General features: G+C 73.4%; 56 protein-coding genes and 1 pseudogene (2 of these 57 cut by a window edge). 26 read left to right on the top strand and 31 right to left on the bottom strand.

Annotation, left to right across the window (positions count from 1 at the left end):
• Nucleotides 1–171, bottom strand: partial view of an acetoacetate decarboxylase family protein gene (locus ACZ4K2_RS02965; RefSeq protein ID WP_467469833.1) — the beginning only. The gene continues 636 nt to the left of window position 1, outside the view; 171 of the gene's 807 nt are visible here — the first part of the coding sequence; it begins with the start codon at nt 169–171; its stop codon lies beyond the left edge, outside the window.
• A gap of 472 nt (nt 172–643) precedes the next feature.
• On the opposite strand from ACZ4K2_RS02965, the gene ACZ4K2_RS02970 reads away from it, so the two are divergent.
• Nucleotides 644–1,999, top strand: a complete 1,356-nt coding sequence (locus ACZ4K2_RS02970; RefSeq protein ID WP_467469834.1) for a glutamine synthetase family protein — start codon at nt 644–646, stop codon at nt 1,997–1,999.
• A 73-nt stretch (nt 2,000–2,072) separates the two neighbouring features.
• Here ACZ4K2_RS02970 and ACZ4K2_RS02975 read toward each other — a convergent pair whose 3' ends face one another.
• The 9 genes from ACZ4K2_RS02975 to ACZ4K2_RS03015 all read right to left on the bottom strand — a co-directional run bounded on the left by ACZ4K2_RS02975 (nt 2,073) and on the right by ACZ4K2_RS03015 (nt 12,032).
• Nucleotides 2,073–2,492 carry a nuclear transport factor 2 family protein gene (locus tag ACZ4K2_RS02975; RefSeq protein ID WP_467469836.1) on the bottom strand — a complete coding sequence of 140 codons (420 nt, stop codon included), beginning with the start codon at nt 2,490–2,492 and terminating at the stop codon, nt 2,073–2,075.
• Nucleotides 2,485–3,933 (bottom strand): aldehyde dehydrogenase family protein, encoded by a 1,449-nt coding sequence (locus ACZ4K2_RS02980; RefSeq protein WP_467469837.1) that lies wholly within the window; start codon nt 3,931–3,933, stop codon nt 2,485–2,487. Before ACZ4K2_RS02980 ends, ACZ4K2_RS02975 begins: the two co-directional genes overlap by 8 nt.
• Nucleotides 3,934–3,984: 51 nt before the next feature.
• Nucleotides 3,985–4,575, bottom strand: a complete 591-nt coding sequence (locus tag ACZ4K2_RS02985; RefSeq protein WP_467469839.1) for a TetR/AcrR family transcriptional regulator — start codon at nt 4,573–4,575, stop codon at nt 3,985–3,987.
• 8 nt (nt 4,576–4,583) lie between these two features.
• On the bottom strand, nt 4,584–5,435 hold the full coding sequence (locus ACZ4K2_RS02990; RefSeq protein ID WP_467469840.1) for an ATP-binding cassette domain-containing protein: 852 nt from the start codon (nt 5,433–5,435) through the stop codon (nt 4,584–4,586).
• Nucleotides 5,432–7,225 (bottom strand): dipeptide/oligopeptide/nickel ABC transporter permease/ATP-binding protein, encoded by a 1,794-nt coding sequence (locus tag ACZ4K2_RS02995; RefSeq protein WP_467469842.1) that lies wholly within the window; start codon nt 7,223–7,225, stop codon nt 5,432–5,434. The genes ACZ4K2_RS02990 and ACZ4K2_RS02995 overlap by 4 nt, the downstream gene beginning before the upstream one ends.
• Nucleotides 7,222–8,163 carry an ABC transporter permease gene (locus ACZ4K2_RS03000; protein WP_467469844.1) on the bottom strand — a complete coding sequence of 314 codons (942 nt, stop codon included), beginning with the start codon at nt 8,161–8,163 and terminating at the stop codon, nt 7,222–7,224. The genes ACZ4K2_RS02995 and ACZ4K2_RS03000 overlap by 4 nt, the downstream gene beginning before the upstream one ends.
• A 57-nt stretch (nt 8,164–8,220) precedes the next feature.
• The gene (locus ACZ4K2_RS03005) at nt 8,221–9,732 is read right to left on the bottom strand and encodes an ABC transporter substrate-binding protein (protein ID WP_467469846.1); all 1,512 of its coding nucleotides are present in this window, start codon (nt 9,730–9,732) and stop codon (nt 8,221–8,223) included.
• Between the two features lie 270 nt (nt 9,733–10,002).
• Nucleotides 10,003–10,992 (bottom strand): methyltransferase, encoded by a 990-nt coding sequence (locus tag ACZ4K2_RS03010; protein ID WP_467469848.1) that lies wholly within the window; start codon nt 10,990–10,992, stop codon nt 10,003–10,005.
• A 71-nt stretch (nt 10,993–11,063) separates the two neighbouring features.
• The gene (locus ACZ4K2_RS03015) at nt 11,064–12,032 is read right to left on the bottom strand and encodes an aldo/keto reductase (RefSeq protein ID WP_467469850.1); all 969 of its coding nucleotides are present in this window, start codon (nt 12,030–12,032) and stop codon (nt 11,064–11,066) included.
• A gap of 88 nt (nt 12,033–12,120) precedes the next feature.
• On the opposite strand from ACZ4K2_RS03015, the gene ACZ4K2_RS03020 reads away from it, so the two are divergent.
• The gene (locus ACZ4K2_RS03020) at nt 12,121–12,861 is read left to right on the top strand and encodes an SDR family NAD(P)-dependent oxidoreductase (RefSeq protein ID WP_467469851.1); all 741 of its coding nucleotides are present in this window, start codon (nt 12,121–12,123) and stop codon (nt 12,859–12,861) included.
• Between the two features lie 641 nt (nt 12,862–13,502).
• Here ACZ4K2_RS03020 and ACZ4K2_RS03025 read toward each other — a convergent pair.
• Complete coding sequence (locus ACZ4K2_RS03025) at nt 13,503–14,897, bottom strand: amidohydrolase (RefSeq protein ID WP_467469853.1); 1,395 nt, start codon at nt 14,895–14,897, stop codon at nt 13,503–13,505.
• Between the two features lie 100 nt (nt 14,898–14,997).
• Between ACZ4K2_RS03025 and ACZ4K2_RS03030 the strand changes: the two genes are divergently transcribed.
• Genes ACZ4K2_RS03030 through ACZ4K2_RS03045 form a run of 4 tightly spaced genes read left to right on the top strand, consistent with a single transcriptional unit; the run spans nt 14,998 to nt 19,398 of the window.
• Nucleotides 14,998–16,107, top strand: coding sequence for a zinc-binding dehydrogenase (locus ACZ4K2_RS03030; protein ID WP_467469855.1), 1,110 nt, complete (start codon nt 14,998–15,000; stop codon nt 16,105–16,107).
• Nucleotides 16,108–16,130: 23 nt separating this feature from the next.
• Nucleotides 16,131–17,093: an aldo/keto reductase gene (locus ACZ4K2_RS03035; RefSeq protein ID WP_467469857.1), complete on the top strand. Its 963-nt coding sequence runs from the start codon at nt 16,131–16,133 to the stop codon at nt 17,091–17,093.
• 29 nt (nt 17,094–17,122) lie between these two features.
• Complete coding sequence (locus ACZ4K2_RS03040; protein ID WP_467469859.1) at nt 17,123–18,121, top strand: alpha/beta hydrolase; 999 nt, start codon at nt 17,123–17,125, stop codon at nt 18,119–18,121.
• 26 nt (nt 18,122–18,147) lie between these two features.
• A complete protein-coding gene (locus ACZ4K2_RS03045) occupies nt 18,148–19,398 on the top strand; it encodes a multidrug effflux MFS transporter (RefSeq protein WP_467469860.1) in 1,251 nt (416 codons plus the stop codon).
• Between the two features lie 195 nt (nt 19,399–19,593).
• Here the strand turns inward: ACZ4K2_RS03045 and hpaD are convergent, their stop codons facing one another.
• Genes hpaD through ACZ4K2_RS03065 form a run of 4 tightly spaced genes read right to left on the bottom strand, consistent with a single transcriptional unit; the run spans nt 19,594 to nt 24,551 of the window.
• Nucleotides 19,594–20,619, bottom strand: coding sequence for a 3,4-dihydroxyphenylacetate 2,3-dioxygenase (gene hpaD / locus ACZ4K2_RS03050; protein ID WP_467469862.1), 1,026 nt, complete (start codon nt 20,617–20,619; stop codon nt 19,594–19,596).
• 19 nt (nt 20,620–20,638) lie between these two features.
• Nucleotides 20,639–22,138, bottom strand: a complete 1,500-nt coding sequence (gene hpaE, locus ACZ4K2_RS03055; protein WP_467469864.1) for a 5-carboxymethyl-2-hydroxymuconate semialdehyde dehydrogenase — start codon at nt 22,136–22,138, stop codon at nt 20,639–20,641.
• Nucleotides 22,139–22,160: 22 nt separating this feature from the next.
• A complete protein-coding gene (gene dapA / locus ACZ4K2_RS03060; RefSeq protein ID WP_467469866.1) occupies nt 22,161–23,081 on the bottom strand; it encodes a 4-hydroxy-tetrahydrodipicolinate synthase in 921 nt (306 codons plus the stop codon).
• A gap of 33 nt (nt 23,082–23,114) precedes the next feature.
• Nucleotides 23,115–24,551, bottom strand: a complete 1,437-nt coding sequence (locus ACZ4K2_RS03065) for a fumarylacetoacetate hydrolase family protein (protein WP_467469868.1) — start codon at nt 24,549–24,551, stop codon at nt 23,115–23,117.
• A gap of 285 nt (nt 24,552–24,836) precedes the next feature.
• On the opposite strand from ACZ4K2_RS03065, the gene ACZ4K2_RS03070 reads away from it, so the two are divergent.
• From ACZ4K2_RS03070 to ACZ4K2_RS03095, 6 genes are all read left to right on the top strand, one after another.
• Complete coding sequence (locus tag ACZ4K2_RS03070) at nt 24,837–25,577, top strand: alpha/beta fold hydrolase (RefSeq protein ID WP_467469870.1); 741 nt, start codon at nt 24,837–24,839, stop codon at nt 25,575–25,577.
• Between the two features lie 61 nt (nt 25,578–25,638).
• Nucleotides 25,639–26,313: a GntR family transcriptional regulator gene (locus ACZ4K2_RS03075; protein WP_467469872.1), complete on the top strand. Its 675-nt coding sequence runs from the start codon at nt 25,639–25,641 to the stop codon at nt 26,311–26,313.
• Nucleotides 26,314–26,573: 260 nt separating this feature from the next.
• Complete coding sequence (locus ACZ4K2_RS03080; RefSeq protein ID WP_467469874.1) at nt 26,574–27,689, top strand: phosphotriesterase family protein; 1,116 nt, start codon at nt 26,574–26,576, stop codon at nt 27,687–27,689.
• A complete protein-coding gene (locus tag ACZ4K2_RS03085; RefSeq protein ID WP_467469876.1) occupies nt 27,686–28,756 on the top strand; it encodes a phosphotriesterase family protein in 1,071 nt (356 codons plus the stop codon). The genes ACZ4K2_RS03080 and ACZ4K2_RS03085 overlap by 4 nt, the downstream gene beginning before the upstream one ends.
• 72 nt (nt 28,757–28,828) lie before the next feature.
• Entirely contained in the window at nt 28,829–29,806 is a 978-nt protein-coding gene (locus ACZ4K2_RS03090; protein ID WP_467469878.1) for an alpha/beta hydrolase, read from the top strand.
• 95 nt (nt 29,807–29,901) lie between these two features.
• Nucleotides 29,902–31,611, top strand: a complete 1,710-nt coding sequence (locus tag ACZ4K2_RS03095; RefSeq protein WP_467469880.1) for an amidohydrolase — start codon at nt 29,902–29,904, stop codon at nt 31,609–31,611.
• Between the two features lie 84 nt (nt 31,612–31,695).
• Here the strand turns inward: ACZ4K2_RS03095 and ACZ4K2_RS03100 are convergent, their stop codons facing one another.
• Nucleotides 31,696–31,881, bottom strand: a complete 186-nt coding sequence (locus ACZ4K2_RS03100; protein ID WP_467469882.1) for a hypothetical protein — start codon at nt 31,879–31,881, stop codon at nt 31,696–31,698.
• Between the two features lie 447 nt (nt 31,882–32,328).
• Here ACZ4K2_RS03100 and ACZ4K2_RS03105 point away from each other — a divergent pair, with 447 nt between their 5' ends.
• The 4 genes from ACZ4K2_RS03105 to ACZ4K2_RS03120 all read left to right on the top strand — a co-directional run bounded on the left by ACZ4K2_RS03105 (nt 32,329) and on the right by ACZ4K2_RS03120 (nt 36,105).
• Nucleotides 32,329–33,198, top strand: coding sequence for an ABC transporter permease (locus tag ACZ4K2_RS03105; protein ID WP_467469884.1), 870 nt, complete (start codon nt 32,329–32,331; stop codon nt 33,196–33,198).
• Nucleotides 33,199–33,245: 47 nt separating this feature from the next.
• A complete protein-coding gene (locus ACZ4K2_RS03110; protein ID WP_467469886.1) occupies nt 33,246–34,292 on the top strand; it encodes a taurine ABC transporter substrate-binding protein in 1,047 nt (348 codons plus the stop codon).
• Nucleotides 34,279–35,112, top strand: a complete 834-nt coding sequence (locus ACZ4K2_RS03115; protein ID WP_467469888.1) for an ABC transporter ATP-binding protein — start codon at nt 34,279–34,281, stop codon at nt 35,110–35,112. The genes ACZ4K2_RS03110 and ACZ4K2_RS03115 overlap by 14 nt, the downstream gene beginning before the upstream one ends.
• A 72-nt stretch (nt 35,113–35,184) precedes the next feature.
• Nucleotides 35,185–36,105, top strand: coding sequence for a TauD/TfdA dioxygenase family protein (locus tag ACZ4K2_RS03120; protein ID WP_467469890.1), 921 nt, complete (start codon nt 35,185–35,187; stop codon nt 36,103–36,105).
• A 52-nt stretch (nt 36,106–36,157) separates the two neighbouring features.
• On the opposite strand, the gene ACZ4K2_RS03125 is transcribed toward ACZ4K2_RS03120, so the two are convergent.
• Nucleotides 36,158–36,433, bottom strand: a complete 276-nt coding sequence (locus ACZ4K2_RS03125) for an STAS domain-containing protein (RefSeq protein ID WP_467469892.1) — start codon at nt 36,431–36,433, stop codon at nt 36,158–36,160.
• Nucleotides 36,434–36,671: 238 nt separating this feature from the next.
• On the opposite strand from ACZ4K2_RS03125, the gene ACZ4K2_RS03130 reads away from it, so the two are divergent.
• Nucleotides 36,672–37,004: a helix-turn-helix transcriptional regulator gene (locus tag ACZ4K2_RS03130; protein WP_467469894.1), complete on the top strand. Its 333-nt coding sequence runs from the start codon at nt 36,672–36,674 to the stop codon at nt 37,002–37,004.
• Between the two features lie 289 nt (nt 37,005–37,293).
• Here the strand turns inward: ACZ4K2_RS03130 and ACZ4K2_RS03135 are convergent, their stop codons facing one another.
• From ACZ4K2_RS03135 to ACZ4K2_RS03150, 4 genes are all read right to left on the bottom strand, one after another.
• Nucleotides 37,294–37,566 carry a hypothetical protein gene (locus ACZ4K2_RS03135; RefSeq protein ID WP_467469896.1) on the bottom strand — a complete coding sequence of 91 codons (273 nt, stop codon included), beginning with the start codon at nt 37,564–37,566 and terminating at the stop codon, nt 37,294–37,296.
• Between the two features lie 186 nt (nt 37,567–37,752).
• Nucleotides 37,753–38,202, bottom strand: a complete 450-nt coding sequence (locus tag ACZ4K2_RS03140; protein ID WP_467469897.1) for a hypothetical protein — start codon at nt 38,200–38,202, stop codon at nt 37,753–37,755.
• Nucleotides 38,199–39,197 (bottom strand): metallophosphoesterase family protein, encoded by a 999-nt coding sequence (locus ACZ4K2_RS03145; protein WP_467469899.1) that lies wholly within the window; start codon nt 39,195–39,197, stop codon nt 38,199–38,201. Before ACZ4K2_RS03145 ends, ACZ4K2_RS03140 begins: the two co-directional genes overlap by 4 nt.
• Nucleotides 39,194–39,736 (bottom strand): cupredoxin domain-containing protein, encoded by a 543-nt coding sequence (locus ACZ4K2_RS03150; RefSeq protein ID WP_467469901.1) that lies wholly within the window; start codon nt 39,734–39,736, stop codon nt 39,194–39,196. Before ACZ4K2_RS03150 ends, ACZ4K2_RS03145 begins: the two co-directional genes overlap by 4 nt.
• A gap of 655 nt (nt 39,737–40,391) precedes the next feature.
• Between ACZ4K2_RS03150 and ACZ4K2_RS03155 the strand changes: the two genes are divergently transcribed.
• The 6 genes from ACZ4K2_RS03155 to tatC all read left to right on the top strand — a co-directional run bounded on the left by ACZ4K2_RS03155 (nt 40,392) and on the right by tatC (nt 44,782).
• Entirely contained in the window at nt 40,392–40,994 is a 603-nt protein-coding gene (locus tag ACZ4K2_RS03155) for a sigma-70 family RNA polymerase sigma factor (RefSeq protein ID WP_467469903.1), read from the top strand.
• Between the two features lie 25 nt (nt 40,995–41,019).
• Nucleotides 41,020–41,817 carry an anti-sigma factor family protein gene (locus ACZ4K2_RS03160; RefSeq protein ID WP_467469905.1) on the top strand — a complete coding sequence of 266 codons (798 nt, stop codon included), beginning with the start codon at nt 41,020–41,022 and terminating at the stop codon, nt 41,815–41,817.
• Between the two features lie 624 nt (nt 41,818–42,441).
• Nucleotides 42,442–42,870, top strand: coding sequence for an ATP-binding protein (locus ACZ4K2_RS03165; protein ID WP_467469907.1), 429 nt, complete (start codon nt 42,442–42,444; stop codon nt 42,868–42,870).
• Complete coding sequence (locus ACZ4K2_RS03170) at nt 42,867–43,307, top strand: hypothetical protein (RefSeq protein WP_467469909.1); 441 nt, start codon at nt 42,867–42,869, stop codon at nt 43,305–43,307. Before ACZ4K2_RS03165 ends, ACZ4K2_RS03170 begins: the two co-directional genes overlap by 4 nt.
• Before the next feature lie 310 nt (nt 43,308–43,617).
• Nucleotides 43,618–43,908: a Sec-independent protein translocase subunit TatA gene (gene tatA / locus ACZ4K2_RS03175; RefSeq protein WP_467469911.1), complete on the top strand. Its 291-nt coding sequence runs from the start codon at nt 43,618–43,620 to the stop codon at nt 43,906–43,908.
• A gap of 103 nt (nt 43,909–44,011) precedes the next feature.
• Nucleotides 44,012–44,782: a twin-arginine translocase subunit TatC gene (gene tatC / locus ACZ4K2_RS03180; RefSeq protein WP_467470466.1), complete on the top strand. Its 771-nt coding sequence runs from the start codon at nt 44,012–44,014 to the stop codon at nt 44,780–44,782.
• 114 nt (nt 44,783–44,896) lie between these two features.
• Here the strand turns inward: tatC and ACZ4K2_RS03185 are convergent, their stop codons facing one another.
• The 4 genes from ACZ4K2_RS03185 to ACZ4K2_RS03200 all read right to left on the bottom strand — a co-directional run bounded on the left by ACZ4K2_RS03185 (nt 44,897) and on the right by ACZ4K2_RS03200 (nt 47,812).
• Nucleotides 44,897–46,078 (bottom strand): Cmx/CmrA family chloramphenicol efflux MFS transporter, encoded by a 1,182-nt coding sequence (locus tag ACZ4K2_RS03185; protein WP_467469913.1) that lies wholly within the window; start codon nt 46,076–46,078, stop codon nt 44,897–44,899.
• 236 nt (nt 46,079–46,314) lie between these two features.
• Complete coding sequence (locus ACZ4K2_RS03190) at nt 46,315–47,022, bottom strand: glycoprotein (RefSeq protein ID WP_467469915.1); 708 nt, start codon at nt 47,020–47,022, stop codon at nt 46,315–46,317.
• Nucleotides 47,022–47,543 carry an RNA polymerase sigma factor gene (locus ACZ4K2_RS03195; RefSeq protein WP_467469917.1) on the bottom strand — a complete coding sequence of 174 codons (522 nt, stop codon included), beginning with the start codon at nt 47,541–47,543 and terminating at the stop codon, nt 47,022–47,024. Before ACZ4K2_RS03195 ends, ACZ4K2_RS03190 begins: the two co-directional genes overlap by 1 nt.
• A 71-nt stretch (nt 47,544–47,614) precedes the next feature.
• Nucleotides 47,615–47,812, bottom strand: a complete 198-nt coding sequence (locus ACZ4K2_RS03200) for a hypothetical protein (RefSeq protein ID WP_467469919.1) — start codon at nt 47,810–47,812, stop codon at nt 47,615–47,617.
• A gap of 415 nt (nt 47,813–48,227) precedes the next feature.
• Between ACZ4K2_RS03200 and ACZ4K2_RS03205 the strand changes: the two genes are divergently transcribed.
• The gene (locus tag ACZ4K2_RS03205) at nt 48,228–48,986 is read left to right on the top strand and encodes an SAM-dependent methyltransferase (protein WP_467470467.1); all 759 of its coding nucleotides are present in this window, start codon (nt 48,228–48,230) and stop codon (nt 48,984–48,986) included.
• On the opposite strand, the pseudogene ACZ4K2_RS03210 reads toward ACZ4K2_RS03205, so the two are convergent.
• Nucleotides 48,981–49,640 (bottom strand): annotated as a pseudogene (locus tag ACZ4K2_RS03210) (helix-turn-helix transcriptional regulator); the annotation flags it as partial. The gene ACZ4K2_RS03205 and the pseudogene ACZ4K2_RS03210 overlap by 6 nt on opposite strands.
• Nucleotides 49,641–49,868: 228 nt before the next feature.
• Between ACZ4K2_RS03210 and ACZ4K2_RS03215 the strand changes: the two are divergent.
• Nucleotides 49,869–50,885, top strand: a complete 1,017-nt coding sequence (locus ACZ4K2_RS03215) for a zinc-dependent alcohol dehydrogenase family protein (RefSeq protein WP_467469921.1) — start codon at nt 49,869–49,871, stop codon at nt 50,883–50,885.
• Between the two features lie 211 nt (nt 50,886–51,096).
• On the opposite strand, the gene ACZ4K2_RS03220 is transcribed toward ACZ4K2_RS03215, so the two are convergent.
• Both ACZ4K2_RS03220 and ACZ4K2_RS03225 read right to left on the bottom strand, forming a co-directional pair.
• A complete protein-coding gene (locus ACZ4K2_RS03220) occupies nt 51,097–51,702 on the bottom strand; it encodes a LysE family translocator (protein ID WP_467469923.1) in 606 nt (201 codons plus the stop codon).
• Between the two features lie 131 nt (nt 51,703–51,833).
• On the bottom strand, nt 51,834–52,367 hold the full coding sequence (locus ACZ4K2_RS03225) for a 2'-5' RNA ligase family protein (RefSeq protein ID WP_467469924.1): 534 nt from the start codon (nt 52,365–52,367) through the stop codon (nt 51,834–51,836).
• 206 nt (nt 52,368–52,573) lie between these two features.
• Here ACZ4K2_RS03225 and ACZ4K2_RS03230 point away from each other — a divergent pair, with 206 nt between their 5' ends.
• Complete coding sequence (locus tag ACZ4K2_RS03230; protein ID WP_467469926.1) at nt 52,574–52,909, top strand: hypothetical protein; 336 nt, start codon at nt 52,574–52,576, stop codon at nt 52,907–52,909.
• A gap of 39 nt (nt 52,910–52,948) precedes the next feature.
• Here ACZ4K2_RS03230 and ACZ4K2_RS03235 read toward each other — a convergent pair whose 3' ends face one another.
• From ACZ4K2_RS03235 to ACZ4K2_RS03245, 3 genes are all read right to left on the bottom strand, one after another.
• Nucleotides 52,949–53,836 carry a prohibitin family protein gene (locus ACZ4K2_RS03235; protein WP_467469928.1) on the bottom strand — a complete coding sequence of 296 codons (888 nt, stop codon included), beginning with the start codon at nt 53,834–53,836 and terminating at the stop codon, nt 52,949–52,951.
• Nucleotides 53,837–53,968: 132 nt separating this feature from the next.
• Nucleotides 53,969–54,715 carry an SDR family NAD(P)-dependent oxidoreductase gene (locus ACZ4K2_RS03240; RefSeq protein ID WP_467469930.1) on the bottom strand — a complete coding sequence of 249 codons (747 nt, stop codon included), beginning with the start codon at nt 54,713–54,715 and terminating at the stop codon, nt 53,969–53,971.
• Nucleotides 54,716–54,726: 11 nt separating this feature from the next.
• On the bottom strand, nt 54,727–54,823 hold the 3' end of the coding sequence (locus tag ACZ4K2_RS03245) for a VOC family protein (protein ID WP_467469932.1). 326 nt of this gene lie beyond the right edge of the window; 97 of the gene's 423 nt are visible here — the last part of the coding sequence; its start codon lies off the right edge, out of view; it ends in the stop codon at nt 54,727–54,729.

Raw genomic sequence — 54,823 nt, forward strand, 5'->3', positions numbered from 1 at the left:
GTCCTCGTCGGCGAGTTCCAGGGGTGCGGGCAGCAGTTCGCGCACGCGGGCCGGGTCGGTCCGGTACTCGACGGTCAGCAGGTCGCCGGAGTAGTGCCAGGGCGGTGCGGGGATCAGCGACGACCGGCCCGTCGCCGTCTTGGGGTGGAAGTATCCGCGGACACTGGTCACTGGGGGCTCCTTGGGGGCTGAGCGGTCGGGGCGGGCCGCCGGGGACGGAACGTTCGGCGCGTCACGCGGCCGCGGGGGTGCGGGCCTCGGCGTCCGGGTCCCGGGCCGTCCCGGGCAGGCTCGCGGCCGCCCGCGGGCGGGTGGCGCGAAGGGTGCCTGGCCGGTGCGGACGGACGCGGGGTGCGGGTGCGTACGCGGGGGCCGTGTTCCCGGCACGTGTTCCTGTCGGCGGCCGGACGACCAACTCGTTTGACTCCAAACAAGATAGGAAGCGGCACCGGCCGGGTCAAGAGCTATCCGCATGGATAAATATCTGCCGCACACCCCTTGCGGGAAGGCGGCGGCCCTCCCTAGCGTTTGCCGCCAGCCAGTGTGCGCCTCCCGCCTCTTCGCGGTCCGAGGCCGCCGCTTCCTTCCCTCTCCCCCAGCGCCCGAGCCCGGGGAGCCTCCCCCTTTCCCAGAGGAGACACCGGTGAGCGCATCCGACACCGAACCCGTCCGCCGGCACATGGCGCGGCTGGCCGCCGAGGGCATCGACGTGGTCCGGGTGACCTATCCCGACCTCATCGGCACCGAGCGGGCCCGGGACGTGCTGCTGGACCACCTCCCCTCGGTCTGCGACCACGGCCTGGCGTTCTGCCGCGCCGTCTACCACACGAGCCCCCAGGGCGACACGGTCCCGGTCCCCGGCGGCCTGGACGCGGGCCTGCCCGACATCCACGTCGTCCCCGACCTGGACACGCTCCGCCCGCTGCCGTGGGAGCCCGGGGTCGCCACCTGCCTCGGCGACGTCGTCGACCCGGCGACCGGCCTGCCCGCCCCGGAGTCCCCCCGCGACCTGCTGCGCGCCGTCCTCGGGCGGTGCGCCGAGCACGGCCTGCGCCCGGTGGTCGGCCCGGAGCTGGAGTACTTCCTGTGCGACGCCTCCCCCGACGACGCGCGGGGCTGGCGCCGCTACAGCGACGCCGCCGGCGCCATCTACACCGCCGGGCTGCGCGCGGACCGGGACAACCACCTGCTGCGCACCCTGCGTCTGCTGCGCGGCCTGGACATCGGGGTGAGCGGCGGCAACCACGAGTACGACGGCGCGCAGTTCGAGATCAACCTGACCCACTCCGACGCCCTCGACGCCGCCGACCGCGCCTTCCGCTTCAAGTCCGCGGTCAAGGAACTGGCCCGCGCGGAGGGCCGGCTGGCCACCTTCATGGCCAAGCCCTTCGGCGACGCCGGCGGTTCGGGCTTCCACCTCCACCTGTCGTGCGTGGACGACGAGGGCGGCACCGTCTTCGCGGACCCGGCCGCGCCGTACGGCCTGTCCGCCACCGCCCGGCACGCCGTGGCGGGCATCCTCGCCCACGCGCCGGCGCTCGCCGCCCTGGCCAACCCGACGGTCAACTCCTACAAGCGCTTCGGCCCGGACACCCTGGCGCCCTGGCTGATCGACTGGGGGCTGGACAACCGCAGTGCCATGGTCCGCATACCGCCCGAGCGCGGGGCCGGCGCGCGCCTCGAACTGCGCCTCGGCGACGCGAGCGCCAACCCGTACCTCTTGATCGCCGGGACCCTCGCCGCGGCCCTGCTCGGCGTCCTGGCCGGCGAGGAGCCGCCCGCCCCGCTGGAGGGCTACGGGTACGACGCCACGCGGTCGGCGGTGCTGCCGGGCACCCTGTCCGCGGCCCTCGACGCGCTGGAGGCGGACGCCGAGCTGACCGGGCTGCTCGGCAAGCAGTTCACCTCCTCCTACCTGGCGTACAAGCGGGACGAGGTCGCGCGCTTCCACCGGCACGTCACCGACTGGGAGTTCACGGAGTACGCCTACCACCTGTGACGCGGAAGCCGGTACGCCCCCCGCCCCGCCGTACGACCGGCGGGGCGGGGGGCGTTCGGGCTCGTGCCGCGGTTCAGTCCGGGTCGCGGCGGAAGAACGTCTTGCCAGCGATCCGCCACACCCCGTCCTCCCGCACCAGGGAGAAGTGGTTGGTGAAGTCGTGGCCCTGGTAGCCGCGTTCGTCGAGCACGGCCACGGCCACCTCGCCGCTCACCTCGACGGAGCGGATCTCGTAGGTGTAGTGCGGGGCCCACTCGGCGACGGCGGAGTCGGCCGCCACCACCTCGCAGAACGCATCGATCGGCGCGGACACGAGGTCCGGGCCGAGGTAGCCCCACATGTACGCGTCCGGGCGGAAGGCCGCCCGGACCGCCTGCGGGTCGCCGGCGGCCACCGCCGTCGCGTAGGCCCGCACGGCGGCCTGGACGCCGTCGTGTTCCGCGGCGCGGTCGTTCATCGGTGTCTCCTGCGGGGTGCGGCGCGGATCAGCCATGGTGGATCCAGACGCCCTTGGTCTCGGTGAACACGTCCAGGGCGTGGGAGCCCATCTCCCGGCCCCAGCCGCTGGCCCCGAATCCGCCCCAGGGGGCGGCGGGGTCGGGCACGGGCGGCATGTTGACGAACACCGCGCCCGCGCGGACGCCCGCCGCCAGCCGGTGGGCGGTGGACAGGTCCCGGGTCCACACCGCGGCGGCCAGGCCGTAGCGGGTGTCGTTGGCCCGGGCCACCAGTTCGTCCTCGTCCTCGTAGGTGAGCACCGGCAGCACGGGGCCGAAGACCTCCTGCCGCGCGATGGACATCCGGTCCCGCACGCCCGTGAGGACGGTCGGCCGGTAGAAGTTGCCCCGCTCCAGGGGGCCGTCGGCGCGTGTTCCGCCGGTGACCAGCTCGGCGCCCTCGGCCACCCCCGCCCGCACCAGCGTGTCCACCCGGCGCAGGTGGTCGTCGGTGACCAGGGGCCCGAGCTGGGTGTCCGGGGACAGGCCGGGGCCCAGGCGCAGGGCGTCCACGGCGGCCGCGAGCTTCGCGGTGAACTCCTCGGCCCGGTGCCGGTCCACGTAGAAGCGCGCGTACGCGGCGCACACCTGCCCGCTGTTGAGCAGCGCCCCCTGCACGTTGCCCTGGACGGCGGCGTCGATGTCGGCGTCCCGGGCGATGATGCTGGGGGCCTTGCCGCCCAGTTCCAGGGTGACCCGCTTCAGGTCGTCCGCCGAGGACCGGACGATCTCCTGTCCCACCTCGGTGGAACCGGTGAAGGAGACCTTGTCGACCCCCGGGTGCGCCCTGAGGGCCCGGCCGGTCCCGGGGCCGCCGGTCAGCAGGTTGACCACACCCGGTGGGAAGCCGGCCTCCTCGCACAGCCGCACCAGGTGCAGGCTGGTCAGCGGGGTCTGCTCGGCGGGTTTCAGGATCACGGTGTTGCCGCAGGCCAGCGCGGGCGCCAGCTTCCACGCCGCGATCATCAGCGGGAAGTTCCAGGGGGTGATGAGCGCGCACACCCCGACCGGTTCCCGGCGGGTGTAGTGCAGGGTGCCGGGGAAGGAGACGGGGCTGACCGCCCCCTCGATCTTCGTCACCCAGCCCGCGTAGTAGCGGAAGTGCTCCGCGGCCCCGGCGACGCTGACCGAGCGGGCCACGCCCAGCGGCTGCCCCTGGTCCCGCGTCTCCAGTTCGGCGAGTGCGGCGGCGTCGCGGTCGATCAGTTCGGCGACCCGCCACAGCAGCCTCGCCCGCTGGGCCGCGGGCATCGCCGCCCACGCGGGGTCGTCCAGCGCCCGCCGCGCGGCGTCCACGGCGGCGTCGGCCTCCGCCCGGCCGGCCTGGGCACAGCTGCCCAGCACCGAGCCGGTGGCCGGATCGCGGGTGGTGAACTCCGCCCCGTCCGCGGCGGCCGTCCACTCACCTCCGATGAAGAGCCGGCCTCGTACGTCCATACAGGGTCCTTTTCTGGTCGTCGGCATGGCCCGGGCGCCGCGGTTTCGCGGTCATCCGGCGATGTTCCGCATCAGCCGGTCGACATAGGCGCGGTACTCGGGGATGAGTGAGCCGTCCGGGAACATCAGGGAGGTGACGTTGGCACCGATGGAGACGGAGATGATCTCCCCGGCCAGTGCGGTCACCGCGGGGGCGTCGGCGCTCTCGCCCTTGCCCCGCGCCGCGGCGATCCGCTCGGCCAGCAGCCGGCGCCAGGCGTGCAGGTGCTCGCGGTACAGCGTGGCGAGTTCCTCGTTGGCGACCGAGTGCTCCCACAGCGCGAGCAGCACGCGCGCGGAGTCGATGCGGTACGCGTCGAGGGGCAGCGTCGCCTCGACGTCGTGCCGCAGCGCCTCCCTCGGATCGGGCGACGGGGCGTCCGCCCCGATCCGCTCGCTCATCTCCGCCAGCACGCTCTGGAACGTGGCGGCCACGATGCTGTCCTTGCTGGGGAAGTAGCGCTTCAGCGCACCGTTGGCGAAACCCGCCTCGGCGACGATGCTCCGCATGGTCGCGGCCTCGAAGCCGCCCTGGATGATGAGCTTTTTCGCGACCGCGACGATCTCCCGCCGCCGCTGATCGTGATCGATAATCTTCGGCATGGTTTTCCCTACGGTACTGACGATCCGGCCGGTGCACGAAGCCCGAGCCAGCTCTGTCTGCGCTCCGCCTGGCGGACCGGGTCGGCGACCGGCGAGGCCAGGAGCAGCTTCTGGGTGTAGGGGTGTTCGGGGGTGCGGGTGACGGTCTCGTTCGGCCCGGTCTCGACGCACTCCCCCTTGTACATCACCGAGACGCGGTGGCAGATGCGCCGCACCACGCCGAGGTCGTGCGAGACGAAGAGGTAGGAGACGCCGGTCTCGCGCTGGATGTCGATGAACAGGTCGATCACCGCCGCCTGGGTGGTGAGGTCCAGCGCGCTGACGGGTTCGTCGCACACGATGAGGCGCGGCCGGCGCACCAGCGCGCGGGCGATGGCCACGCGCTGGCGCTGGCCGCCGGAGAACTCGCTGGGGTAGCGGGTCAGGGCATCCGCTGGGAGCCGTACGTGGTCGAGCATCTCCGCCACCGTCACCCGTGCGTCGGACCGGCTGGTGCCGGAGGCCGTGAGGGGCTCGGCGAGGATCTGCCCGACGGTCATCGTCGGGTCCAGCGAACCGTAGGGGTCCTGGAAGACCACCTGGAGGTCGGCGGCCAGGCGGCGCCGGGCGGCTCCCTTGAGGTGGGTGATGTCGTCGCCGCCGAAGCGGATGGTGCCGGAGGTGACCTCGGCCAGTCCGAGGATGGCCTTGCCGAGCGTCGACTTGCCCGATCCGCTCTCCCCGACCAGCCCCACGCACTCGCCCACCCCGATGGTCATCGAGACGCCCTTGAGCGCGCGGAAGGTGGTGCGGCCGCGCCGGTAGTCCACGACGAGGTCGTCCACTTCCAGCAGGGGGGTGTCGCTGGTGTCCGTCTTCACGTGTGCACCGTCCGTCCGGCCTGGTTCCACGCCGCGTCGAGGTCGTCGCGGCTCTCGGTGTCGTCCTGCGAGGCCCTGATCAGCTCCGCGGTGTACGGGTCCGCGGGGGCGGCGAAGATCTGCCCGACGGTGCCGGTCTCGATGACGCGGCCGTCCTTCATGACCGCGACCCGGTCGCAGATGTCGGCGACCACGGCGAAGTTGTGGGTGACGATGACGAGCGCCATCCCGTCCTCGCGCTGCAGTTCACGCAGCAGCTCCAGCACCTCGGCCTGCACGGTGACGTCCAGGGCCGTGGTCGGCTCGTCGGCGACGAGGAGGGCCGGCCTGCCCGCGACGGCGCCCGCGATGAGGACGCGCTGCGCCATGCCGCCGGAGACCTGGTGCGGGTAGGAGGCCAGCACACGGTCGGGGTCGGTGATGCCGACCCGCAGGAGGACCTCGTGGGCCCGCTCCTTCGCCTGGGACTTGCTCAGTCCGTGCACGGCCCGCAGGGGTTCGACGAGCTGGTGCCCGATCGTGTAGCAGGGGTCGAGGTTGCTCATCGGCTCCTGGGGCACGTAGCCGATCCGGGTGCCGAGCAGCGCGTGCCGTCCGGACCGCGGGAGCCCGCCGACCTCCGTGCCGCCGATCCAGATGCCGTCCGCCGTCGCCCGGCCGTCCGCGGGGAGCAGGTCCAGGGCGGAGAACACGGTCTGCGACTTGCCCGATCCGGACTCGCCGACGATGCCGAGCACCTCGCCGGGGGCGACGTCCAGGCTGACCCCGCGCACCACCTGCTTGTCGCCGTGCGGCGTGCGGTAGGTGACGCGGAGGTTGTCGATCCGCAGCGCGCTCCCCTCGACGGGGTGCACCAGCTCACCGGTGCTGCCGGCCGTCTCCCCGGCCGGTGGTTCCGCGCGGCGCCGGCGCCGGGGCGCCGGTTCCGTCCGCACGCTCACCAGGTCGGCGAGGGTCGATCCCACGAAGGCGAGCGCGGCGATCGTGAGGCCCAGCGCGGCCGAGGGCCACAGCAGGATCAGCGGGTGCGTGCCCATGGTGCGGAAGCCGTCGTTCATCATCTGCCCCCAGTCGGGGGTGGACGAGCTGCCCACGCCGAGGAACTGCAGGCCCGTCTGCATGCCCATCGCGACGCCCGCGGTGAGCGCGGACTGGATGATCACCGGTGCGTGGACGGCCCGCAGCATGTGGGCGTGCAGGATCTTGGTGTGGGTGAGGCCCGCGACGCGGGCGGCGTCGACGTACGGCTCCCGGCGCACGGCGAGCGCCCTGGAGCGCGCGACACGGTAGTAACCCGGTGCCATGAACGCACCGACCGTCACCATCAGACTCGTGAAGTCGGCGCCGGTGCCGGCGGCGACGATGAGGAGGACGATCATGCCGGGCACGGACTGCAGACCGTCGCTGATCCACGAGCAGATCCGGTCGACGGCACCCCCGAAGTAGCCGGCGGCCACACCGGCCGGCACCCCGAGCACCACCCCGACCAGGCAGGCGATGGCGGCTCCGTAGACGGTGGTCCGCGCGCCGTAGAGCAGCCGGCTGAGGATGTCGCGGCCGGCCGAGTCGCCGCCCATCGGATGTGCGGCGCTGGGCGAGGCCTGGGTGAGGCCGTAGTCGACGAGGTTGGGGTCGTGCGGGGCGAGCAGCGGGGCGAACAGTCCCACGAGGACGACGAGGAGGAACACCGCCAGGGCGGCGGCGCCCAGCGGGCGGCGCAGGAAGCGTGACCAGAGCCGCCGCTGGACGCGGACGGGTTCGTCCGCTGCGGGGAACACGGTGTCGGTCATATCTCCCGCACCTTCGGGTTGACCCACCCGAGCACGAGGTCGAGCAGGAAGTTGATGAGGACGACGAAGACGACCGTGACGGCGGTCAGCCCGAGCAGGACGGGGATGTCGCCGATCTGGGAGGCCGACTGGGTGAGCTGGCCGATGCCCGGGAGGTTGAAGATGATCTCGACGACGACGGCGCCGCCGAGGAGGCCGACGAACATCACCGCGAGCACGGTGAGCGCGGCGGGCGAGGCGTTGCGCAGCACGTGCACCGTCACCCGGCGGGAGGACAGTCCGCGGGCCCGGAGGGTGCGGACGAAGTCCTGCTTGTTCACCTCGATGAAGCCGTTGCGCAGCTGCTCGGCGATCATCACGACGGCGCCGAGCGCCAGGGCGACCGAGGGCAGGGTGATGGAGCTGAGCCACGCGGAGCCGGACTGGGTCAGGGGGACGTAGCCCACCGCGGGGAACCACCTGAGTTTGACCGCGAACGTCATGACGAGCACGAGGCTGACCCAGAACCCCGGGAGGGCGAACAGGAGCACCGAGGCGAGCTTGAGGACCCGGGCGAGGAGGCCGCCCGGACGGAGGCCGGTGGCGATGCCGACGGCGACGCCGACGACGGCCGCGAGGAGGGTGGCGGCCACCACGACCGACAGGGTGACCGGGACGCGCAGGGCGATCTGGTCGGAGACGGGCTGGTAGTTGCGCCACGAGGTGCCGAAGTCGCCTCGCAGGGCGTGCGAGAACCAGTCCCAGAACTGGGTGAGGAGCGGACGGTCGAGGCCGAGTTGTGCGTGCAGTGCCGCCCGCTGGGCGGGGGTGGCGCTGTTGCCGAGGAGGCCGGCGGTGGGGTCGCCGATGGCCAGGTGTGCCAGGAAGAAGGTGGCGGATGTGACGACGAGGAGGAGGGCGACTCCTGATCCCAGTCGCCGGAGCGTGAATCTGATCATGTGGGACCCCTCTGGGTGGGGCCGCACGTCGGGCGCGCGGCCCCAGCCGGGACGGAACTAGCCGCGCTGGACGAAGCGCAGGGTCGGGAACATCATTCCGGTGATCGGCGTCACCTTGACGCCCTTGACGCTGAAGTAGGTGTTGTTCGCCTGGTACCAGACGTCCTGCCAGGCCTGGTCGGTGATCTCCGCGTTGAGCTTGCGGATCAGGTCGATCTGCTGGTCGCCGTTGGCCGCCTGGACCTGGCCGACCAGCTTGTCCACCGCGGGGAAGTCCTGCACCGAGGGGTTGGGGTTGAACCACTGGCGGGAGGTGATGCGGCCGTCCACCGAGGCGGCCGGGTTGGAGTCCAGGGCGAGGACGGCCACGAACATCGGGTAGGTGGCGGCGTTCTTCTGGTAGTCGGCCGGGGACAGGTTCTTCCAGGTGACCTTGATGCCGAGCCGGCCGAGGGTCTGCTGGACCGAGGGCTGCCAGGGCTGGAAGATCGACGACATCGGCATCGTGACGGCGAACCCGTCGGCGTAGCCGGCCTCCGCCATCAGCTTCTTCGCCTTGTCCATGTCGAAGGCGTACCGGTCGTTGAGGGAGGCGTCGTAGGCCGGGCGGCCGGCGGGGAACACCTGGTTCGTCGCCACTCCGGCCTTCTGGCCGACCGAGTTGAGCATGGCCGCGCCGTCGAAGGCGTGGTTGATGGCCCGCCGCACCCTGATGTCGCCCAGCGGCTTGAGCTGCTTGCCGGTGCGGTCGGTGAACTGCAGGCCGACCCAGGTGGCGACGTCGGACGCGACGTTCCAGCCCTTGTCCTTCGCCCGGGGGATGTCCGCGGCGTTGGCGTAGCTGACGTCGAGCTGGCCCGAGAGCATCGCGTTGAAGCTCGCGGTCGGGTCGGCGATCGGCAGCACGTGCAGGGTGCCGAACGGGTACGTCCTGTCGTCCCAGTGACCGGGCTTCTTGGTGAAGACGTACTCCGATCCCGCCGTGGACCTGCCGGTGTCGTAGGTGTACGGGCCCGACCCGACGGGCTGCCTGGTGAGCGTATCGGCCTTGATCGCGGCGGGCGAGGCCATCCAGCTGCGTCCCAGCCCCATGTAGTAGAGGAGGGCGTCGTCCTTCTTGTTCAGGTGGAGGGCGATGGTGTCCCGGTCGACCTGCTTGACGTCGTCGACGTGGGCGTAGGTCTGGCCGGAGCGGACGCCGGCCTTGAGGTGCTCCAGGTTCTGCACGGCGGCCGCGGCGTCGAAGGCCTGCCCGTCGCTGAACTTCACCCCGGTGCGCAGGTTCATGGTGAGCGTCAGGTGGTCCGGTGAGTACGTCCATGACGTGGCGAGCCCGGGCACGGGGCGGGAGTCCTTGTCGAGGGCGACCAGCGGGTCGTAGACGGCCGACAGGTAGGTGCCGTCGAAGCCGATGTCGGCCTTGGCCGGGTCCCAGGACGTGACGTCGAGGAGTGTCCCGATCTTGATATCTTCGTCCGGGCCGCTGCCGGAGGGCGCAGCGGTGTTCGTACACGCGGCCATCGCGAGCGCGGCGACCGCGACAAGTGTGGCTCTCCAGATTCTCTTCATGGAGTCTTCTCTCGGGTAAGAGGGGCGCTGGTGCCAGATCGATCTGGGAGAGGGGAACCGCCCGCCCTCTCGCCTTCACAGCGCTCGGCCCACGGGGATTGAGAGCGGGTGCGCGGGGAGTTTCCCGGCACGTCACCTCACGCGTCGTGGCCGTTAGTCTACGGACGTCGGCCAAAAAGGCAATGGCTCCGCCGCGCCCGGTTCGGCACTGGCGGAGCCATGGTCCGGCCGGCGTCCGAGGACCTGTCGGACGGCCGGTCGGACGGTGTGTCAGACCGCCTCGGCGACGACCACGCGCGGGCTTCCCGGCAGCGCGATCACCTCGCGCCGGCGCCAGCCCGCCTCCTCCAGCCACGCCGTGACCTCGGACTCCGGGTAGACGACGGTGCCGTCGATGACGAAGTACTCGCCCGCGTGCAGCGCGTCGATCGGACGCTGGCGGTCGTCGTCGTCCAGCAGGAAGTCCAGCAGCAGGAGTGTCGCGCCGGGACGGGCGGCGGCACGGGCGTTGGCCAGGATGGCACGGTTCTGTTCCGCGTCGAAGCGGTGGATCACGTGGTTGACCATGACGAGGTCGTGGTCGCCGCCCGGCCGGGCCGTGTCGGTCGGCGCGGGATCGATCCGCGCCCGGTCGGCGAGGCCCGCCGCGGCGAGCGCCTCGGCTATGGAGTCCGAGGAGGCCGGGTCGAAGACGAGGCGGGCCGACAGCCCGGGGTTGGCGCGCAGGGCGCCGATGGCGAACTCCGGGGAGAGGCCGCCGAGGTCGAGCATGTCCCGGTAGGGCGTGAAGTCGAAGGACCGGACGAGCATGGCGGCGTGCAGCGCGTTGTAGCGCATGACACCGGCCATGAACGTGGCCCACCGCGCCTCGTCCATCTGGAGTTCGCCGGGCTTGGTCGTGTCGACGGTGGTGTCGAACTGCAGCCAGTGGCCGTAGCTGATCTCGTTGAGGAAGGTGAGGAAGGGGTGCAGGTCGAGCTCGCCGTCGCCGGACAGGTGGGCGGCGGCGTCCGGCGCGAGCCGGTAGCGGCCGTCGCTGCGCTCCAGCAGGCCGAGCCCGTTCATGGCGTCGGCGAGGATGCGTGCCATCTGCTCGCTGACGCCGGTGGCCGCGGCCAGGCCGGCCACGTCGCGCTCGCCCTCGGCCAGGGCACGGAAGATGCCGGTGCGAGCGGCGGCGAAGAGCTGCTTCGCGCCCATGTAGCCGATCGCGATGTCGACGATGCGGTCGGGCGTCGCGGGCGTGCCGGATGTGGTCATGGTGTCCTCCTGAAGTGTTGTCGTGCCGTTGTGCGACGGCCGTGCGGGGTCCCGCACGGTGCCGTCCTCCTTCACCAGGTGCCGTCCGCGGCGACGTGGCGGTCGAGCCACAGGCCGGCCGCGGCCCGGCGCAGTGCCGGCGCCCCCACGCGTTCGAGCAGGGCGACCGCGCCGGCGTTGTCCTCCAGCTGGGCCTGCCGGGAGACTCCGACCAGCACGTTGGCGGTGGCGGGGTTGGCCAGGCAGAAGGCGATGCCCAACTGGGCGGGGGACGCGCCGAGCTCGTCGGCCAGGCGCCGCACCTCGCCGTAGGACGCGGCGACGCGCTCACGGATGCCGCCGACGTCGGCACCGATCTTGCGGTCCGGGCGGAGATTGCCGACCAGCATGCCGCCCTCGAAGACGTCGGACGCCTGGAGGGCGAGTTCCCCGGATGCGAACAGTGGTGCGTAGTAGGGGCCCTCGGCCATGGACCTGCGGACCAGGCCGTACTTGAGCTGGGCGAACGTGGGCGGTACGAGCCCCCGCTCGCGGGCGACGTCGATCGCCGCCCGCAGATCGCGGTACCGCCAGTTGTTCACACCCCAGGTGCTGAACCGGCCGGCGTCGATCTGCTCGGCGACGTCGGTGACGACCCGTTCGACGTCGAGGTCACCGAAGTAGTCGCCGACGACGACCATGTCGGCCCGGTCGGTGCCGACCCGCTCCAGCGATGTCTCCATCTGCTGGGTGAAGCCGGTGGCGGGATAGTCCCACAGCCAGAGTTTGCCGCAGAACTGCCAGTCGGCACGGGCGAGCCCGGCCTCCCGCACGGCGCGCCCGAAGATGAGGTCGGTCCGGGCGTTCTCCGCGTGCGGGCCCATGTTGTAGTGCGCGACGTCGAAGAACGCGCAACCCAGCTCCGCGGCCCGCGCGACCAGGGACACCGCGTCGTCGAACGCCATCCGGTCCCAGGTGTTCCAGGACCCCAGTGCCAGCACCGGCACGTCGGGGCCACCAGGCCCCAACCGGCGGCGCGGAACGGTCTGTGCAGTGCTCAAAGCTCCTCCTGGAAGCCTCGGCTTTTTCGTCTACGCTTGTATACTATACGGACGCCGTGACGTGGGTCACGGTGCGAGGGGAGTGAAGATGAAGCGCACACGCACCGTGCTGGTCACCGGTGGAGCGGGCGGGATCGGGCGGGCGGTGGCCGCGGCGTTCGCGGCGGCGGGTGACACCGTGGTGATCGCCGACCGGGACGCGGGACGGGTCACGGAGACGGCCGCGGAACTCGGCGTCCACGGCCGGGTCCTGGACATCACCGACGCGGACTCGGTCACCCGTGAGCTGGACGCGGTACGGAAGGAGTTCGGGCCGGTCGAGGTGCTGGTGAACAACGCGGGCCTGCTCACGGTCCACGGCACGGTCCTGGAGCTGCCCGGCGCCGACCTGGAGACCATCCTGCGCACCAACGTGGTGGGCACGTTCCTGATGACACAGCAGGTCGCCCGCCGGATGATCGAGGCCGGCGTCGCCGGGGCCATCGTCAACATCTCCTCGATCGGCGGCCGCCAGCCCACACCGGGCATGGGCGGGTACGAGAGCAGCAAGGCCGCCGTGGACGCGCTGACCCGCTGGGCCGCGATCGAGCTGGCCGGGCACGGCATCCGCGTCAACGCCGTGGCACCCGGACCCGTCCTCACCGAGATGCTGGCCGTCGGCATGCCGGAGGGGTCCCCGCAGCGCAAGGCGTGGGAGGACCGCATCCCGCTGCGCAGGCTCGCCGCGGTCGACGACGTCGCCGCGGCGGCCGTGTTCCTGGCCGGCGACACCGCCGCACACATCACCGGGACCAGCCTGCCGGTGGACGGCGGCCAGTTGCTCACCTAGACCGGGGCCGGCCGCGTACCCCGGCACGCCGTACGGGGTGTGCCGGTCCCCCGGCCCTGCGCGGTGGTACGGCAGGTTCGCGCGCGGGGCAGCCGGCAGCCGGACGGCAGGGCCCGGTGATCTGTGTCGAACACCGCCGCCGCGCACGGACCGTGCGGGGAGTGATCCGCGGCCGGTGGAACACCTCTGCGGCCGGGTCCCCACGGCGCACTCCGGCACGGCCCACGAGCTGGGCCGGCACCTCGGGCGACCGGGGTCAGGACGGACGCGCTCCGGAGGCGCCCGCCGGCCGTGCCCGAGCTGCGGCCCGCACCCCGGGCGTCTGCATGGGGTCACCGCACGGTAGGGCAACCCCCTGCCTCCGCCTCGCAGTCCCACAGGGGTTCGGTACGTACGTGGTCGAGGCCGTCGCGGCCGGCGCCTCCGGGCCCGGGCGGCGGGCCGCCGGCCGCACTGCGGTGAGTCCGTCCGCCCCATGACCACGGGCCGGGCCGCACGGCATGTGCCGTGCGGCCCGGCCCCTTCATGTGCGGTGGAACCGGAAGCTGGGGCGCCAGCCAGGCTCGTTCACGCGCCGTGAGTGCCGGAAGCCGGGCTGCCCGCCCGGCCCCCGGCCCCGGCCGAGACCGGTCCCGCCCCGGTCAGACGGTTTCCGGTGCCTCCGCGCGGGCCCCGGACTCGAAGACTGTCTTTCCGTCCAGCACGGTCAGTGCCACCTCGACGTCGGGGAGCTCGGCGGGAGTCAGGGTGAGCGGGTCGGCTTCGAGCACGCACAGGTCGGCCGCCATTCCCGGGGCGAGCGTCCCCTTCCAGGACGCGGCACGGTCCTGGCGGGCGGGCTCCACCGTGTAGCAGCGCAGCAGTCTCTCCATACGCCCGCGCGGATCGGCCGTCGGCCCCATCCACTCGTCGGCCGCCGCGATCTGGCGCCGCCAGTCCGGTGAGAGCACGGGCGCGTCGGACGTCAGGCACAGGGAGACGCCCGCGTCCAGGGCCGCCTGCAGGGGCCACGCGGCCGCCGCGGAACCCGGGCCGAGGGCGGCGTCCACCAGGGAGCGGGTGCGCAGCGCGATCTCCGGCTGCATGTCGAGCCCCACCCCGAGCGCGGCCATCCGGCGCAGTTGCGGCCCGGTGACGAGGTCGCCGTGGATGATGTAGTGCCCCAGGTCGGTGTCGTGCTCGGCGCGGGCCCGCTCGAAGGCGTCGAGCGCGATCTCCACGGAGCGGTCGCCGGTGGCGTGGACCCCCACCTGCCGGTCCGCACGGTGCGCGGCGAGGATCATGCGCGTCAGGTTCGCCTCGCGCTCGGCGTCGTCGGCGCCCGCGACGAGGAGTTCCGGGCTGACGCCGTCGGCGTAGCAGTGGTGGGTGTACGCCGAGCCCATCGGCGGGATGCCGTCGGCGAATATCTTGACCCCGGCGAACCGCAGCCAGCGCGGATCGTTCGTGGTGCCGTCGGTGGCGGCGAGGCCGGCGAGGAAGTTCTCCAGGTCGCTCGGTCCGTCGAGTTCGCCGTAGAGGGAGAGGACGGTGACCCGCGCGCGCAGCAGGCCCTCGGCGGCGAGGGCGCGGTACTGCCCTACGACCGAGGTGCCGAAGGCTCCCGTCTCGCCGTCGTCCTCGCCGGGGCCGAGGCCGGGCTCCGTGTAGCTGGTGATGCCGAGCGAGGCGGCGAGTTCCTGGGCGCGCAGGATGGCGTGGCGGCGCTGCGCGCCGTCGGCGAGCGGGCGCAGCGGTGCCGGGCCGGGGCCGGCGTGGTCGCCGAAGAGGGTCTCGGGCCACATCGCGCCGAGCCAGGTGGCGTGCAGGTGGGCGTCGTTGATGCCCGGCAGGACAGCGCGTCCGGCGAGGTCGACGACCTCGGTGGCGGGTCCGGCGAGCGCCGTCACCTCCGTGTCGTCGCCGATGCGGGCGACGAGCCCGTCGCGGAGCGCGATCGCGGTTGCCGCCCCGCGCGGCGACATCGTGTGGACGACACCGCCTCGCAGGATCAGGTCGGCCGATGCGTTACGGGCGTCGCCGTCGACTGTGCGCACGGGTGCTCCTCGCTGCTCTCAAGGTCTCGACATTTAAGTCAACGTCCGTAGACTAACGCATCGTCGAGCCCCTGAACCGCTCGATCCGAAGGAGTTCCGCATGGACACACCCTCCTCGACACGTGCCGCCGTCCTCACCGCTCACGGCGCCGCGCTGGACCTCACCGAGTTGCCGCTGCCGGCGAGAACGGAACCCGGCGCCGCCCTGGTACGCATCCTGCGCACGACGCTCTGCGGCACCGACATCGAGATCTGGTCGGGCAAGATGACCTTCCCCGGCATGCTGCCGATGGTGCTCGGCCACGAGATGGTCGGCGAGATCGTCGCCGTAGGCCCGGACACCCGGGACGCACTGGGCCGCGCACTCTCCGTCGGCGACCGCATCGGCTGGTCGGAGTCGACCTGCGGCGCCTGCCACGGCTGCGCGGTGCTGCGCGAACCGGTCGCCTGCTCGCACCGGGGCTACGGGTTCCTCCAGCGCTCCGACGCCCCTCCCTACGCCACGGCGGGCCTGTGCGAGTACGCCTACGTGGTGCCCGGCGCCGCCAAGCTCCTGCTGCCCGAGCAGATCCCCGACACCTGGGCGGCGATGGCCGGCTGCGCGGCGAAGACCGTGCTCCGGGCCTTCTCCCGGGCCGGCGGCGTACGCCCCGGCTCCCGTGTCGTCGTGCAGGGCTCCGGGGCCCTCGGTCTCTTCGCGACCGCGGTGGCCTACCTCAGCGGCGCGGGCAGCGTGATCACCGTCGGCGCTCCCCCGGCGCGACTGGCCCTGGCGCACGAGTTCGGCGCCGCCGAGACGGTGGACATCGCCGCCGGCTCCGAGGCCGTCGTCGAACGGGTGCGGGAACTGACCGGCGGTCACGGCGCCGACCTGGTACTCGACTTCGCGGGCGCCCCGTCGGTCGGCCGGGAGGCCGTGGAGATGGCCGCGCAGCGCGGACGCGTCGTCGTCGTGGGCAGCACCGGCCCGGTCTCCGAACCCATCACCCTCGGCACCGTGATGGGCAAGGAACTCAGCATCGTCGGCTCGCTCAACGGCGACATCGCCGACTACCACGACGCGATCGGCTTCTTCACCTCCTTCCCGGACCGCATGCCGTGGGACCGGCTGTTCGGTGAGCCCGTCGGCCTCTCCGGGGCCTTCGAGCGCATCACCGCGATGAGCAGGCACGAGGAGATCAAGGCCGTCATCGACCCCCGGCTCGCCTGAGCGGCCGGAGAAAGGAACCACACGTGACCACCCCCCTGCTCCCCCGCCGCCGTATCGGCACCAGCGACCTCGAGGCGTCGGTGCTCTCCCTCGGCTCGTGGCACACCTTCGACCGGATGGACTTCGCCGACGCCGTCCACATGGTCCGGTACGCGCTCGACCAGGGCGTCAACCTGTTCGACGTGGGTGTCTACGGCATGCCCGGCATGCCTCCCGTCTTCACCGACGTCCTGTGGGGCGCGATCATGCGGGCGGTGAAGGCGCCCCGGGACTCCTACCTGGCCTCGGTGAAGCTGTGGATCGAGGGCTTCGGCGAGGAGGGTTTCGCCCCGCAGTTGAAGAACGCCTTCCTGCGGACCGGGCTCGACCACGCCGACCTGGTGATCCTCGGCGACCTCCGGCGGGACGACGTGGCGCTGGAGGACCTCGTCGGCGACCTCGCCGCCCTCACGGAGGCGGGACTGATCCGGGCCTGGGGCGTGAACAACTGGTCCGCCTCGAATGTCCACGCCCTCCGCCGGATCGCCGCCGAGCGCGGTGTGCCGGGCCCGCAGATCGCGCAGCTCAAGTACAGCCTCGCGCGCCGGGCCATCCCCGACGGCGAGCCGTTCGCCGGGCTGTTCGCCGCCGGACTGAGCATGCAGGCCTCCGACGTCCTGGAGGGCGGCATCCTCGCCGGCCGCACCACGCCCGACCGGGAGATCGGCCGCGACCCCGGCGCGATCCGCGAGGCGATCGTGGCGACCGTCCCGGGCGTCACCGCGCTCGCCCGCGAACTCGGCACCACCCCCGCGCAGCTCGCGATCGCGTTCACGCTCACCCACCCCGCCAACGCCACGACACTCGTCGGCGCCTCCCGGCTGGAGCAGGTCCGGCAGAACATCGACGCCCTGTCCCTGGTGGACCGGGTCGGTGCCGCCGAACTGCGCTCCCGCGTCGAGCCGTTCTGGGCCGACCGCGGCATCGTCGACCCGGAAGGCCCCTGACCGTGACCACACCACCGGGAGCCGGAGCCGTGACCGGCGTGCCGCGTCCGCGCCCCGTCCCCTACGACCCGCAGCTCGAACCGGGCCTCGCCGCCTGCCGCGAACTCGTCGAGCCGATCCCGCTGCGGGCCGGCACGATCCTCGCCAACCGCGCCCACTTCGCCACGATCGTGCCGCCCGTCGAGGAGGCGGTCGCCGGCCGGCCCGTGGACGTCGAGCACGTCACGGTGGCCGGTCCGGCCGGTGCGCCGGACGTGGAGCTGACGGTCCTGCGCCCGCGCGGGGACGTCCGCGACGCACCGGGCATCTACGGCATCCACGGCGGCGGGATGGTGCTCGGCAACCGGTTCTTCGGCGTGGCGGGACTGGTCGACGAGGTGCTGAGGTACGGCGCCGTCGCCGTGACCGTCGAGTACCGCCTCGCTCCGGAGCATCCGGCGCCCGCCGCCGCCGAGGACTGCTACGCGGGCCTGGTCTGGTTCGCCGAGAACGCCGAGGCCCTCGGCGTGGACCGGGACCGCATCGTCGTCAGCGGTGCGAGCGCGGGCGGGGGCCTGAGCGCGGCGGTCGCGCTGATGGCCCGGGACCGCGGCGGCCCCGCCCTCGCCGGGCAGGTGCTGGACTGCCCGATGCTCGACGACCGCAACACCACGGTGTCGAGCAGGCAGTACGAGGGCATCGGCATCTGGGACCGCCACAACAACGACACCGCCTGGACCGCGGTGCTGGGCGCGGACCGGGGCACCGACCGCGTCTCGCCGTACGCGGCGCCCGCCCGCGCCCGTGACCTGTCCGGGCTGCCTCCGGCCTGTGTCACGGTCGGCGCGGCGGAGGTCTTCCGCGACGAGGCGGTCGACTACGCCACCCGGATCTGGGCGGCCGGCGGCCGGGCCGAGCTGCACGTGTGGTCCGGGGGGTACCACGGCTTCACGGGCTTCTCCGCGGACACCGAGGCCGCCCGGGCCGCCGTGGCCGCCCGTGACTCGTGGCTGCGGCGGACCCTGGGCACCGCCGGCCGGGACCGGTGACGACGTCCGCGGGGGGCGCCCGTGTCATGAGCCCGCGCCGCGCCGCGTTCGTCCTGGGCTCGCTAGAGGTGTTCGGGCCGCTGTCGATGGACCTCTCCATGCCGCTGCTGCCCCGGCTCGCCACCGACCTGCACACCAGCGAGAGCCTGGCCCAGGCGTCGATGTCGGTGTGCATGCTCGGGCTCGCGTTCGGCCAGCTCGTGGCGGGACCGCTCAGCGACCGGATGGGCAGGCGGCGCCCCCTGATGTGGGGCGTCGCGCTGTTCACGGTGTTCTCGCTGCTGTGCGCGTTCGCGCCGACCATCGAGGTCCTGCTCGTGACCCGGTTCCTCCAGGGTGTCACCGGGTCGGCGGGGGTCGTCGTCGGGCTCGCCGCGGCCCGGGACATCGCGTCCGGCATCGAGCTGGCGCGGCTGCTCAGCCTGCTCGGGCTCGTCGGTGCGCTGGCCCCCGTCCTGGCGCCGGTCGCGGGCGGCCAGCTCGCCGCCGTGCTGGACTGGCGGGGGCTCTTCGTCGTCCTCGCCGGTGTCGGCGCCGTCCTGCTGGCCGTCGTGAGCACCCTGCTGCCCGAGACCCTGCCGCCCGGGCTGCGGCACCGGGGCGGGTTCAGGGAGACCGGCCGGCGGTTCGGCACGGTCCTGCGCGACCGCCTGTTCGTCTGCTACCTGCTGGTGGGGACCTGCACCGGCACGGCGTTCTTCACGTACCTGGCGTCCATCAGCTTCGTGCTGCAGAACGGCTACCACCTCACCCCCCAGGCGTTCGGCGCGGTCTTCGCGGTGAACGCGGTCGTCGCGATGCTGGGTTCGCTGTCCAACCGGGCCGTCGTGCGCCGGGCTGGCCCCGCGCGCATGTACGTCGTGGGCACCACGGCGACCGCGGTCGCCGCCCTGTGCCTGCTCGGCACGGTGGTCGCCGGATTCGGCCTGACCGCCCTGCTCGTCGCCCTGGCGCTGGTGCTGTTCTGCTACGGCGTCATCAGTCCCAACAGCCACGCCCTCGCCCTCGCGGGCCACGGCGAACGCGCCGGGACGGCCGCGGCCCTGCTCGGCATGTCGACCTTCGCCGTCGGTCCGCTCGTGGCGCCCCTCGTCGCGCTCGGCGGGTCCGCCGAGGTGTCCATGGCCCTCACCATGGCCGTCGCCACGGCGGCCGCCTGCCTGCTGGTGTGGACCGCCGTGCTGCCCCGGCTGCGCGGTCCCGGGGGTCCCGGCCCCTCGTCCGGCGGGAAGCGCCGCGCGGACGGTGCCGGAACACCCCAGGGCGCCTCCAACTGACACACCTCCCCCGCGCTGCCGCCGGCGATCCACGCCGGCGGCAGCGCTCGTACGTGCCGGGCCGGCGGCAGCGCCCGTATGTGGCGGGCCGGTGGCAGCACCTGTGAGTGCCGGGCCGGCGGGGGGCCGCGGACGGCGGGCACGCGAAAGAGCCGGACCCCTGGGGGCCCGGCTCTTCGTCATCCGGGTGCCGCGTCAGCCGTCCTGTCCGCCCGGCCCGACGATCCCCAGGCCGTCCGCGCCCACCTGTACGGCGGACTCGTCCAGCGCGGCCTCAATGACGGGCTGGGGGCGGCCGTCGAGGTCGAGGACCGGGGCCGCCTCCTTGTACCAGGACTCGATCACCGCGTTGCCCCAGAAGTCACGGCGGCGATCGTCGCGGACGTTCCACCGGTAGGTCTCGTGGTCGGGGTCGCCGGTGTAGTAGTCCGAGGTGTAGATCTCTACCCGGTGCCCGTCGGGGTCGCGCAGGTAGAGGTAGAAGGCGTTGGAGACACCGTGCCGGCCGGGGCCCCGCTCGATGTGGTGCTCCTTGCGCAGCGAACCGAAGAGGTCGGCGGTGCGCAGGACCTGGTGCGACTCGTGCGTCGCCACGCCCACGTGGTGCAGCCGGGGCCCGGCGCCACCGGTGAAGGCGACGTCGTGGACGGTCTGCTTGCGGTACATCCAGGCCGCGTACAGCTCGTGCTCGTCGCCCTCGATGGTCTCCGAGCAGCCGAAGCCGAGTGCCTGGTAGTGGGCGTAGGCGGCGGGTATGTCGGGGGTGCAGATGTTGAAGTGGTCCAGGCGGGCGATCTCGGCGCCCCGGCGCAGGTCGTAGCGCTGGATGAGGCGCTCGGCGCGGTCGATCTCGTGGAAGAACTCCACCGGGAAGCCGAGCGGGTCGACGACGCGGACGGCGTCGCCGACACCCGGGGTCCCGGTGCCCTTGGGGACGCGGCGCACGGGCCGGCCGAGCTCCTTGAAGTACTGCTCGGCGCGGTCGACGTCCTCGCTGGTGCGCACCCGGTAGGCCAGGTGGTCCAGGGCCGCGGTCTCGCCCTTGCGCAGCACGAGGGAGTGGTGGGTGAGTTCGTCGGTCCCGCGCAGGCAGAGCAGGGACTCGTCCTCGTACTGGATGTGGAAACCCAGCATGTCGCCCCAGAACCAGCGGGCCCTGTCCAGATCGGTGACGACGAGCTGGGCGTAGGCGGAGCGGACGACGTCGGGAGGGGTGGTCATGGGTACGGCTCCTTGACGGTCAGGACGCGCCGAAGCGGGGGGTGTGGGCCTCGCCGAGCATCACGTGGACGATCTTCGACTCGGTGTAGAAGTCGATACTATGCGCACCGCCCTCGCGGCCCAGTCCGGAGGACTTCACCCCTCCGAAGGGAGTGCGCAGGTCGCGGACGTTGTGCGAGTTGATCCACACCATGCCGGACTCGACGGCGTGGGCGACGCGGTGGCCGCGCTTGAGGTCGGACGTCCACACGTAGGCCGCGAGACCGTACTCGGTGGCGTTCGCCAGGTCGACGGCCTCGGCCTCGTCGTCGAAGGGGGCGACGGCGACGACCGGCCCGAAGATCTCCTCCTGGAAGATCCGCGCGTCGCGGGGGACGTCGGCGAAGACGGTGGGCTGGAGGTAGTTGCCCTCCGCCAGGTGTGCGGGGCGGGTGCCGCCGGCCACCAGTTTCGCCTCCTGCCGGCCGATCTCGACGTACTTCAGCACGCGCTCGTAGTGCTCGGGGTGCACCAGCGCCCCCACCTCGGTGGCCGGGTCGGCGGGCAGCCCGACCTTCACCCGCTCGGCGCGCTCGGCCAGGCGCCGGGTGAACTCCTCGTACACCGGGCGTTCCACCAGGACGCGGGAGCCCGCGGTGCAGCGCTCTCCGTTGAGCGAGAAGACGCCGAAGACGATGGAGTCCAGTGCCGCGTCGAGGTCGGCGTCGGCGAAGAGGACGACCGGGGACTTGCCGCCCAGCTCCATCGACGTGGTCTTCAGGTGTGCCGCGGAGCTGCGGACGATGTGCCGGCCGGTGTCCGTGGAGCCGGTGAAGGAGATCAGCGGGACCCCCGGGTGGTCCACGAGGGCCTGGCCGGCCTCCTCGCCGAGGCCGTGCACGATGTTGACCACGCCGGCCGGCACGCCGGCCTCGTCGAGGATCTCCGGCCACAGGCTGGCGGAGAGCGGGGTCCACTCGGCGGGCTTGAGGACCAGGGTGCAGCCGGAGGCCAGCGCCGGGGCCAGCTTCCAGCTCTCCAGCATGAACGGGGTGTTCCACGGGGTGATGAGGCCGGCCACGCCGACGGGGGTGCGGACGACGTAGTTGATCTGCTGGTCGCCGGCCCGGAAGGCCTCCTCGCCCAGGGCGACGACCACGTCGCCGAAGTAGCGGAAGTTCTCGGCCGCCCGCCGGGCCTGGCCCCTGGCCTGCGTGATCGGCAGCCCGGAGTCGAAGGTCTCCAGCGCGGCCAGGCGTTCCTCGCGCGCCTCCACGGCGTCCGCGATGCGGTACAGGACGCGGGCGCGCTCCCGGTTGCTGATCCTGGACCAGGCGGGGAAGGCCGCGCCGGCCGCGGCGACGGCGCGGTCCACGTCGCCGGGGCCGCCGGCCGCGGCGGTCGCGTAGGGCGAGTTGGAGACGGGGTCGCAGACGGGGAAGGTGCGTCCGTCGGCGCTGTCGAGCAGCTCACCGCCGATCCAGTGGCGGATCCGGTCGGGCAGGTCGGCCGGGCGGTGCCCGGTCGGTGTGGTGGCCATGGTGTCTCTTCCGTTCGGAGGGTCAGATCTGCTGGGTGAGGTCGCCGCCCTCGGCGAGCAGGGCGCGGATGCGGCTCAGGCCGTTCTCGGTGGGCGCGGTGAGCGGCGGACGCACGTGGCCCGAGGCGATCCGGCCCTGCTGCCCCAGCACCCACTTGGCGGGGGCGGGGTTGGTCTCGACGAACAGCAGGTCCACCAGCGGGTGCAGGCGGTAGTGCAGGTCCCGTGCCGCGTCGAACTCGCCGGCCTCCCACAGCTCGTACATGCGGGCCACCGCGGTCGGCGCCAGGTTGGCCACCGCGGAGACGAACCCGGCGCCACCGAGGGCGAGCAGCGGGAGGCACAGCAGCTCGATGCCGGACCACACCAGCAGCTCACGCCCGCAGGCGTGCAGCACCCGGGAGAAGTGCTCGAAGTCCTTGGTGGTCTCCTTGACGCCGACGAAGTTGTCGAAGTCGGTGAAGAGCCGCTTGACCGTCTCCGGGGCGATGTCGACGGCGGTGCGGGAGGGCACGTTGTAGGCGACGATGGGCAGGTCGGGGAACTCGCGGGCCACCGTCGCGTACCACTGGTACAGCGCCTCCTGGGTGGGGCGCGCGTAGTACGGGGTGATGACCAGGGCGGCGTCCGCGCCCAGCTCCCGGGCGGCGGCGGTGATCTCCAGGGTCTCGTCCAGCTTGTGCGAGCCGGTGCCGGGCAGGAACGGGACCCGGTCGCCGATCTCGGCGGCGGCCGTGTGCATGGCGGCGATGCGTTCGTCGGTGCTCTGCGCCGAGGGCTCGCCGGTGGAGCCGCCCAGCGAGATGCCGTGCGAGCCCGACTCCAGCTGCCAGGCGATCAGGCCACGGAGGCTGTCGTGGTCGACCGCGCCGTCCTCGGTGAACGGCGTGACGACGGGGGCGATGGACCCGCGGATGGTGGCGGGATCGGTGCGGAACTTCATGAGGTGCTCCGTTGTGATGGGTGGGGACGTGGGTCAGGAGTGGGTGCCGCGCCACTGCTCGTAGGCCGCCCGCCAGGTGGGTCCGAGCGGGTAGAGGCCCTGGACCGGTTCGCCCTGCGCCACCTGCTCGGCGATGAACCGCTCCTGGAGTTCCTGTTCGGTGCTGTCGGCGACGAGCTGTTCGACCAGGTCGGGCGGGACGACGACGACACCGTCGGCGTCGCCGACGAGGATGTCGCCGGGCTGGACGAGCGCGCCGCCGCAGGCGATCGGGACGCCGGTGTCCCAGGGGACGTGGCGGCGCCCGAGGACGGCGGGGTGCTCGGTGGCGTAGTACGTCGGCAGGCCCAGGGCGGCCACCGCGGCGCTGTCCCGCAGGCCGCCGTCGGTGACGATGCCGGCCGCGCCGCGCATCTTCGCCCGCAGCGCCAGGATGTCGCCGACCGTGCCGGCCGTGGGGTCGCGGCGGGCGTCCATCACGAGCACCTGGCCGGGGCGCAGTTCCTCGACGGCGCGTTTCTGCGCGTTCATGCCGTTGCCGAACCTCTCGAAGAGGTCCTCGCGCAGCGGCAGGTAGCGCAGGGTGTGGGCGGTGCCGACCAGCCTGGCGCCGGGGTCGGCCGGGCGGGTGCCGTCGATCGTCATGTGGTGCAGGCCGCGCTTGCGCAGCTGGGAGCTGAGGGTGGCGGTGGACAGGCCGCGCAGCGCCTCGGCGATGCCCTCGTCCAGCGCGGGTTCCGCCGGGCGGGCCGCGCCCCAGGCGTCGGCGCGCAGTGCGGCGTCGACGCGGGGCATGGCGCCCCAGGCCGCCAGGTCGTGCTCGGCGTCGGTGACCGTGTTGCGCAGCCGGCCGCTGGAGACGTTCCGGTCCGGTGCGTCGACCTCCACCTCCACGACGTCGCCGGGCGAGACCACGGAGGCGCCGGCCGGGGTGCCGGTGAGGATGACGTCGCCGGGCTCCAGCGTGACCAGACGCGAGAGGTCGGCGATCAGCTCGCCGAACGGGAACAGCAGCGTGGAGGTGTCGGCCTCCTGGACCAGTTCGCCGTTGACCCAGGTGCGCAGCCGCAGTGCGGCGGGGTCGAGCCCGGCGGCGTCCAGCAGCCTCGGGCCGACGGGCGTGAAGCCGTCGGCCCCCTTGGAGCGCAGGTTGGAGCCGCGGTCGGCGTACCGCAGGTCGTACGCGCCGGCGTCGTCGGCGGCCGTCACCCAGGCGACGTGCTCCCAGCCCCGCTCCGGGGCGACCCGCTGCGCGCGGCGGCCGATGACGAGTGCGATCTCGCCCTCGAACGCCATGAGTTCACAGCCGCGGGGACGGACGAGGGGATCGCCGGTCCCGGCGAGGGAGGAAGGCGGCTTGAGGAAGTAGGACGGCTGGTCGGGGACGCGGCCGCGCTCCTTGGCCCGGCAGCGGTAGTTGAGGTGGACGGCGATGATCTTCGAGGGCTGGGTTCCCAGCGGATGCGGCACGGGAGTTCTCCCTGGGCATGGGCGACAGGACGCTTGTCGAGGAGCGGCGGCGCCCGCCCGCGGGCCGGCCGGCGGCACGGGGCGCGGACGGCGGCGGACCGTTCCGGCACCGGACCGGGTAACGCCGACACTCGGATCGTATACGTTGTCGTGCACGATCCGGAAGGGACCGACGGACCGCGCTTGATCCGCGCGACCGGCTGTACCGAGAACGGCGCGGCCGAGAGGCCGGGCGAGTAGGATCGCAGATCGTATACGACACACTATGCGAGAGGTGCGCGCCCGATGCACAGCCGAACCGGTCTGACCATCCGTACGTTCGCCCCCGAACAGGCCGCCGAGCGGCCCCCCGTCCTGCTCGTGCACGGCTTCGGTTCCGACGGTCACCAGGACTGGTTCGAGACCGGGATCGCCCAGGCGCTGTCCGGGGCCGGGCATGTGGTGATCGCGCCCGACCTGCGGGGCCACGGAGGAAGCCCGGCGCCGGGGTCGGCCGGCGAGGCCGGCGTGCCGGCCCTCGTCGCGGACCTGGTCACCGTGCTGGACGAGGCGGGCGTCGGGACGTTCGACGTGGTCGGGTACTCGCTGGGCGCCCGGCTCGCCTGGGAGCTGCCCGGGGCGGCGCCCGGCCGGCTGCGCCGGGCCGTCCTCGGCGGGCTCAGCCCGGTCGAGCCCTTCGGGGCGGTCGACGTGGCGGCACTGCACCGCGCGGTCGACGACGGCACCGAACCCGCCGATCCGTTCACCGCGGCGATCGCCGGCATGGTGCGCGTCCACGGCGACCGGGCGCCGGGCCTCGCCCTGTGCGTCGAGGGGCTGCGTGCCACGCCGTTCGCGCCGGAGTCCTGGGGCGCGCCGACCCCGCCGGTCTTCGTCGTCGGCGAGGACGACGTCATGACCCGCGGGATCGACCGGGTCGTCGGTACTGTCGACGGGGCGGAGCTCGTCACGGTCCCCGGCGATCACCTCGGGGCGCTCGCCGGTGCCGCGTTCCGCCGTACAGTCCTGGAGGTTCTTGCGGGATGAACCTCCGCGTACACAGCCGCGGCCGCGAGGCGGCCGGCCGGTCCAGGGTAGGGGAACACCGATGAGCACCACGGAGAAACGGACTCGCACCAAAGGGTCGAAGGCGGAGCTGAGCTACGAACTGCTGCGCTCGCGCATCCTCGACGGCACCTACGGACCGGGGTACCGGCTGGTCCTCAGCCAGCTCGCACGCGAGACCGGCGTCAGCACGATCCCCCTGCGGGAGGCGCTGCGCAGGCTCCAGTCCGAGGGGCTGGTCGAGGTCGTCCGCAACATCGGCGCCAGGGTGGCGGTCTTCGACGCCGCCCAGGTGGAGCACTCGCTCCAGGTCCTGGCCCGCCTGGAGGGGTACGCGACCGCGATCTCCGCGCCGCACATGACCGCGGAGCACATCGCGGAGTCACGCGAGATCAACGCGCGCATGATTACGGCACTTGAGGACTTCGACCCGGCGTCCTTCACCGCGCTCAACCGCAAGTTCCACTTCTCCCTCTACGCGCACTGCCCTGACCGGCACCTGGTCACCCTCATGGAGGCGGAGTGGGCGCGGCTGGACCACATGCGCCGCTCGACCTTCAGCCATGTGCCCGGGCGGGCCCGCCGCTCGGTGGCGGAGCACGAACGGCTGCTGGAACTGATCGAGACCGGCGCGCCGGCACAGGAGATCGAACAGGTCGCCTGCGCCCACAAGATCGCCACCGCGGACGCACTGCACCAGGCCAAAGCCGCGCACTGAGCCGGGCCGCACCCTGAGCCCGGGCCGCGCCCCCCGGCCCGCCGTCAAGCGGGGCCGGCGGGTCGCGGGACCGGCGGATCACCCGGACCATCCGGCCACCGGACCGGCGGGCCGCGGCGCTCCGCCGTCGACCTCTCCGGAGTGCCTCATCCGGAGCGCCTGACGGGGCGTGGGGTCCCGTACGGAACCCCTGCCGAACAGGCCGGATTCGGCGCGCGCATCGTATACGATGAGGTATCTCATCTGTTATCGTGCTCCGCATGTCCACCACCGACTCGACTGGGGACGCGGTCAACGCGCCCACCGTCGCTCGGGCGTCCGGGGGGACGGCCGTCACCGTCACCGGCGAGGTACCGCCGGAGGCGCTCGGCGCGGTACTCCCCCACGAACACCTGCTGAGCGACTTCGCCCCGCCGGACGACACGGCGCAATCCTGGGCCGCCACCGGGCACCGCCGCCCCTCGTCCGCGAGCCGGCTCCGGCTCTACCACGCACCCCTGACGATGGACCTCCTCGGCGAGGTCGCCCTGGGCGCGCCCAACCGGGACAACTGGCTGCTGGACGACGAGGCCCTCGCCGCCGGCGAGGCCGCCGCGTTCGCCCGGGCCGGCGGCGCCACCCTGGTGGACGCCACGCCGGCCGGCCCCGGCCGTGATCCGGCGGCCCTGCGGCGGATCGCCGCGGCGAGCGGCCTGCACATCGTCATGGGCGCGGGCCGGTACCACCCCGCGTGGTCCGCGGGACCCGCCCCCGCCGCCGACAGCCTGGCCGACGAGATCGTCCGGGACCTCACCGAGGGTGTGGACGGGGTCCGGGCGGGCATCATCGGCGGGATCGCGGCCCTCGACCCGGACGAGCCCGCCGCGCGCGCCGTCCTCGTCGCGGCGGCGCGCGCGTCGGCGGCCACGGGCGCCGCGATCTCGCTTCGCCGTTCCGGCGACGCCGCCACCCAGCACCGGGTGCTCGATCTGCTGGCCGAGGAGGGCGCGGACCTCGCACGGGTCGCCGTCGGACACTGCGACGCACTCGCCCCCGACCCCGACGACCTCGAACCACTCCTGGAACGCGGGGTGTTCGTGCAGTTCGACCAGCTCGGCCGACTGCCCACGGTGCACGGGGTCAGCGACGACCAGGACGTCGCGGCGGCCGTGCTGGAACTCGCCCGCCGGGGCCACGCCGGACGGATCCTGCTCTCGCACGACGTGCGCACCAAGGCGCAGTTGCTCGCCTACGGCGGAGGCGGCTACGGCTTCCTCCTCCAGCAGTTCGTCCCCTACCTCCGGATGCTCGGGGCCGACGACGCCCTCGTGGAGTCCCTCACCGTGCACAACCCCGGCCGACTGCTCACCCTCGCGAACCGGAGGGCCGACTCGTGAGCCGCTACCCCTTCGACATCCCGGACCTCACCGGCCGGGCCCTCACCGTCGCCGGTCCCGTGGACCCGGCGGTGCTCGGTCCCACGGTCATGCACGAGCACGTCTTCGTCGACCTGCGGCGGTCCCCGCGGTTCCACCGTCCCGGTGAGGACTCCCCCGAGGCCGCCGAGCCGCTCACCCTCGCCACCCTGGCCCGCACCCGCCACGGGCGCCCCAACGCCGACAACGACGTGCTGGACGACTTCGACGAGATGCTCGACGAGGTGCTCGCCTTCGCCCGGAGCGGCGGACGCACCATGGTCGAGGTCTCCTCCATCGGCCTGGGCCGGGACCCGGAGTCCCTGCTGCGGCTCTCCCGGGCGAGCGGCCTCAACATCGTGATGGGCGGCGGCTGGTACACCACCGCCTTCCACCCGGCGGACATGGACGAGCGCTCCGTCGACGAACTCGCCGACGTCATCGTGCGCGACATCGTGCTCGGAGCCGACGGCACCGGCGTCCGTGCGGGTGTCATCGGTGAGGTCGGCGCGGAGACCGTGCCGCTGACGGACAACGAGCTCAAGAGCGTACGCGCGAGCGGCCGTGCGAGCAGGGTGACGGGAGCCCCGGTCACCTTCCACGTCGGCGGGGTCGGCGAGGACAAGTTCCGGGTGCTCGACATCCTCGCGGAGGAGGGCGTCGCCCCGTCGAACGTCGTCCTGGGCCACGCCGGGGACGTCCTCGCGGACCCCTCGTTCGGCAGGCGCGTGCTCGACCGCGGCGTCTTCGTGGAGTTCGACTTCCTGGCCTCCCCCGGCAGCCCCTGGGGACACCTCGTTCTGACCAGCGACCACAAGACCGTCCGGGGCGTCGCGGACCTGATCGAGCGCGGCCACGCGGACCAGATCCTGCTGGGCCACGACGTGTGCCAGAAGATCCAGCTCAAGCGGTACGGCGGGCAGGGGTACGACTACATCCCCCGGCACTTCCTGCCCGCCCTGAGCCGCCTCGGGGTGAGCGAGGAGGCCCTGCACACGATCATGGTCGAGAATCCCGCGCGCGCGCTCGCCTTCGCCGGACCGCGGTGAACACCCGCCGGCGGCCCGTACCCGCAAGACACACGTGAGCCCGTAACCGCAAGACACACGTGAGGGAGAGCCATGCGCGTCACACCCGTTCCCTTCGATCCGGCGCTCGGCGCCGTGCTCGACGCGATGCCGCGCGCCGAGGGACCCGAACCCCCGCTCGACACCGTCGCGGCGGTACGCGACTCGGCGGCGGGCATCCCCGTGCCGCCGGTCGCCGACGTCATCGCGGGCCGTGCGATCGACGTCGAGGAGCGCACGGTCCCCGGCCCCGACGGCGCCCCGGACCTCGCGCTCACGGTCCTGCGTCCGCGACACCTGACGGGTCCGGTCCCGGGGCTGTACAACATCCACGGCGGTGGCATGATCAGCGGCCACCGCCACCAGGACATCCCCCGTCTCGCCGCCCTCGTCGAGGAACTCGGGGTCGTCGCCGTCGGCGTCGAGTACCGCCTCGCCCCCGAGCACCCCGACCCGGCGCCGGTGGAGGACTGCTACGCCGGTCTGCGGTGGCTGGCGGACCACGCCGACGCGCTCGGCGTCGACCCCCGCCGTGTCGTCGTCATGGGCGGCAGCGCCGGAGGCGGCCTCTCGGCCGGGGTCGCGCTCATGGCACGCGACCGCGGCGGACCGCACCTGGCCGGGCAGTTGCTGCTGTGCCCGATGCTCGACGACGGCAACACCACGGTCTCCAGCCACCAGTACGACGGCAGCGGCACCTGGCAGCGGGCGGTGAACATCCTCGCGTGGCGGGCGCTGCTCGGGGATGCGGCGGGCGATCCGGCCGCCGACGTCTCCGTCTACGCCGCCCCCGCGCGGGCCGGCGACCTGTCGGGCCTGCCGCCCGCGTTCATCGAGGCGGGCAGCGCCGAGCTGTTCCGCGACGAGGACGTGGACTACGCGTCGCGCATCTGGGCGGCCGGCGGACAGGCCGAACTGCACATCTGGCAGGGCGCGTTCCACGGCTTCGACGTCTTCGCCCCGGACCACGAGACGACACGGGCGGCGCTGGCCGCGCGCCTCTCCTGGCTGCGCCGCGTCCTCGGCCTCTGACCCGGCCACCGACACGGCCCGGCTCCCGCCCCCTGCGCTCCCCACCCTCGCGGACCCCACCCGTCACCACCCGTCACCACCCAGAAAGGCCACCCATGCCGGAGACAGCCGACCTCATCCTGACCGGCGGCGACGTGCTGACCATCGACGACGGGTTCACCGTCGCGCAGGCGGTCGCCGTCGCCGCCGGCCGGATCCTGGCGGTGGGCGGCGACGCCGAGATCACCGCGCTGGCCGGGCCGGAGACGCAGGTGATCGACCTGGCCGGCCGCACGCTGCTCCCGGGTGTCAACGACTCCCACCTGCACGCCGCGGCCTGGGCGCTGACCCGGCCCCCGTTCGCGCTGGACATCGGCCACCCGGCCGTGCGGTCGATATCCGACATCGCCGACGCGGTACGGCGGGCCGCCGCCGGCACGCCCGACGGCGAGTGGATCACCGGCCTCGGCTGGGACGTCGGCTACCTGGCGGAGTGCCTGGCCGATCCGGCCCGCCGCCCGCACCGGGGGGACCTGGACGACGCCGCCCCCGCCCACCCCGTCTGCCTGACCGACTTCTCCGGCCACATGGTCTGGGCGAACTCCAGGGCGCTGGAGCTCGCCGGCATCACCCGCGGCACCGAGGCCCCGGCGGGCGGTGTCATCGAGACCGACGCCACCGGGGAGCCCACCGGCATCCTGAAGGAGACGGCACAGGCACTCGTCCAGGGCCTGGTGCCGCCCGCGACCGTCCCGGAACGCAAGGAGGCGATCCGGACGGCCGTGGCGGCGCTGCACGCCGAGGGCATCACCAGCTACACGGAGCCGGGACTCGGTCCGGGCGGTGCCGAGATCCTCGGCGGGGGCCTCGACACGGCCACGCTCCAGGCGTACACCGAGCTGGCGCGCGCCGGTGAACTGGAGTCACGGGTGCGCGTGTTGTTGCTGCCCGCGCCGATGGGCGGCTCGGCGGCCGATGTGACGGCCGGCCTGGCGGGGCTCGCGGTTCCGGACGACGTGGACCCGAGGACGCTGGCGGTGATCGGCGTCAAGGTGTTCGCCGACGGTGTGCCGCCGAACGAGACCGCGTGGATGCACGACGCGTACCCGGGCGGCGGCCACGGAGCGCTCTGCGTGCACGGCGCCGACGCCGGCCTGAAGCAGGCCGAGCTGGCCGAGATGATCAGGGTCGCCCACGCGGCCGGGCACCAACTGGGCGTGCACGTCACCGGCGACCGCGCGATCGACGCCGTGGTCGACGCGTTCGTCGCCGCCGACGAGGCGCACCCGCGCCCGGACGCCCGGCACTACGTCATCCACGGGGACTTCGCCTCCGCGCGGAGCCTGGCGAAGCTGGCCGCGCACGGGTACGGCATCAACATGAACCCGGCCATCAAGTGGACCATCGCGGACCTGATGGACGACATCGTCGGCAGCGAACGGTCGGACTACCAGTGGCCGGTGCGTTCGGCGGTGGAGGCCGGGATCGCCGTCTGCGTCGGCTCCGACGCCCCGATCACCGCGCCCGACTGGCGCCGGGGCGTCGCCGCCATGATGCTGCGCGAGTCGAAGGCGACCGGCCGGGTGAGCGGACCCGACCAGCGCGTCACGCTGGAGACGGCGCTGCGCGCCTACACGGTCAACCCCGCCCGGCAGGACTTCGCCGAGTCCTGGAAGGGCACCATCGAGCCGGGCAAGGTCGCCGACCTGTGCGTCCTCGGCGGCGACCTGCGCGCCACCGACCCGCACGACATCCCCGCCCTGCCCATCGACCTCACCGTCCTCGGCGGACGCATCGTCTACGCCCGCGACGGCGGCCCGAACTGACCGGAGGCCGGCCGGAACGCGCGGGGCGGTACGCACACGGTGCGTACCGCCCCGCGGATCTTGCGACGGAGGTCCCGGTGCCGCTCAGCGCGCCGGGCAGGCGCCCTGGGTCCGCAGGAAGTTCACGAGGGTCAGCTTCCCGTACTCGTTGACGTCCGCCGCCGTCGCCGTGGGAGCCGTCAGCACCGAGGCCAGGACGACGAGCGGGAGGACCGGCGGGGCCGGCCACCGCAGCAGGCGAGCACGGCGGGCGGCTCCCGGGCGAGGCACAGCGCCTCTGGATCCCATGTGGATCCCCCTGATCGCATGCGGGCACCGGCGTCCGCGTGCGCGGGACGGCGGCGACCGGCTTGTACGGAGCTGCGCCTTCTGCCGAGAGGACGCGGTTCCACCCAGTGGTCACGGCGGTCCAGAACGTGGACGAGGGGTGTCTCCGGCGGGGCGGGTGCGGTAGAAATGGGCCTCATGATCCACGAACCGTTGGTACGACGCCTGGTCATCGACCTGTGCCGCCGTCCGGTCTCGTGTTGTCTTTGAACGCGCGTTCCTGACGCCGCACTTCCGGCCGGTGACGTTCCCGGCCGGTGATCTCCACGTCCCCTGTCCCGTCATGGGGTCGTTTCCCACGCTCTGACCGCCCAGCCCCGGCGCAGGGCCGTCCGCCGTCGCCCGGTGGACGCCGTCCCGGCACGCCCGGGCGCCCTTTGGAGACCGCCCGTGTCCACGACACCCCGCCCGGCCGCAGCCGATCCCGCCCCCGTACCGGCCGGGGCGTCGGTTCGGCGCCGCCGCCCGTACCCGCCGGGGCGGGTGCGCCATGTCGCGCTCCCCCTCGGCTCGCTGGTGCTGTTCCTCGTCCTGTGGCAACTGCTCGCGGCGAGCGGGACGTGGAGCGAGACACTCGTGCCGCCGCCGGCCAGGGTGTGGGACGCGTTCGTCGACGTGTCCACCACGCACGACGGCGTACGCGGCTACAACGGCACCTACCTCGTGGAGCACCTGGGCATCAGCCTCAGGCGGATCGCCGCCGGGGCGGGGATCGGCGTCGCCGCCGGCGTGGTCTTCGGACTGCTCATGGGCACCGTCCGCCCGCTGCGCTCGCTGTTCGAACCCTGGATCACGTTCCTGCGGACCCTTCCGCCGCTGGCGTACTTCTCCCTGCTCATCATCTGGCTGGGGATCAACGAGGAACCGAAGATCACGCTGCTGGCCGTGGCCGCCTTCCCGCCGGTGGCGGTGTCCACCACCACCGCCGTGACCGCCGTGCCGAGGAGCCTGGTCGAGGCGGCCCGCGCGCTCGGCGCCTCGCGGTGGGACGTGGTCAAGGACGTCGTCGTGCCGTCCGCCCTGCCGGAGACCCTCACCGGCGTCCGGCTGTCCGTGGGCGTGGCCTACTCCTCGCTGGTGGCCGCCGAGATGGTCAACGGGCTGCCCGGCATCGGCGGCATGGTCAAGGACGCCGCCAACTACAACAACACCCCGGTCGTCCTCGTCGGCATCATCGCCATCGGCATATCGGGGCTGGTCATCGACGGCCTGCTGCTGCGGCTGGAACGAGCCGCCGTGCCCTGGCGCGGTCGCCTGTGAGACCCGCATCCCGAGCAAGAGTCCCCCTGCACAGAAACGGCCCCGCCATGTCCCGTGTCCCACAAGGTCCCTCCCGCCGCCTGCTGCTCGCCGGCGCCCTCGCCGCCGCGTCGGCCGCGCTCACCGGCTGCTCCTCGGACGACGCGTCGTCCGGCGGCGCCAAGCGGCTGCGCATCGGGTACTTCGCCTTCCCCAGCGGCGACCTCATCGTCAAGAAGAGGAAGCTGCTGGAGAAGGCGCTGCCGGACCACTCGATCACCTGGATCAAGTTCGACTCCGGCGCCGGCGTCAACCAGGCCTTCGTCGGCGGGTCCCTGGACATCGCCGCTCTCGGGTCCAGCCCCTTCGCCCGGGGCGTGTCCGGCCCCTCGCCGATCCCGTACAAGGTCGCCTGGATCCTGGACGTGGCGGGCGAGAACGAGGCACTGGTGGCGCGCAAGAGCACCGGCATCGCGGACGTCGCCGGGCTCAGGGGCCGGACGGTCGCCACGCCGTTCGCGTCCACCTCGCACTACAGCCTGCTCGCGGCGCTGGAGACGGCCGGGCTGAAACCCTCCGACGTCAAGCTCGTCGATCTCCAGCCGCAGGCGATCCTCGCCGCGTGGCAGCGTGGCGACATCGACGCCGCCTACACGTGGCTGCCCACCCTGGACGAGCTGCGCAAGACCGGCACCCAGCTCACCAGCAGCAAGCGGATAGGCGCCGCGGGCAAGCCGACACTGGACCTGGCGGTCGTGTCGGACGAGCTGATCGCCCGCGACCCGCGGGCGATCGACGCCTGGCGCAAGGCGCAGGCACAGGCCCTGCGGCTGCTCAGGTCCGACCCGGACGGCTCGGTCCAGGCGATCGCCGCCGAGCTGAACATCAGCGCCGCGGACGCCAGGGCACAGCTCGACCAGGGTGTGTTCCTCACCCCGGAGCAGGTCACGTCCGCCGACTGGCTGGGCACCGACGGCAGCCCGGGGAAGCTGCTGTCCTACGTCACCGACACGGGCCGGTTCCTGGCCGGCCAGAAGCAGATCGACGCCGCGCCGGCCGAGGACGTCGTACGCCGGGCCTTCTACCTGAAGGGGCTGCCCGATGTCCTCAAGTGAGACCGCCGAGAGCCGCGGGACCGGCGGGAGCGGCCTCGGCACGGGGGCGGCCGGCGGCGAGCGGGGCGGTGCCGTGCGGCTGCGGGAGGTCACGCACCGGTACGGCGCCGTCACCGCCGTGGGCCCCGTCGATCTGGCCGTGCCCGCCGGGGAGTTCCTCGTCCTGGTGGGCCCCTCGGGCTGCGGCAAGAGCACCCTGCTCCGGCTGATCGCCGGCTTCGAGCAGCCCACCGAGGGCTCCGTCCAGGTGTCCGGCACCGCGCCCCGACCCGGCCGGACGGCCGGGGTGGTGTTCCAGACGCCGCGGCTGTTCCCGTGGCGGACGGTGGGCGGCAACATCGACCTGGCCCTGCGGTACGCGGGCGTGGACCGCGGCCTGCGGGCCGAACGGCGCTCGCGGCTGCTGGCCCGCGTCGGCCTGGAAGGCACCGGGAAGCGGCGCACGTGGGAGATCTCCGGCGGCCAGCAGCAGCGCGTCGCCATCGCGCGGGCACTCGCCGCCGAGCACCCGCTCCTGCTGCTCGACGAACCGTTCGCGGCACTGGACGCGCTCACCCGCGAGCGGCTCCAGGAGGACGTGCGCCAGGTCGCCGCGCAGACCGGCCGGACCACCGTGTTCGTGACCCACTCGGCGGACGAGGCGGTCTTCCTCGGCTCGCGCATCGTGGTCCTCACCGGGAGCCCGGGCACCGTCGCGCTGGACCTGCCGATCCCGCTGCCGCGCGACGGCGTGGACGCCGAGGAACTGCGCGAGTCCCGCGAGTTCGGCGAGCTGCGCGCCCGGGTGGCGCACGCCGTGAAAGCCGCGGCGGCGGCCTGACCGGCAGCGCCGCTCCCCCATCCCCGACGTTCCACGGCTCCGCAAGACAGCCCCTTCAGGAAAGGACACCCCATGAGCATCCTCAGCGACCGGCCCGCGGTGGCACGGCTGCCGATCGTCGAACTCGGCCCGCACTTCGGCGCGGAGCTCCACGGCATCGACCTCGCCCGGCTCGACGACGCACAGGTCGTCGCGCTCCGGGAGGCACTCGTACGGCACAAGGTGCTGTTCGTGCGCGGGCAGCACGGCCTCGACGACGCCGCGCAGATCGAGTTCGGCCGGCGGCTGGGCGAGGTCACGACCGGCCACCCGGTGCACGACTCCGGTGACGTGGCACCCGAGGTGTACTCGCTGGACAGCGAGGACAACGGGTTCGCCGACGTGTGGCACACGGACGTGACGTTCGTACGGCGGCCACCCGCCGTCTCCGTGCTGCGGGCCGTCGTGCTGCCGCCCAACGGCGGCGACACCAACTGGGCCGACAGCCAGCTCGCCTACGCCTCGCTCTCACCCGGCCTGCGCGACTACGTCGACACGCTCACCGCCGTCCACGACGGCTCCCGCGAGTTCGGCTACTACCTGGCGCAGCGCCGCGAGGGCCGCGGCAACCTGTGGGAGGGCGAGGTGTTCACCGCGCTGACCCCCGTGGAGCACCCCGTGGTGCGGGTGCATCCCGAGAGCGGCCGCAAGGGCCTGTTCGTCAACCCGGGCTTCACCTCGCACATCGTCGGCGTCTCGGAGCACGAGAGCCGCGGCATCCTCGACATCCTCTACGCCCACCTCACCAAGCCCGAGCACGTGGTACGGCACCGGTGGCGGCCCGGCGACGTGGCGCTGTGGGACAACCGCAGCACGGCCCACTACGCCAACCGGGACTACGGCGACCAGCACCGCGTGATGCACCGCATCACCCTGCGCGGCGACCTCCCGACGGGCCCGGCCGCCCCGCCCCGGCAGCCGGGGGCCCCCACGGCCCAGGCTCCCCTCGGCTGAGCCCCGCGCCCCTCGCGTGCCGGGGGGGCTGCCGTCGGGAACGAGGCCGTCGTCAGGAGACGGCGGCCTCGTCGACCGTGTCCCGGATCTCCAGGACGCCGTCGGCTCCGGTGATCTCGCAGAGCCGCCGCACCGGCGGGGACGGCGCGGCGAGGCGCAGGGCGCCCGCCCGGTGGGTGAGGAGCAGCAGGTTCATGAGGGCCGAGTCCGCGAAGGTGACGCCGGAGGCGTCCAGGACCACCTTGGGGTGCTCCCCGACCGCGGTCTCCAGCGCGGCCGCCAGCGACGGGACGGTGTCCGCGTCGTAGGCGCCACGGGCGGTGATCACACAGGCTGCACGCCCTGCGTGCTGTCTCCCGCCCACCTCGTGCGCGTCGCGCCCGGTGGCCCGTTCCGGCGGTGGTGTCCGTCCGGGGTCACGCGAGAGGGTCGGCATGACGGCCTCGTCCCACGGCACCTTCGCACTCCTCCCTGCGCTTCTCCCTCGCGGGAGCACGTCGTTCATTGCATGAAAACTATGTCATGCAACTGGGTTCCGGCAACACTTGTCCTCTAACATGCTGTGCATGGTAGGAGTGCCCGAATCCCACACCGGATGGACGTTCATCACCAGCCACGCGCGCGTGCTGGCGGCCATCGCCGACAACCCGAACATCCGCATCCGTGACATCGCCGCCCACTGCCGGCTCACCGAGCGCGCGGTCGCGCGGATCATCTCCGACCTGGAGCAGGACGGTTACCTCTCCCACACCCGCGACGGACGCACGAACACCTACCGCATCGAGCCGGACAAGGTGCTGCGCCACCCGGCCGAGGCCGGCCTCCCCGTAGCCTCCCTGCTCTCCCTGCTCGTGCAGGACGAGAGCGAACGCACGGGCACACCGGCCGACTCCCACTGACCCGCGCGACGACGGCGGCCGGAACGTCGGCCGCCCCCACCGGTCGGCCGACACCCGGCAACGGGCCCGTGCGGTGGCGCCCCGTGCCGCGCCTCCCGCACCCCCGCGGGCTCCCGGGGCAGGGCGAGGACGAGGTGCTGCATGGTGTCGGACGCGGGTGCGCGGATCGCCGGCGGGTCCGGCCCGTCCGGCGGTACGACCTGACGGGTGGGCCGCGGCCGGTCGGTGCGGTGGCCCCGGGCCCCCGCGCCTCGCGGTGCCCGGGGCTTCCGGTGCGGCGGGGTGCCGGTCAGCCTGGCCGGTGGCCGAGCAGGGCGGCCCGCAGCTCGTGCTCGGTGATCTGCTCGGCGGGGCGGTGGAGCACCCAGCGGTGCGCCTCGCCGTCCATGGGCTGCACCACCACGACGGTCTCCGGCGGCGGGTGGCCGGCCCCGTGGTGGATGAGTTGACGGATGACGACGGCGGTGTCGTCGTCCAGGTCGAGCAGGACGCGCACGGCGTCGTTCAGTTCGCGCAGGCGCGGGCTCGGCCAGGCGATTCCCGGGCGTGGTTCCAGGTACATGGGGATGTCCCTCGGTTGCGGGAATGGGGGTGGGGCGCGGACGGTGCCGGTGGGACCGGCGGTATCCGCGGGGGCGGAGTGCCGCCGGTGGCCGGGCCGAACGCTGTCGCCGGTCAGGTGCGGGGTGGGCGGATTCCGGCCCCGGGCCGGGACGCGGGCGTCCCGGGCGGCTTCGCGGCGGGGGGGTCAGCCGGGTGGTGTGCGGGTGGTGGCCCAGTCGGCCGCCCCGACGGGCGGTCGGACCGGGCGGAGGCGTCCGGCCGCGGCCGCCTGCCAGACGGCGAGGAGCACCAGCGTGCCGGTTTCGGCGAGGAGGCTGAGGACGGCTTGCGGTGCGGGTTGCAGACCGTGCTCGGTGAAGCCGAACACTCCGACGGTGCGCGAAGCGGCGAAGCCGCCGAGGGCACCGAGCGCGACGGCTGCCGCGGCGATCCTCAGCAGCAGGGGTGGCGTCCCGACCAGCAGCAGGACGGCGAGGGCGAGGGAGACGCCGGCCTGGAGCAGGAACAGGGGGCCGATGACGGGGATGAAGCGGTAGGCGTCGATGTAGAGCCGGGCGTGGATGTATCCGCCGGCGGCGAGGCTCGCCGCGGTCAGCGACCGCAGCACCGGGACGAGAAGTCTTCGGGTGGTCATGTCAGCCTCTGGTCCTTGACGGCCAGTTCGCGCGCGCCCCGGCGGTAGTCGACGGTGCGGATGCCGAGTGCCTGTTTGAGCTGCCGGGCGGGCACGACCTGCGGGGTCGGGGCGGGCGCGCTGCCGGGGTGGGGCAGGGGGTAGGCGGTGGTGGTGGCGGAGTGGAAGGTGATGTTGCCCTCCGTCTTGCTGAAGAGTTGGTGGACGTGCCCGTTGAGGCAGGTGACGGAGGAGAAGCGGCGCAGGAGGGCGATGACCTTGAGGGCGTCGTCCGTGCTCCAGCCCCAGCGCGGGTACATGGCGAACAGCGGGATGTGGCTGAAGACCACGACGGGGGTGTCCGACGACAGTCCGGCGAGGTCCTTGCGGACGAAGTCGATCTGGGCGTTGCCGAGGTGGCCGAGCTTCTCCAGGCTCAGGGTGTTGACCAGGGCGATGAAGTGCACCCCGTGGGTGTCGAAGCTGTACCAGCCGTCGCCGAGCGTGCCCGCGCCGAAGGTCCGCCGGTAGGCGCGGCCCGCGTCGCCGATGGAGTCGTGCTCGCCCGGCACCGTGAAGACGCGGTCCGTCCGCATGCCGGTCATCATCTGTTTGACCTGGTCGAACTGCCCGGCCGTGGACAGGTGGGTCAGGTCGCCGCTGTGCATCACGAAGTCCGGCCGGAAACCGAGCGAGTTGACCTGGTGGATCGCCTCGGTGAACGAGCCGGCCACATCCGTGTTGGCCGGGCCCTGGAACCCGATGTGGCTGTCGGAGACCTGTACGAACCGCAGCGCCCCGCTTTCCGCGGCGGCCCCCGCGAAGCCCTGGGCGGTGCTGTCCCGGGAGTCGGCGACCCGGCTGATCACCTGCCCGCCGGCCACGGTGAGCACCACGGCTCCCCCGAACCAGGCCGCGTGCCACATGAGTTGACGCCGGGTCATGCCGTTCTCGGTGTCGGGCCGGCCGGTGTCGTCGGCCGGTGCTCCGTCGTGGCTGTTCCAGTGATCGGTCATCGGGTCACCTCCACGGTGGCGGTCATGAACGGATGGATGGTGCAGAGGTAGGCGTAGGTGCCGGGCTTGGTGAACGTGTAGGTGTACGCGGCGTGGGTGGCGAGGACGGCCGACCGCAGCGGGCCGCCGGATCCGGCGCTGGTCACGGTGTGGGCGTCGGTGTCCTGGTTGGTCCAGGTCACCGTCGTACCCGCCTTGACCTTCAGCGTGGCCGGGGAGAACGCGAAGTTCCTGATCGCCACCGCGTGGCCGCTGACCGGGGTGGCCGGTGCGCCCTTGGCCGCATGGCCCATGGGCATGGTCATGCTCGGCATCGGCGAGGTGCCGGGAGTGGAGCCCGCCGGCCCGGTGGCGCCGGGCATGCCCGCCATCCGGTGCTGGCCCGGGCCGGGTGTGAGGGCGCCGGCCGCGGTGGCCGAGTGGTGCGACGGCTGACCGCATGCGCTGAGGAGCCCCAGCGCGCCGCCGGTGGTCACGACGGCGGCGGCCAGCCCGGCCGCGCGTGACCGGCGGCCTGGCGTGCGAAGGTTCAGGTACATGGTGTCCGTTCCTCGTTGATCGGGCGGAGACGGGAACCGCGCCGGCTCGGCGCGCGCTCCCGCGGGAACCTGTGGTGGATGTCGGGTCCGGGGGCGCGTGACCCTCACCGGCCGCCCGGCGCGCGGGCGGGGGTGCCGCGCCGTGCGGCCCGCTCACTCCGGTGTGTGCCGCGCCGGGCCGGGTGGCGTCCCGCCCCCGTGGTCGCGCGGCTCTTGGTCGCCGTGCGCACGGGACCGTCGCCGCCGGGTGCTCCGGGTGCGGGCCGGGGCCGTGCCGGGGCGCCGGCCGTGCCTTGCGGGGGTGGGGCGAGCCCGGACGGCGCCCGGAGCGCTTTCGTCGCGTGGCGTATCTCGGTCACCTCTGATTCCTCCTTCGCCGCGCGGGGAATCGGTGGGGAATCGATGGGGTATCGCGCCTGAGTCGGCTCTTGTCCGGCTCCACGGACGGCGGGGGCCACACGGTTCGGCGGATGCGCACCTTTTCCGGAACCATTCGTGGCGCGGCAGGTCAGCCCGGGTTCCGGGACGCTTCACGCCGGGCACGGCGGTGCCGCGCGGTCCGCCCGGGGCCCTCGTGCACGCCACTCACCGGTCGTCGGCTGTACGCTTCGGTGCATTACAGGACAAAGCCGTACATGTGCGCGATGATCAGCTCATGCCCTGGAGTTCCCGAAAACGTGGCCCGCGGACCCAACCGGATCGCTCCGCGGACCGTGTCTCTGGTAAAGGGACCCTTTCGACCGCAGACGAGGAACTGCTGCGCACGCTGTACGCGGAGCACGCGGGACCCCTGTTCCACTACGTGCTGCGACTGACCTCGGGAGACCGGCAATGGGCGGAGGACGTGGTGCAGGAGACACTGCTCCGGGCGTGGCAGCATCCCGCCGCGTTCGACCCCGCACGCGGCCCGGCCCGGGCATGGCTGTGCACGGTCGCCCGGCACCTGGTCGTCGACGCCCACCGGGCCCGGCAGGCCAGGCCGCCCGAGGTCGGCGGGGAGGCACTGGAGCGGGCCGCGGAGCAGAACCCGGGCGAGGACGAGATCGATCAGGCACTGCAGAGCTGGGCGGTCGCCGACGCCGTCCGGTCGCTGTCCCCGGACCACCGCGCCGTCCTCCTGGAGACCTACTACCGGGGCCGCACCATGGTGGAGGCGGCACGGGTGCTCGGCATCCCGGTGGGCACCGTGAAGTCGCGGACGTACTACGCCTTGCACGCCCTGCGGCTGGCGTTGCGGGAACGCGGGATCGAGCCATGACAGGGGCGTGCGGGAGGTGGCGACCATGAGCGCGGAGCACGACGATCTCCGGCTGGCGCTGGGGGCGTACGTCCTGGGCGTACTGCCCCCGGAGGAGGCGGAGCGGGTGCGCGCCCACCTCGCGCACTGCACCGAGTGCCAGGCCGAACACGCCCAGCTGACGGGCCTGCCCGCACTGCTGGCGACGGTCACCCCGGCGGAAGCCGCGGGCCGGACGGCGCCGACGGCCGACGCGGACCTGGCCGACCGGCTGGTGGCACGGGCGGGCGAAAGCGTGCGGGGCCCCTCACCCGAACGGGCCACGGAGTCCGCCGCGCCCGCCGCGTCCCGGATGCCGGAGGGAGGTGTGCTGGAGGGACTGCTCCAGCAGGCCGCGACCCGGCGGCGGCGGACCTGGCGCCTGCAACTGGCCGGCGCCGCCGCCTCAGTGGTACTCGTCGCGGCAGCGGCCGGCGGCACGTGGCTGGCCGCCGTCGGCACCATCGGCAGCGTGGCGGCGCCGCCCGCGCCGACCTCCCCCGCCGTCTCGCGCACCTTCTCCGGAAGCGACGCCGCCACCGGAGTCTCCGCCTCGGTGAAGGTCTCGCCCTCCGTCTGGGGCAGCGTCCTCCAGGTGTCCGCCAAGGGGGCGCCGCCCGGGACCACCTGCCGGCTGCAAGCGGTCGGGCCCGACGGGACCAGGTCGGACGGCGCCACCTGGTGGGCCGGCAAGTATCCCTCCGGCACCACGATCCCCGGGACGGTCGCCATGGCCCCCGAGTCCATCCAGCGCTTCGAGATCCTCGGAGACAACGGCCAGAAGCTGGTGACGATGCGGGCCTGACCCGACGCCCGCCGCCGGAGGTGAGCGCACGGCGGGGCGAGTCGCCGAGAGCCGCCGCACGGCCGGCGGAGCGGCCGCACGACATCGGGCCCAGGGCCGTCGACGCGGCCGGTGCACATGGCACCGGCCGCGTCGCCGCGTGCGTGACCACCGTCGCCGGCCGGCAGCGCCCACGCGGCACGGCCGTGCCGCCTGCCGGCACCCCCCGCGCGGCACGGCTCCGCCGGTGGTGGGACCGTCCGGCGACGGCAGCCGGAGGATCAGGATCAGCGTGGCGGCCTCGGGCGTCGGCACCGGTACCTGCGCGGCCGCGAGGCCGGCCGGCGCCACGCGCGTGAAGGCGGCCTGCGGTCCGCTCGCCGGCGCGACGCACCCGTACCGCCCGTCCGGGGTGGCCGTGCGTCCGTGGCGGACGCGCTCCCCTGCCGCCCGGCCCGGACCGCTGCCCCGCCTTGAGCCACAAGAAGTCGAGCAAAAGGGGCGAACACCTCGAACCGTTCACCACGCGCCGCCCGTGAAACCAGATGAGCGCGCCCATGCAGGACCCGGCCCGCCGACAACCCGAAAGTCTGCCGGTGGTCCACCCCTCCGGTCTCCGCACACGCACAGAAGAGCCAGAAGACCATGCTCGTGACCGACTCCCCCCGCCCCGGTTCCCTGCTCGGCCGGCCCTGCCGCCACGAGGCGCAGCTCACCCTGCCCGCGCAGGAGGCGCACGTCTGCGCCGTCCGTCACTTCACGGCCGATCTGCTGGATGCCTGGCGGGTGCCCGCGAGCGAGCGGGACTCCGCCGTCCTCATCGTCGACGAACTCGCCGCCAACGCGGCGCGGTACGGCCGGGAGCGCATGACCGTGCGCCTCGTCCTCGACGACGGCACGCTGCACATCGTGGTCACCGACTCCGGCATGGCGGTGGAGCGCCACCGCCCCGACATCGCCTCCGACGAACACGGCCGCGGCACCGGCATCGTCCAGTGCCTCGCCCAGTCGACCGAGGCCCACCAGACACGCGGTGGCCGTGAGGTCCGCGCCTGCCTGAGGTGCTCCTCATGACCGGCACGACCGGGCCGCGCGTCCCCCTCCCCCAGGACAACGGCGAGGGCATCGGCGTCCCGTCCCCGCACGAGGCGTACGCGCAGGCGCCGGACCTGCGCCGCGAGATGCACCAGGTGCTCGCCCTCGAAGCCGAAGGGGACGGCCGCCGGGCCGGGCCCGGCACCGGTCCCCGGGCCGACGCGACGGCAGCCGAACGCGCCCGGCTGCTCCGCCGGGCCGCCCTCATGGACCGGCTGGCCTTCACCGTCCCCGGCCCCGGACCGGTCGCGGCCGCCGCGGAAACGGCCGCACAACTCGTCCTGTACGACCGCCGCCACCCCGGCCTGGTGGCCGGACCGCACCGCCCCGACACGCTCACGCCCGCCCCGGGCCACCGGCTCTACGTCCGCCAGGAGTACGCCGCCTGGACGGCTGCCGGGCGCCCCGGAACCTGAACCGGCTCCGGCCCGCCCCGGAGCCACCTCCGAACCGACCAGGAGAAGGACGCATGAACAGCAACGACATCGGCATCCGGCACGACCTCACGGCAGCCGGCCGGCCACCGGAACCGGCACGCCGGGCGAAGCCGGTGAACACACCGCGGCCGCACGCGAGAATCCGCCGGTCCTTCCAGCCGCCGGAACACGGTCGCCCCCAGGGACGGCGAGCGGGTGTCCACCCGGCCCGGACACCTCGGCCCCTTCCGCCGGCCGGGCATCCGGCGCGGGCGGAGCACGGCCGGAACTCCGAGGGGGTGGTGTGACGATGTTCCGCAACGCACTGGAACCCTGGCACCTGCTGATCCTGGTCGCGGTGGTGGTCATGATCTTCGGTTCGAAGAGGCTGCCCGACACCGCCCGGGCGCTGGGCAAGTCCATGCGGATCCTGAAGAGCGAGACCAAGGCGCTGAAGGACGACGGCGCCTCGGACGGAGCGCACCCCGAGCCCGCGGCCGAGCCCGGGCCCGCCCCGGGGCCGCGGACGGCCCCGGGCGCCCCCGAAGGCGCCGCCGCCCGCACCGCGCCCACGGACGGCACGGCCGGTCACCGGGACTGACCCCGGCCCTCCCGCGCCCCCGGCCCCTGCCCCTGCCCGCACGAGATGAGGACGTGGCGTGTCCCAGTCGGTCCGCAGCAAGAAGAAGGATCCCGAGGGGCGCATGCCCCTCGCGGAGCACCTTCGTGAACTCCGCAACCGGCTCGCCAAGGCCGTCCTTGCCATCCTGGTCGTCACGGTCGTCGCGGCCTTCTCCTACAAGGAGATCATCGACTTCTTCACCAGGCCGGTACTGGACTCGGTCGGCTGCCCGACGTCCTTCGCCGAGCTGGCCGCGCGGCCAGCGCACACCACCTGCGCGCGCATCACGATCAACGGCCTGCTCGCGCCCTTCACCCTGGCGCTGAAGGTCTCCCTGGTGGCCGGCGTCGTGCTGGCCTCCCCGGTGTGGCTGTACCAGTTGTGGGCGTTCGTCGCCCCCGGCCTGCACCGACGCGAGCGGAAGTACGCCTACGCGTTCGTCGGCGCGGGCGTCCCGCTGTTCCTCGGCGGCGCCCTCTTCGCCTACAAGGTGCTGCCCAGGACCGCGAGGGTGCTGATCGGCTTCACCCCGCACGGGGTGGACAACCTGCTGCCGCTGGACGACCTGCTCGACCTCGTCACCCGCATGGTGGTCGTCTTCGGCCTCTCCTTCGAGATGCCGCTGCTGCTGGTGATGCTGAACCGCACGGGAGTGCTGTCCGGGCGGCGGATGCTGGGCCGGTGGCGCGCCATGGTCGTGGGGATCACGGCCTTCGCGGCGGTGGCGACGCCGAGCACGGACCCGCTGACCATGCTGGCGCTGGCCGCGCCGATCTGGGCGCTCTACTTCGCCGCCGTCGCCCTCTCGCTCCTCGGTGACCGCCGCAAGGCCCTGCGGGAGGAGCGGATCTGAGCCGCCGGAGCCGCTTCCCGGGCCCTGCCCGTCGCCGGGGCCGGCGGACACGTCGGCGGCGGCCCGGCCGTGGCCCGCGGCCCGCGCACGGATCGCGGGCCGCGGGCCGGTGGGTCACCGGGGCGGCGCCCCGCCGCTTCCGCCGTGCGTGAGCACACCGCGGAAGGCGGCCGCCACGAGCAGGGCGACCGCGACGAGGAGCCCGCTCGTCCACAGCGGGCCCAGGTCTCCGGCCGCCGTGTCCAGGGTGGCCGCGGCGACGAGGGGACCGGCGGCGGCGCCGGCGTTCAGCGCGGCGGTCGCGTAGGAGCCGGCCATGGTGGGGGCTCCCCCGGCCTCGTAGAGGATCCGCGTGATCAGCGTGCTGCCGAGCGCGAAGGACAGCGCGCCCTGGACGAGGACGAGGGCGAGCAGCGCGGGGGGCCGGGCGGCCAGCAGGGCCAGGGCGGGCCAGCCGGCGAGCAGCAGCGGGCCGGTGACCGCGACGAGCAGGCCGGGGCGCCGGTCGGACAGGCGGCCGGCGACGGTGACGCCGAGGAGGGAACCGGCGCCGAAGAGCACCAGGGCCACGGGTACCCAGAGTTCGCCCAGTCCGGCCGCGCCGGTGACGACCGGGGCGAGGAAGGTGACGCCGGCGAAGGTCGCCGCGTTCACCAGCGCGCCGAGCAGCATGGCCAGGAGCAGCCGCGTGCGCGCGAGTTCGGCGATCTCCGTGCGCAGGGCCGGTCCGCCGGTCCCGTGCGGCTGCCGCGGACGGGCGGGAATGCCGGTGAGGATGCCGACGGCGGCGGGCAGGCAGAGCGCGGCCACGGCCCAGAACGCGGCCCGCCAGCCCAGCACCGTGCCGAGTGCCGCTCCCCCGGGCACACCGGCGATCGTGGCCAGCGTGGTGCCGGAGAGCAGTACGGCGAGCGCGCGTCCCTTCCTGTCGGCGGGGACCAGCGTGGCGGCGGTCGTCAGGGCGACGGCGAGGAACCCGGCGTTCGCGAGGGCCGCGACCACCCGTGTCGCGCACAGCACCGGGAAGCTCGGGGTGGCGGCGCCGACGACGTGGGCTGCCGAGAACACGGCGACGCAGCCGAACAGGCTCGTCCGGCCCGGCCTGCGGCGGGTGAGCGCTGCCATGAGCGGGGCGCCGACGATCATCCCGATCGCGAAGGCGGAGGTGAGCGTGCCCGCGGTCCCGACGGAGACGTCGAGGTCCGCGGCGATGTCCGGCAGCAGGCCGGCGAGCATGAACTCGGAGGTGCCCATGGTGAAGACGGCCAGGGCGAGCAGGTACAGCGGAAGGGGCATCGAGTGGCTCCGGGCCGAGGAGAGGTACGAGAGGGGAATCTCGTCACCGCGGCCAGCCCCGTGAACGCACGCCTTGGACCGCGAGCGCGGTGCGCCGACGCGGCGGTGGGTTCAGCGGTGCAGGGGGCTGACGGCGTGACCGAAAGCCCCCACCTCGTCCGACTCGGGACTCGACATGACCCGCACGCTACCCCAACGGGGGCCGCCGTGCGGGTTCTTGACCGGGCAGCGCCGGGTCATCCGGTGGTGAGCGCGGGGAGGCGGGTGAGGGTGTGGTCGGGGCGGGAGATCTCGCCGAAGTCCTCGTCGAAGGGCTCGACGGGGAGGCTGTGCAGGACGGCCCGGAGGCGGGGCGGCAGATGTGGCCGGCGGCCCTGCCAGCACAGGGTGATCAGGTCGCGGCGGACGTTGTCGGGCAGCAGGGGGGCCGACTGGGCCGCCGCGGTGGACGGCCGGGCCGGCCCGGGGGCGTCCTCGCCCAACTGGGCGCGCCAGTAGGCGGCGGTGCGGTGTTCGGAGCGTTGCTGGTGCAGGAGGACGAGGCAGAACGCTGCGGTGCGGCTGCCGGCCCCGGCGGCGAACTCGAACCAGAACTGGGCGGATTCGGCGTGCCCGGCGAGGTGGAGGAGGGCGGCGAAGACGAGGGCGCCTTCGGGTTCGACGAGGTCGGCGTCGAGCAGCCGGCTGAGGCTGCGGTGGGCCTGGGGGGCGTCCACGACGAGGCTGGCGGCGAGGTCGAGGTCGTGCGCGGCCTGTTCGTGGATGGTGGGGTAGGGAGCGGGGAGGCGGGCCGCGGCGGGGTCCCGGGACTGGGATTCGGCCAGGGCGGTGACGCGCCGTAACGCGCCCTCGGTGTCGTACTCCTGGTACGTGCCGGTGAGTGCCTCGGCACTCGCCAGGGCGGTGGTGATGTCGGCGGCGGCTTCGTGGTCGGTGCGGGCCACTACTTCTCCTGCTCCTTGTCGTCCTGATACGGCATGTGCAGTTGTCTGGCGAGCGAGCGCCGGGCGTGGCGGACGTGGGACCGCACCGTGGCGGCGTCGATGCCGAGGTACTCGGCGACCTCCGTCTCCCCCTTGCCGAGCAGGAAGCGCAGCACGACCACGTCGTACTGGCGCTCGGGGAGGGTGGAGATGGCGGCGTAGAGGCCTATCTCCTGGGAGATGACGCGCAGTTCGTCGCGCATCTCGTGCAGCAGCAGCTTCTGCACCGCGGTGCGGTAGGCGGCGTCGCCGACCTGCGGTTCCAGGCCGCGTTCGGCGAGCCACCGGTGCACCTCCTCCTTCAGGACCGTCCACGCGTAGCGCGGGACGGACTCCTGGAGCAGGACGTGGTGCCAGGTCCGCTTCAGGCGGACGCAGGCGGCGTCGACGACGGTCTCGGCGGCTGGGCGGCTGCCGACCTGGGTGTGGGCGAAGCGCATCCAGAGCTTGCGGTGGTAGGCGTGGAAGGCTTCGAAGGTCAATGCCAGCCGTCCGGTCCGGGCGGGTGGTGATCCGGCGTGGCGCCTGTGGGAGCCGTGCCGGGGCGGGTGTTTCACGCCTCGCCCTCCTGGGTGACGGCGTCGAGGGGGAAGGGGGCCGCGGGGGCGGGAGGAGTGCTCCGGGGGTGCTGGTGGCGTCCTCCCGCGCACACGGCGGCCGCGAGGAGTCGGCGGCCGGCTCCGCACAGGTCGGGCACGAAGATCCGGGCGACGGTCGGCCAGACCACCATGGTGACCAGATCGATGTCCACTGGCGTCCTAGTTCGATTGCGCACCGCACCACGCCGGGTCGAGGCGGCGTCGGTGTGGGAAATGCGATTTCCCACTCATCAGCCAACCGGAGTAACAGTCGTCTCGTGCAAGACATGCGCGAAATTTCTAGCGGAGGGCAACAACGTAGTTACTCACCCGTACTGCCGTGGGATCCGTGGGCGACATTCACTCCTTCCGGTCCTTCCGAAGCGGAAGGGTGGACACTGGCCGATCTCCTGGTTGTCCCGCGGTCGACGGAAGAGGAAGCTCGGGGTCGCGGCGGGTGGCGCACCGTGGCGTACCGTCGCGCAGGGGTAGCGGGCCGAACCGGGGGCGGGCGTGGACGAGAACGGCAGCGTGCGAGAAGGCGGCGACGTGGTCGACCTTCAGCTGGACAGGCCGCACTCGGCCCGCATGTACGACTACTTCCTGGGCGGGATCACCAACTTCCCCGCCGACCGCGAGGCCGCGGCCCGGGCGATCTCCGCCTTCCCCGCCACCCTCATCGCCGCCCGCAGCAACCGGGCGTTCATGCGCCGCTCCACACGCCACCTCGCCCGGCTGGGCATCGACCAGTTCTGGGACATCGGCACCGGCATCCCGACCTCCCCCAACCTCCACGAGGTCGCCCAGAGCGTCATCCACCGGGCCCGTGTCGTCTACACCGACAACGACCCGATCGTCCTCACGCACGCCCGGGCCCTGCTGCACAGCCACCCCGACGGCGCGACCGCCTACGTGCAGGCCGACGTCACCGACCCCGACGCCCTGCTCGCGCACCCCACCCTGCGCGCCACCCTCGACTTCGGCCGGCCCATCGCCCTCAGCCTCAACGCCCTGCTGCACTTCGTGACCGACGAGGACCACGACGCCCACGGCATCGTCAAGGCCCTGAAGGACGCCCTGCCCGCCGGCAGCGTCCTGGTCGTCAGCCACGCCACACCCGACTTCGACGCCGAGGCCATCGCCCGCGTCACCGCCACCTACCGGCAGGCCGGCACCCCTCTCCAGCCCCGCAGCCGCGACGAGATCGCGCGGTTCTTCGACGGCTGGGAGCTGCTCGACCCGGGCATCCGGCCCATCCTGCGCTGGCGCCCCGACCCGGACGAGGCGCACGCGACGTTCACCGACGCCGAAGCGGCCTGCTACGGCGCCGCGGCCCGCAAGCCCTGAGCGCGCACGGGCGTCTTCGCCGCGGGTGGACAGCCCGCCGACGGGGTCGTGCGGGTCCTTGTCATGGGGGTCGCGGCCGGCTCGGTGCGCGGGATGGCGACGGCGACGTCCGCGGCCTCGTCCCGGTCCGGGTAGAAGCGGCGCGAGGCGGGGTCGAGGAAGTTGAACCGGCCAAGGTTCGCCTGGTTGCCGGCCGCCGCGTAGACGTCGGAGTAGAAGGCGCGGGCCAGCCGGTTGGCGGCGAGGATGTCCGTGCGGCCGTTGCGGACGAAGGCCGGGCCCTCGGTCATGGCGTCCAGCACCCATGGCAGGCTGCGGTGCGGAATCCATGGCCGGGCGGTGCGGCGGCGGGGACGGGTGAGGGCGTCGGAGCCGTCGGCGGCCTGCGCCAGGTTCAGCAGGTGGGCGCGTTCGGCGTCGTCGAGCCGGAGGGCGCGGGCGACGGCTTCGGGGGCGGCCGGGGAGACACCGGCGAGGTGGCCGCCCTCCAGCCTGGCGCAGTACTCCACGCTCACGTCGGCCAGGGCGGCGACCTCGCTGCGCCGCAGATCCGGGCACGCGCCGGCGGCTGCCGGAGGGCAGTCCCGCCCGCTCCGGGGTGGTCTTCGCGCGCCGCGAGGTGAGGAACTCGCGGACCTCTGCCCGGTTGTCCACGCCTTCGGCGGTACGTCCTGTCCGCGGCCGCAGGGACGTGCTGCCGGCACACCCGTCGCAGGTGACTCGTTCCGTGCGCCGGGAGCGGGATACCTGGATGACGTGGTGCTCACCGCCCGGCCTTCACGACGGGGCGGCAAGCGCGCACCGGCCCCGCACCCGGCGGCGGCCCCGGACGCCCGGCGCCTCGCGCCCGGCGGCACAACGCGACGCAAAGGAACCCTTCTCATGCGCGGAGCAGTGATACACGCCCCCGGCGACATCCGCTTCGAGACCCTGGACGATCCGAAGCTCCTGCACCCCACCGACGCGATCATCCGTACGGCCGTGACCTGTGTGTGCGGTTCCGACCTGTGGTCCTACCGCGGCCTGGAGCCGGTGGGCGATCCGCATCCGATGGGCCACGAGTACGTCGGCTTCGTGGAGGAGGCCGGCAGCGAGGTCACCTCGGTCAGGCCGGGCCAGTTCGTCGTCGGCTCCTTCGCCACCTCGGACAACACCTGCCCGAACTGCCGCAACGGCTTCCAGTCCAACTGCCTGCGGCGCGAGTTCATGAGCACCTGCCAGGCCGACCGCATCCGCATCCCCGACGCCCAGGGCACCCTGGTCGCCACGGACGAGGTGCCGGACGAGGAGTTCTGGCCCGGCCTGCTGGCCGTCTCCGACGTCATGGGCACCGGCTGGTGGGCCGCGGACGCCGCCGAGGTGAAGCCCGGCTCCACCGCCGTGGTCGTCGGCGACGGCGCGGTCGGCCTGTGCGCCGTGATCGCCGCGAAGGAGCGCGGCGCGGAGCGGATCATCGCCATGAGCCGCCACGAGACCCGGCAGCGGCTGGCCCGCGAGTTCGGCGCCACCGACATCGTCACCGAGCGCGGCGACGAGGGCGTGGCCCGGATCAAGGACCTGACCGACGGGATCGGCGCGGACTCCGTCCTGGAGTGCGTCGGCACCGCCCAGGCCATGCGGCAGGCCCTGCGCTCGGCCCGCCCGGGCGGCAACGTCGGCTTCGTCGGCGTCCCCCACGAGGTCGCCGTCGACGGGCCGGAGCTGTTCTTCTCCCACGTCGGCCTGCGCGGCGGTCCCGCCCCCGTACGCCGCTACCTGCCCGACCTCATCGGCCGCGTCCTCGCGGGGCGGATCGACCCCGGCAAGGTCTTCGACCTCACCCTCCCCCTGGACCAGGTCGCCGAGGGCTACGCGGCCATGGACGAGCGGCGCGCCGTCAAGTCCCTCCTCAAGCCCTGACCCGCCCGCCTACCGCACGAGGAACACCCCTGCAGATCACCCGCGGCTCGATCGACACCGTGAAGGGCCCCGCCGGCTGCTTCACCGGCGACGTCTGCGCCGACGCCGTCGCCGCGGCCCCGGTGCCGCCCCGGAGGAGGACGCCGCGGCCCCGGCCACCGGCCGACGGCGCGGCCGTCGCGCAGGGGCTGCGCGACGGGAGCACGCCGTCTCACGCGGCCGCCAGCCACGCGCTCAGGCCCACGAAGCAGGCGGCGAACACCCGGCGGATGCCCGTCATCACCCGCGGCCGGGCCAGCACCCGGTGGCGCACGGCGGCGGCGCACATGCCGTACGCGGCGAAGACGACGAAGCTCAGCGCCATGAAGACGGCGCTGAGGCGGAGCATCGTGCCGAGGGACCCGGACTCGTCGGCGGGTACGAACTGCGGCAGGAACGCGACGAAGAACATCGTGAGCTTGGGGTTGAGGAGGTTGATCAGCACCCCGGACGCGATCACACGGCCCGCCGGCCGCGGTTCGGCTCCCTCCTCGACGGTCAGCGCCTCCTTGTCGCGGAGCGTCGCCCACGCCATGTACAGGAGGTAGCCGACGCCGAGGTACTTCACCACCTGGTAGACGAGGACGCTGGTGTGCAGCAGCGCGGCGAGGCCGGTGATCGTCGCCACCAGGTGCGGCACGATGCCGAGGGTGCAGCCGAACGCGGCGACCACGCTCGCCCGGCGGCCGTGGGACAGCCCGGCGGCCAGGGTGTACACCACACCGGTGCCGGGGGTGACCACCACGACCAGGGTGGTCAGCAGGAACGCGATGCTCAAGGAGACCTCCGCGGAGTTCAAGGTCCTTTCACCCTGCCCGGGCCATGGTCCTGCGGACAGGGCCAAAGCACACCGGGACGATCGGTCCATAAGAGCCGAGGGGCCCGCGCGCGACCGAGGGCGGGGGTGCCTCAGGGACGGGGCCCCAGCACTTCGAGGGCGCCGGTCAGGGTGTCGTAGCTGCGCAGGGTGGTGAGCCGGACCGACAGCGGGGGCGCCGGCAGCAGTTCGGGGACCCGCCGGTCGGCGAAGGCACCGGCCCGCCGGGTCCGGCCGAGGGTGACGTGCGGGCTCCAGCGGCCGGGTGCGTGGAAGGGGTTGAGGGTCGCGGGCGGGCTGTCCGAGGCCACCGCCTCCCACACCTTGCGGTGCAGGCCGGCCAGCGCGGCGTCGAGTTCCAGTGCCCAGGCCAGCACCGAGGTGGGCCGCTCGAAGCGGACCACGCCGGTGAACCGCACCGGCAGCGGCAGGTCGGCTGCCACCTCGGCCAGCTCCCAGCGGATCGGTGCGGTCAGCTCCGGGCAGGCGGCCAGGGTGAGGTGCGGGCTGTTGGTGGGCGAGCGGTGGCGCGCCTGGCTGGGCAGCCCCGCGTCCGCGAGCCGCCGCCAGGCATCCCGGACCACTCGCTCTGCCGTCTCGTCCAGCAGGAGTTCGACCGTGCGCACCGCCGCAGCCTACCGGCGCCGGCCCGTGCCGCCACCGCCGGCCGGGCCCGCACGCGGGGAGCGGTCCGCGAGGCGTGGACCAGGGCCGGTGCGGCGCCGGGAGCCGGCTCGGGCGCCCTCACCGGGCGCGTCCGCCCGCTCTGGCCGATAGTGGTGAGCAGGGCGACTTCACAGGTACCGCCTCGTCCCTGGGCCCAGGAGGTTCGATGCCCGCTTCTCGGACCATGGCCGTGCTCACCGGCGTCGCGGTGCTCGGCCTGGCACTCACCGCCTGCGAGGACCACGTGAACGGGCAGATCGTCGCGCACAACGGTGCCCGGCACGTGGAGACCCTCTCGAACCCGTCGAACAAGGGGTGCCACCGCTTCCGTGAGGGCGTGACCCGGGTCGCCAACTACAGCGAGAGCCGGCTGCTCCTGTACACGACACCCGACTGCAAGGTGCCGCCGGGCGGGCAGAGCGTCTACCTGGACTCGACCGCCTCCGACGAGGTCGTCCGGTCCACCGGCCTGTGGCGCAGCTTCTCCATCGCGCCCGAGTGACACCGGCGGCTCACCCGGACGGCCGCGGTCCTCCTCGCGTCAGTTCTTGCCGCTGTCCACGATGACCGGGGTGCCCTTCGCGTCCGTGCCGCACGGGACCGCGTACACCGGGTGGGCCTTCGCGACTTCCCTGTACGCCTCCAGGCACTGGTTGTACAGCACCTTCTCGCTCAGCGACCGCTCGATGATCTTGTTGGCGGCGGCGGTGCCCTCCGCCTCGATGCGCTTGCGCTCCGCATCCGCCTTGGCCGTGCGCGTCGCCTCGGTGGCCCGCTCCGTGGCCTGCTCCTGCTGGATCTTCTTGTCTATCTGCTCCTGGAGCTTCTCCGACGGCCTGACGTTGCGCAGGTTGACGGTGGTCACGTCGATCCCCCGCGGTGCCAGCCGCGCCTTGACGAGACCGGCGATCTCGGCGCCGATCCGTTCACGGGCGGAGGCGTAGCCCTCCTCGCTGGTGTGCCTGGCGAAGACGTTGCGGATGATCTCGCGGCTGTCCGGCAGCACCAGCCGTTCCTCGACGGCCTCCCCGCTGCCCGCCAGCCGGTACAGCTCCACCGCCTTGGCCGGCACCACGGCCCACTTGACGGTCACGTCCGCGTAGAGCACACCGCCCTGCGAGGAACGGACCTCGACCGTGTCCTTGGCGTTGAGGTCGAGGTCCACCGGGCGGGTGGAGAAGGACGTGACCTCGGTGAACGGCGACGTGAAGTGGATGCCTGAGGTCAGCGGCGAGCCGATCCGCCCGAAGGTGACCGGCACGCCGACCTCGGAGGCGCTCACGACATGGACGCAGGCGAAGGCGGCGGCGAGCACGCCCGCGACGGCGCTGAGGGCCGCCCCGAGCCGCCAGCGCTCCCCGGGACGGCCGCGGCCGATGAAAAAGAGCACCGCCGCGGCTATGAGCAGCACGATGGACAGCACGAACACTGGGATCCCCCTCCGAGAACGTGCCCGCACCGCCCGGGGCGCGGGCCCGGGCGCATCGTAGCGATCTCAGGTGTCGCGCGGTCCATACGGAGCTTGAATCGGAAACCAATGCTTCCGACGGCTCCGGAGGCGTCACGTGCGCAGGTGTGAGGCGCCGTTCAGGTCGAGGATCGTTCCCGAGGCCCAGTTCGCCTCTTCGGACGCCAGGTAGCGTACGGCGGCCGCGACCTCCTCGGGGGTGCCGACCCGGCCGTAGGGGCTCTGGTCACGCAGGGCCTCCCCGTCCGCGCCCGCCAGTTTCGGCAACTGGCGTTCGGTGGCGATGAAGCCGGGGGCCACCGCGGTGACACTGATGCGATGGGGTGCCAGCGCCACGGCCATGGACTGGCCGAACGCGTGCAGCGCGGCCTTGCTCGCGCCGTAGGCCGGGTGTTCCGGCTCCCCGCGGAACGCTCCGCGCGAGCCGATGTTCACCACGTGGCCCGCGGTCCCGCGTTCGATGAGGTGCCGGGCCACCGCCCAGGTGAGGTCGGCGGCCGCCAGCACGTTCACGTCCAGCATGCGGCGCCAGACCGACTGCCACGTGTCGAGGGGGACGCTCGCCACGGGATGGGCCGTGGCGGGTGCCGGTGCCACGGCGGCGTTGTTGACCAGGACGTCCACGTGTCCCAGTCCGGCGACCGCGTCGGCCGCCACCTGGGCGGCGGCGCCCGGCTCCCCCAGGTCGCCGCGGACGAGCACATGACCGCCGCCGGGCAGCAGGCGCAGGGTTTCCTCGGCGTCCTCGCGGCGGGAGCCGTAGTGCACGGCCACGTGGTCGCCCGCGCCGGCGAAGGCGAGCGCGACGGCCCGCCCGATACCGCGCGAGGCCCCGGTCACCAGGACGCCCCTCACCGCGCGAACACCGCCGACTCGTCGGTGAACGCCTTGAACTCCAGTGCGTTACCCGCAGGGTCGCGCAGGAACATGGTCCACTGCTCCGCCGGT

The organism is Streptomyces sp. NPDC025833 (assembly GCF_055558055.1).

Bases quoted from the DNA above. Each gene is read 5' to 3' on its own strand.
- ACZ4K2_RS03160 (WP_467469905.1), top strand. From the start codon at position 41,020: ATGAGCGCGGAGCACGACGATCTCCGGCTGGCGCTGGGGGCGTACGTC.
- ACZ4K2_RS03030 (WP_467469855.1), top strand. From the start codon at position 14,998: ATGGACACACCCTCCTCGACACGTGCCGCCGTCCTCACCGCTCACGGC.
- ACZ4K2_RS02995 (WP_467469842.1), bottom strand. From the start codon at position 7,225: ATGACCGACACCGTGTTCCCCGCAGCGGACGAACCCGTCCGCGTCCAG.
- ACZ4K2_RS03130 (WP_467469894.1), top strand. From the start codon at position 36,672: ATGGTAGGAGTGCCCGAATCCCACACCGGATGGACGTTCATCACCAGC.
- ACZ4K2_RS03170 (WP_467469909.1), top strand. From the start codon at position 42,867: ATGACCGGCACGACCGGGCCGCGCGTCCCCCTCCCCCAGGACAACGGC.
- ACZ4K2_RS03165 (WP_467469907.1), top strand. From the start codon at position 42,442: ATGCTCGTGACCGACTCCCCCCGCCCCGGTTCCCTGCTCGGCCGGCCC.
- ACZ4K2_RS03185 (WP_467469913.1), bottom strand. From the start codon at position 46,078: ATGCCCCTTCCGCTGTACCTGCTCGCCCTGGCCGTCTTCACCATGGGC.
- ACZ4K2_RS03000 (WP_467469844.1), bottom strand. From the start codon at position 8,163: ATGATCAGATTCACGCTCCGGCGACTGGGATCAGGAGTCGCCCTCCTC.
- ACZ4K2_RS03140 (WP_467469897.1), bottom strand. From the start codon at position 38,202: ATGACCACCCGAAGACTTCTCGTCCCGGTGCTGCGGTCGCTGACCGCG.
- ACZ4K2_RS03110 (WP_467469886.1), top strand. From the start codon at position 33,246: ATGTCCCGTGTCCCACAAGGTCCCTCCCGCCGCCTGCTGCTCGCCGGC.
- ACZ4K2_RS02980 (WP_467469837.1), bottom strand. From the start codon at position 3,933: ATGGACGTACGAGGCCGGCTCTTCATCGGAGGTGAGTGGACGGCCGCC.
- ACZ4K2_RS03045 (WP_467469860.1), top strand. From the start codon at position 18,148: ATGAGCCCGCGCCGCGCCGCGTTCGTCCTGGGCTCGCTAGAGGTGTTC.
- hpaE (WP_467469864.1), bottom strand. From the start codon at position 22,138: ATGGCCACCACACCGACCGGGCACCGCCCGGCCGACCTGCCCGACCGG.
- ACZ4K2_RS03090 (WP_467469878.1), top strand. From the start codon at position 28,829: ATGCGCGTCACACCCGTTCCCTTCGATCCGGCGCTCGGCGCCGTGCTC.
- ACZ4K2_RS03075 (WP_467469872.1), top strand. From the start codon at position 25,639: ATGAGCACCACGGAGAAACGGACTCGCACCAAAGGGTCGAAGGCGGAG.
- hpaD (WP_467469862.1), bottom strand. From the start codon at position 20,619: ATGACCACCCCTCCCGACGTCGTCCGCTCCGCCTACGCCCAGCTCGTC.
- ACZ4K2_RS03020 (WP_467469851.1), top strand. From the start codon at position 12,121: ATGAAGCGCACACGCACCGTGCTGGTCACCGGTGGAGCGGGCGGGATC.
- ACZ4K2_RS03150 (WP_467469901.1), bottom strand. From the start codon at position 39,736: ATGTACCTGAACCTTCGCACGCCAGGCCGCCGGTCACGCGCGGCCGGG.
- ACZ4K2_RS03070 (WP_467469870.1), top strand. From the start codon at position 24,837: ATGCACAGCCGAACCGGTCTGACCATCCGTACGTTCGCCCCCGAACAG.
- ACZ4K2_RS03080 (WP_467469874.1), top strand. From the start codon at position 26,574: ATGTCCACCACCGACTCGACTGGGGACGCGGTCAACGCGCCCACCGTC.
- ACZ4K2_RS03120 (WP_467469890.1), top strand. From the start codon at position 35,185: ATGAGCATCCTCAGCGACCGGCCCGCGGTGGCACGGCTGCCGATCGTC.
- ACZ4K2_RS03010 (WP_467469848.1), bottom strand. From the start codon at position 10,992: ATGACCACATCCGGCACGCCCGCGACGCCCGACCGCATCGTCGACATC.
- ACZ4K2_RS03230 (WP_467469926.1), top strand. From the start codon at position 52,574: ATGCCCGCTTCTCGGACCATGGCCGTGCTCACCGGCGTCGCGGTGCTC.
- ACZ4K2_RS03155 (WP_467469903.1), top strand. From the start codon at position 40,392: ATGCCCTGGAGTTCCCGAAAACGTGGCCCGCGGACCCAACCGGATCGC.
- ACZ4K2_RS03145 (WP_467469899.1), bottom strand. From the start codon at position 39,197: ATGACCGATCACTGGAACAGCCACGACGGAGCACCGGCCGACGACACC.
- ACZ4K2_RS03205 (WP_467470467.1), top strand. From the start codon at position 48,228: ATGTACGACTACTTCCTGGGCGGGATCACCAACTTCCCCGCCGACCGC.
- dapA (WP_467469866.1), bottom strand. From the start codon at position 23,081: ATGAAGTTCCGCACCGATCCCGCCACCATCCGCGGGTCCATCGCCCCC.
- ACZ4K2_RS03215 (WP_467469921.1), top strand. From the start codon at position 49,869: ATGCGCGGAGCAGTGATACACGCCCCCGGCGACATCCGCTTCGAGACC.
- ACZ4K2_RS03095 (WP_467469880.1), top strand. From the start codon at position 29,902: ATGCCGGAGACAGCCGACCTCATCCTGACCGGCGGCGACGTGCTGACC.
- ACZ4K2_RS02985 (WP_467469839.1), bottom strand. From the start codon at position 4,575: ATGCCGAAGATTATCGATCACGATCAGCGGCGGCGGGAGATCGTCGCG.
- ACZ4K2_RS03135 (WP_467469896.1), bottom strand. From the start codon at position 37,566: ATGTACCTGGAACCACGCCCGGGAATCGCCTGGCCGAGCCCGCGCCTG.
- ACZ4K2_RS03115 (WP_467469888.1), top strand. From the start codon at position 34,279: ATGTCCTCAAGTGAGACCGCCGAGAGCCGCGGGACCGGCGGGAGCGGC.
- ACZ4K2_RS03005 (WP_467469846.1), bottom strand. From the start codon at position 9,732: ATGAAGAGAATCTGGAGAGCCACACTTGTCGCGGTCGCCGCGCTCGCG.
- ACZ4K2_RS02975 (WP_467469836.1), bottom strand. From the start codon at position 2,492: ATGGCTGATCCGCGCCGCACCCCGCAGGAGACACCGATGAACGACCGC.
- tatC (WP_467470466.1), top strand. From the start codon at position 44,012: ATGCCCCTCGCGGAGCACCTTCGTGAACTCCGCAACCGGCTCGCCAAG.
- tatA (WP_467469911.1), top strand. From the start codon at position 43,618: ATGTTCCGCAACGCACTGGAACCCTGGCACCTGCTGATCCTGGTCGCG.